The organism is Citrobacter sp. CtB7.12 (assembly GCF_001297795.1).
GTDB classification, from domain to species: Bacteria; Pseudomonadota; Gammaproteobacteria; order Enterobacterales; family Enterobacteriaceae; genus Citrobacter_A; species Citrobacter_A amalonaticus.
In genome coordinates, this window is record NZ_LIFT01000002.1 from 403,701 (window position 1) to 461,371 (window position 57,671).

The 57,671-nt window shown below is 53.7% G+C and carries 53 protein-coding genes and 5 tRNA genes (2 of these 58 cut by a window edge); 31 read left to right on the plus strand and 27 right to left on the minus strand.

Features of this window, described 5'->3' with window-relative positions; genetic code table 11:
• Positions 1 to 698: the 5' portion of a citrate synthase gene (locus tag AOY24_RS03450; protein WP_043001372.1), read on the minus strand. The gene continues 586 nt to the left of window position 1, outside the view; 698 of the gene's 1,284 nt are visible here — the first part of the coding sequence; the start codon lies at positions 696 to 698; its stop codon lies off the left edge, out of view.
• Positions 699 to 1,392: 694 nt separating this feature from the next.
• On the opposite strand from AOY24_RS03450, the gene sdhC reads away from it, so the two are divergent.
• From sdhC to sucD, 8 genes are all read left to right on the plus strand, one after another.
• Positions 1,393 to 1,797 carry a succinate dehydrogenase cytochrome b556 subunit gene (gene sdhC, locus AOY24_RS03455; protein WP_043001371.1) on the plus strand — a complete coding sequence of 135 codons (405 nt, stop codon included), beginning with the start codon at positions 1,393 to 1,395 and terminating at the stop codon, positions 1,795 to 1,797.
• On the plus strand, positions 1,791 to 2,138 hold the full coding sequence (sdhD, locus tag AOY24_RS03460) for a succinate dehydrogenase membrane anchor subunit (RefSeq protein ID WP_043001370.1): 348 nt from the start codon (positions 1,791 to 1,793) through the stop codon (positions 2,136 to 2,138). Before sdhC ends, sdhD begins: the two co-directional genes overlap by 7 nt.
• Complete coding sequence (gene sdhA / locus AOY24_RS03465) at positions 2,138 to 3,904, plus strand: succinate dehydrogenase flavoprotein subunit (RefSeq protein ID WP_043001369.1); 1,767 nt, start codon at positions 2,138 to 2,140, stop codon at positions 3,902 to 3,904. The genes sdhD and sdhA overlap by 1 nt, the downstream gene beginning before the upstream one ends.
• Positions 3,905 to 3,919: 15 nt before the next feature.
• Complete coding sequence (gene sdhB, locus AOY24_RS03470; protein WP_043001368.1) at positions 3,920 to 4,636, plus strand: succinate dehydrogenase iron-sulfur subunit SdhB; 717 nt, start codon at positions 3,920 to 3,922, stop codon at positions 4,634 to 4,636.
• Between the two features lie 414 nt (positions 4,637 to 5,050).
• Positions 5,051 to 7,852, plus strand: coding sequence for a 2-oxoglutarate dehydrogenase E1 component (sucA, locus tag AOY24_RS03475; RefSeq protein WP_054176150.1), 2,802 nt, complete (start codon positions 5,051 to 5,053; stop codon positions 7,850 to 7,852).
• Between the two features lie 14 nt (positions 7,853 to 7,866).
• Positions 7,867 to 9,087, plus strand: a complete 1,221-nt coding sequence (gene odhB / locus AOY24_RS03480) for a 2-oxoglutarate dehydrogenase complex dihydrolipoyllysine-residue succinyltransferase (RefSeq protein ID WP_044256556.1) — start codon at positions 7,867 to 7,869, stop codon at positions 9,085 to 9,087.
• Positions 9,088 to 9,202: 115 nt separating this feature from the next.
• Positions 9,203 to 10,369 carry an ADP-forming succinate--CoA ligase subunit beta gene (gene sucC, locus AOY24_RS03485; protein WP_042320639.1) on the plus strand — a complete coding sequence of 389 codons (1,167 nt, stop codon included), beginning with the start codon at positions 9,203 to 9,205 and terminating at the stop codon, positions 10,367 to 10,369.
• On the plus strand, positions 10,369 to 11,238 hold the full coding sequence (sucD, locus tag AOY24_RS03490) for a succinate--CoA ligase subunit alpha (protein WP_054176151.1): 870 nt from the start codon (positions 10,369 to 10,371) through the stop codon (positions 11,236 to 11,238). The genes sucC and sucD overlap by 1 nt, the downstream gene beginning before the upstream one ends.
• A gap of 164 nt (positions 11,239 to 11,402) precedes the next feature.
• Here the strand turns inward: sucD and AOY24_RS03495 are convergent, their stop codons facing one another.
• Genes AOY24_RS03495 through otnK form a run of 8 tightly spaced genes read right to left on the minus strand, consistent with a single transcriptional unit; the run spans position 11,403 to position 18,178 of the window.
• Positions 11,403 to 12,059 carry an aspartate/glutamate racemase family protein gene (locus AOY24_RS03495; protein ID WP_044266333.1) on the minus strand — a complete coding sequence of 219 codons (657 nt, stop codon included), beginning with the start codon at positions 12,057 to 12,059 and terminating at the stop codon, positions 11,403 to 11,405.
• Positions 12,056 to 12,475, minus strand: a complete 420-nt coding sequence (locus tag AOY24_RS03500; protein WP_044256550.1) for a heme-binding protein — start codon at positions 12,473 to 12,475, stop codon at positions 12,056 to 12,058. Before AOY24_RS03500 ends, AOY24_RS03495 begins: the two co-directional genes overlap by 4 nt.
• Before the next feature lie 6 nt (positions 12,476 to 12,481).
• Complete coding sequence (locus tag AOY24_RS03505) at positions 12,482 to 13,828, minus strand: bile acid:sodium symporter family protein (RefSeq protein WP_054176152.1); 1,347 nt, start codon at positions 13,826 to 13,828, stop codon at positions 12,482 to 12,484.
• A gap of 24 nt (positions 13,829 to 13,852) precedes the next feature.
• On the minus strand, positions 13,853 to 14,662 hold the full coding sequence (locus AOY24_RS03510; RefSeq protein WP_054176153.1) for a 3-keto-5-aminohexanoate cleavage protein: 810 nt from the start codon (positions 14,660 to 14,662) through the stop codon (positions 13,853 to 13,855).
• Positions 14,663 to 14,698: 36 nt separating this feature from the next.
• Positions 14,699 to 15,475 (minus strand): hydroxypyruvate isomerase family protein, encoded by a 777-nt coding sequence (locus AOY24_RS03515; RefSeq protein WP_054176154.1) that lies wholly within the window; start codon positions 15,473 to 15,475, stop codon positions 14,699 to 14,701.
• Positions 15,456 to 16,262, minus strand: a complete 807-nt coding sequence (locus AOY24_RS03520) for a DeoR/GlpR family DNA-binding transcription regulator (protein ID WP_042285318.1) — start codon at positions 16,260 to 16,262, stop codon at positions 15,456 to 15,458. Before AOY24_RS03520 ends, AOY24_RS03515 begins: the two co-directional genes overlap by 20 nt.
• Before the next feature lie 9 nt (positions 16,263 to 16,271).
• Positions 16,272 to 16,916: an aldolase gene (locus tag AOY24_RS03525; RefSeq protein ID WP_054176183.1), complete on the minus strand. Its 645-nt coding sequence runs from the start codon at positions 16,914 to 16,916 to the stop codon at positions 16,272 to 16,274.
• A complete protein-coding gene (gene otnK, locus AOY24_RS03530; protein WP_044266323.1) occupies positions 16,916 to 18,178 on the minus strand; it encodes a 3-oxo-tetronate kinase in 1,263 nt (420 codons plus the stop codon). Before otnK ends, AOY24_RS03525 begins: the two co-directional genes overlap by 1 nt.
• Before the next feature lie 372 nt (positions 18,179 to 18,550).
• On the opposite strand from otnK, the gene AOY24_RS03535 reads away from it, so the two are divergent.
• Positions 18,551 to 19,444, plus strand: a complete 894-nt coding sequence (locus AOY24_RS03535) for a PocR ligand-binding domain-containing protein (RefSeq protein ID WP_054176155.1) — start codon at positions 18,551 to 18,553, stop codon at positions 19,442 to 19,444.
• Here the strand turns inward: AOY24_RS03535 and cobA are convergent.
• Positions 19,423 to 20,202, minus strand: coding sequence for a uroporphyrinogen-III C-methyltransferase (cobA, locus tag AOY24_RS03540; protein WP_054176156.1), 780 nt, complete (start codon positions 20,200 to 20,202; stop codon positions 19,423 to 19,425). The two genes, AOY24_RS03535 and cobA, sit on opposite strands and share 22 nt — an antisense overlap.
• Positions 20,203 to 20,607: 405 nt before the next feature.
• On the opposite strand from cobA, the gene AOY24_RS03545 reads away from it, so the two are divergent.
• Positions 20,608 to 21,516, plus strand: a complete 909-nt coding sequence (locus AOY24_RS03545; RefSeq protein WP_043001356.1) for a LysR family transcriptional regulator — start codon at positions 20,608 to 20,610, stop codon at positions 21,514 to 21,516.
• Positions 21,517 to 21,577: 61 nt separating this feature from the next.
• Here the strand turns inward: AOY24_RS03545 and cobO are convergent, their stop codons facing one another.
• From cobO to AOY24_RS03600, 11 genes are all read right to left on the minus strand, one after another.
• Positions 21,578 to 22,180 carry a cob(I)yrinic acid a,c-diamide adenosyltransferase gene (gene cobO / locus AOY24_RS03550; protein WP_044256538.1) on the minus strand — a complete coding sequence of 201 codons (603 nt, stop codon included), beginning with the start codon at positions 22,178 to 22,180 and terminating at the stop codon, positions 21,578 to 21,580.
• A gap of 9 nt (positions 22,181 to 22,189) precedes the next feature.
• Entirely contained in the window at positions 22,190 to 23,842 is a 1,653-nt protein-coding gene (locus tag AOY24_RS03555) for a class I fumarate hydratase (protein ID WP_043001354.1), read from the minus strand.
• A 113-nt stretch (positions 23,843 to 23,955) separates the two neighbouring features.
• Positions 23,956 to 24,957 (minus strand): glutaminase A, encoded by a 1,002-nt coding sequence (gene glsA, locus AOY24_RS03560; RefSeq protein ID WP_044256534.1) that lies wholly within the window; start codon positions 24,955 to 24,957, stop codon positions 23,956 to 23,958.
• A 70-nt stretch (positions 24,958 to 25,027) separates the two neighbouring features.
• Positions 25,028 to 26,335, minus strand: a complete 1,308-nt coding sequence (locus AOY24_RS03565) for a dicarboxylate/amino acid:cation symporter (RefSeq protein ID WP_043001352.1) — start codon at positions 26,333 to 26,335, stop codon at positions 25,028 to 25,030.
• Between the two features lie 170 nt (positions 26,336 to 26,505).
• The gene (locus AOY24_RS03570) at positions 26,506 to 26,823 is read right to left on the minus strand and encodes a DUF4387 domain-containing protein (RefSeq protein ID WP_042320615.1); all 318 of its coding nucleotides are present in this window, start codon (positions 26,821 to 26,823) and stop codon (positions 26,506 to 26,508) included.
• Positions 26,820 to 28,190, minus strand: a complete 1,371-nt coding sequence (locus tag AOY24_RS03575; protein ID WP_044256532.1) for an acyclic terpene utilization AtuA family protein — start codon at positions 28,188 to 28,190, stop codon at positions 26,820 to 26,822. Before AOY24_RS03575 ends, AOY24_RS03570 begins: the two co-directional genes overlap by 4 nt.
• Before the next feature lie 3 nt (positions 28,191 to 28,193).
• Positions 28,194 to 29,435, minus strand: a complete 1,242-nt coding sequence (locus AOY24_RS03580; protein ID WP_054176157.1) for a methylaspartate ammonia-lyase — start codon at positions 29,433 to 29,435, stop codon at positions 28,194 to 28,196.
• Positions 29,435 to 30,880, minus strand: a complete 1,446-nt coding sequence (locus AOY24_RS03585) for a methylaspartate mutase subunit E (protein WP_043001349.1) — start codon at positions 30,878 to 30,880, stop codon at positions 29,435 to 29,437. The genes AOY24_RS03580 and AOY24_RS03585 overlap by 1 nt, the downstream gene beginning before the upstream one ends.
• An 18-nt stretch (positions 30,881 to 30,898) precedes the next feature.
• On the minus strand, positions 30,899 to 32,287 hold the full coding sequence (gene glmL / locus AOY24_RS03590; protein WP_043001348.1) for a methylaspartate mutase accessory protein GlmL: 1,389 nt from the start codon (positions 32,285 to 32,287) through the stop codon (positions 30,899 to 30,901).
• On the minus strand, positions 32,287 to 32,736 hold the full coding sequence (glmS, locus tag AOY24_RS03595; protein ID WP_043001347.1) for a methylaspartate mutase subunit S: 450 nt from the start codon (positions 32,734 to 32,736) through the stop codon (positions 32,287 to 32,289). Before glmS ends, glmL begins: the two co-directional genes overlap by 1 nt.
• Positions 32,737 to 33,232: 496 nt before the next feature.
• Positions 33,233 to 33,952 carry a GntR family transcriptional regulator gene (locus AOY24_RS03600; protein ID WP_044266315.1) on the minus strand — a complete coding sequence of 240 codons (720 nt, stop codon included), beginning with the start codon at positions 33,950 to 33,952 and terminating at the stop codon, positions 33,233 to 33,235.
• A gap of 176 nt (positions 33,953 to 34,128) precedes the next feature.
• Here AOY24_RS03600 and mngA point away from each other — a divergent pair, with 176 nt between their 5' ends.
• The 20 genes from mngA (at position 34,129) to pnuC (ending at position 51,612) form a co-directional block, all read left to right on the plus strand.
• Positions 34,129 to 36,045, plus strand: a complete 1,917-nt coding sequence (gene mngA, locus AOY24_RS03605; protein ID WP_054176158.1) for a PTS 2-O-a-mannosyl-D-glycerate transporter subunit IIABC — start codon at positions 34,129 to 34,131, stop codon at positions 36,043 to 36,045.
• A 19-nt stretch (positions 36,046 to 36,064) separates the two neighbouring features.
• Positions 36,065 to 38,698 (plus strand): mannosylglycerate hydrolase, encoded by a 2,634-nt coding sequence (gene mngB / locus AOY24_RS03610; RefSeq protein ID WP_054176159.1) that lies wholly within the window; start codon positions 36,065 to 36,067, stop codon positions 38,696 to 38,698.
• Between the two features lie 681 nt (positions 38,699 to 39,379).
• Entirely contained in the window at positions 39,380 to 40,948 is a 1,569-nt protein-coding gene (gene cydA / locus AOY24_RS03615; RefSeq protein ID WP_043001343.1) for a cytochrome ubiquinol oxidase subunit I, read from the plus strand.
• Between the two features lie 15 nt (positions 40,949 to 40,963).
• Entirely contained in the window at positions 40,964 to 42,103 is a 1,140-nt protein-coding gene (cydB, locus tag AOY24_RS03620; RefSeq protein ID WP_043001342.1) for a cytochrome d ubiquinol oxidase subunit II, read from the plus strand.
• Between the two features lie 14 nt (positions 42,104 to 42,117).
• Entirely contained in the window at positions 42,118 to 42,231 is a 114-nt protein-coding gene (gene cydX, locus AOY24_RS23440) for a cytochrome bd-I oxidase subunit CydX (protein WP_042320599.1), read from the plus strand.
• Positions 42,231 to 42,524, plus strand: a complete 294-nt coding sequence (gene ybgE, locus AOY24_RS03625; protein WP_042320596.1) for a cyd operon protein YbgE — start codon at positions 42,231 to 42,233, stop codon at positions 42,522 to 42,524. Before cydX ends, ybgE begins: the two co-directional genes overlap by 1 nt.
• Positions 42,525 to 42,840: 316 nt before the next feature.
• On the plus strand, positions 42,841 to 43,245 hold the full coding sequence (gene ybgC / locus AOY24_RS03630) for a tol-pal system-associated acyl-CoA thioesterase (protein ID WP_043001341.1): 405 nt from the start codon (positions 42,841 to 42,843) through the stop codon (positions 43,243 to 43,245).
• Complete coding sequence (gene tolQ / locus AOY24_RS03635; protein ID WP_080343208.1) at positions 43,242 to 43,934, plus strand: Tol-Pal system protein TolQ; 693 nt, start codon at positions 43,242 to 43,244, stop codon at positions 43,932 to 43,934. Before ybgC ends, tolQ begins: the two co-directional genes overlap by 4 nt.
• Positions 43,935 to 43,937: 3 nt before the next feature.
• Positions 43,938 to 44,366 carry a colicin uptake protein TolR gene (gene tolR, locus AOY24_RS03640; RefSeq protein ID WP_044266307.1) on the plus strand — a complete coding sequence of 143 codons (429 nt, stop codon included), beginning with the start codon at positions 43,938 to 43,940 and terminating at the stop codon, positions 44,364 to 44,366.
• 62 nt (positions 44,367 to 44,428) lie between these two features.
• Positions 44,429 to 45,670: a cell envelope integrity protein TolA gene (gene tolA, locus AOY24_RS03645; protein ID WP_043001340.1), complete on the plus strand. Its 1,242-nt coding sequence runs from the start codon at positions 44,429 to 44,431 to the stop codon at positions 45,668 to 45,670.
• Positions 45,671 to 45,801: 131 nt separating this feature from the next.
• A complete protein-coding gene (gene tolB, locus AOY24_RS03650) occupies positions 45,802 to 47,094 on the plus strand; it encodes a Tol-Pal system beta propeller repeat protein TolB (protein WP_043001339.1) in 1,293 nt (430 codons plus the stop codon).
• 34 nt (positions 47,095 to 47,128) lie between these two features.
• Positions 47,129 to 47,647, plus strand: a complete 519-nt coding sequence (gene pal, locus AOY24_RS03655; RefSeq protein ID WP_006685431.1) for a peptidoglycan-associated lipoprotein Pal — start codon at positions 47,129 to 47,131, stop codon at positions 47,645 to 47,647.
• Between the two features lie 9 nt (positions 47,648 to 47,656).
• Positions 47,657 to 48,451: a cell division protein CpoB gene (gene cpoB, locus AOY24_RS03660; protein WP_043001338.1), complete on the plus strand. Its 795-nt coding sequence runs from the start codon at positions 47,657 to 47,659 to the stop codon at positions 48,449 to 48,451.
• A 164-nt stretch (positions 48,452 to 48,615) separates the two neighbouring features.
• Positions 48,616 to 48,691: transfer RNA gene (locus AOY24_RS03665), tRNA-Lys, on the plus strand.
• Positions 48,692 to 48,827: 136 nt separating this feature from the next.
• A tRNA-Val gene (locus AOY24_RS03670) sits at positions 48,828 to 48,903 on the plus strand.
• A 4-nt stretch (positions 48,904 to 48,907) separates the two neighbouring features.
• Positions 48,908 to 48,983, plus strand: a tRNA-Lys gene (locus AOY24_RS03675).
• Between the two features lie 158 nt (positions 48,984 to 49,141).
• Positions 49,142 to 49,217: transfer RNA gene (locus AOY24_RS03680), tRNA-Lys, on the plus strand.
• A 131-nt stretch (positions 49,218 to 49,348) separates the two neighbouring features.
• Positions 49,349 to 49,424 (plus strand) — tRNA-Lys (locus AOY24_RS03685).
• 399 nt (positions 49,425 to 49,823) lie between these two features.
• Positions 49,824 to 50,867: a quinolinate synthase NadA gene (gene nadA, locus AOY24_RS03690; protein ID WP_043001337.1), complete on the plus strand. Its 1,044-nt coding sequence runs from the start codon at positions 49,824 to 49,826 to the stop codon at positions 50,865 to 50,867.
• 25 nt (positions 50,868 to 50,892) lie between these two features.
• Positions 50,893 to 51,612: a nicotinamide riboside transporter PnuC gene (gene pnuC, locus AOY24_RS03695; protein ID WP_044327779.1), complete on the plus strand. Its 720-nt coding sequence runs from the start codon at positions 50,893 to 50,895 to the stop codon at positions 51,610 to 51,612.
• On the opposite strand, the gene zitB is transcribed toward pnuC, so the two are convergent.
• Together zitB and AOY24_RS03705 are read right to left on the minus strand one after the other, a co-directional pair.
• The gene (gene zitB / locus AOY24_RS03700; protein WP_054176160.1) at positions 51,609 to 52,550 is read right to left on the minus strand and encodes a CDF family zinc transporter ZitB; all 942 of its coding nucleotides are present in this window, start codon (positions 52,548 to 52,550) and stop codon (positions 51,609 to 51,611) included. The genes pnuC and zitB overlap by 4 nt on opposite strands.
• Before the next feature lie 124 nt (positions 52,551 to 52,674).
• Positions 52,675 to 53,049 carry a YbgS-like family protein gene (locus AOY24_RS03705; RefSeq protein WP_043001334.1) on the minus strand — a complete coding sequence of 125 codons (375 nt, stop codon included), beginning with the start codon at positions 53,047 to 53,049 and terminating at the stop codon, positions 52,675 to 52,677.
• 316 nt (positions 53,050 to 53,365) lie between these two features.
• On the opposite strand from AOY24_RS03705, the gene aroG reads away from it, so the two are divergent.
• The gene (gene aroG, locus AOY24_RS03710; protein WP_043001333.1) at positions 53,366 to 54,418 is read left to right on the plus strand and encodes a 3-deoxy-7-phosphoheptulonate synthase AroG; all 1,053 of its coding nucleotides are present in this window, start codon (positions 53,366 to 53,368) and stop codon (positions 54,416 to 54,418) included.
• 56 nt (positions 54,419 to 54,474) lie between these two features.
• On the opposite strand, the gene gpmA is transcribed toward aroG, so the two are convergent.
• From gpmA to galT, 4 genes are all read right to left on the minus strand, one after another.
• Positions 54,475 to 55,227 carry a 2,3-diphosphoglycerate-dependent phosphoglycerate mutase gene (gpmA, locus tag AOY24_RS03715; RefSeq protein ID WP_043001332.1) on the minus strand — a complete coding sequence of 251 codons (753 nt, stop codon included), beginning with the start codon at positions 55,225 to 55,227 and terminating at the stop codon, positions 54,475 to 54,477.
• Between the two features lie 231 nt (positions 55,228 to 55,458).
• On the minus strand, positions 55,459 to 56,499 hold the full coding sequence (galM, locus tag AOY24_RS03720) for a galactose-1-epimerase (RefSeq protein ID WP_054176161.1): 1,041 nt from the start codon (positions 56,497 to 56,499) through the stop codon (positions 55,459 to 55,461).
• On the minus strand, positions 56,493 to 57,641 hold the full coding sequence (galK, locus tag AOY24_RS03725; RefSeq protein WP_054176162.1) for a galactokinase: 1,149 nt from the start codon (positions 57,639 to 57,641) through the stop codon (positions 56,493 to 56,495). Before galK ends, galM begins: the two co-directional genes overlap by 7 nt.
• Positions 57,642 to 57,643: 2 nt before the next feature.
• On the minus strand, positions 57,644 to 57,671 hold the 3' portion of the coding sequence (gene galT, locus AOY24_RS03730; protein WP_044327774.1) for a galactose-1-phosphate uridylyltransferase. It continues 1,019 nt past the right edge of the window; 28 of the gene's 1,047 nt are visible here — the last part of the coding sequence; its start codon lies off the right edge, out of view; the stop codon is at positions 57,644 to 57,646.

Below are 57,671 nucleotides of genomic sequence, written 5' to 3' on the forward strand. Positions count from 1 at the left end.
TTCTGTTCATGGTCGGCATGCAGGATCAGGATACGGTCCATTGCGCGTTCCAGTACCGGGTTCACTTCATAGGTTTCACACGGCGTGGAGAACATCATGTTCAGGAAATTACCGGCGTAGGAGAGGTCGTTACGCGGATAAACAAACGGCTGGCCGATAGAATATTTGTAACACATCGCCGCCATTGTCGGCATTTTGGACAGCAGGCGGAATGCGGCGATTTCGCGGTGGCGCGGATTGTTAACATCCAGAGAGTCGTGATAGAACGCGGCGAGCGCACCGGTGATCCCGCACATGACCGCCATCGGATGTGAATCGCGACGGAAAGCGTGGAACAGACGGGTGATTTGCTCATGGATCATGGTATGGCGAGTCACGGTGGTTCTGAATGCGTCGTACTCTGCCTGCGTCGGTTTTTCGCCGTTCAGCAGGATGTAACACACTTCCAGATAGTTAGACTCGGTGGCTAACTGATCGATCGGGAAGCCGCGATGCAACAAAATGCCTTCATCGCCGTCGATGAACGTAATTTTGGATTCGCAGGATGCAGTAGAGGTGAAACCAGGGTCAAAAGTAAACATCCCCTTCGAACCCAGGCTACGAATATCAATAACATCTTGACCTAGCGTGCCCTTCAGCACATCCAGTTCAATAGCCGTATCACCATTTAGGGTGATTTTTGCTTTTGTGTCAGCCATTTACGGTCTCCTTAGCGCCTTATTGCTTAAGACTACTCAGGTGAGATTTGCCATCGATACATCAATCAACCGTTACCAGTTTGTTATTCGGCTCGCCGCTCTGGATAGAGGAGAAACCAGGGTACAGAGCAATGGGCGCTTGCAGGTAAATCAGTTAACTCATGGTGAATTAGCAACAAATCAACAACTTAGCAATCCGAATTATTCAACCTGTCTATCACTATTAACTGTACTGAAGGGATCGGTCAATATCTTCCTACTGTTACATAACTTATTTGCAGGTTAAAGAGTGACCCCATAACTTTTACGCATTATATGCCTTTTCTGGTGTTGTTTGTAACAACTTTGTTTAATGATTGTCAAATCAGATGATTAAAAATTAAATAAATGTTGTTATCGTGACCTGTGTCACTGTTCGGGATAAAACCCGACAAACTATATGTAGGTTAATTGTAATGATTTTGTGAACGTCCTATACTGCCGCCAGGTCTCCGGAAACCCCTGCAATCCCGAGCCACCCAGCGTTGTAACGTGTCGTTTTAGCAACTGGAAGCAGTGTTTTACATGACGCGCAGTTATAGAAAGGACGCTGTCTGACCCGCACGCAGACCGGAGGAAGGAAATCCCGTCGTCTTTCAGGCTACAGGTGATTCACTCTCTGTACCCGAAGTCCAAAGGGAATAATAAGAACAGCATGTGGGCGTTATTCATGATAAGAAATGTGAAAAAACAAAGACCTGTCAATCTGGATCTGCAAACGATCCGGTTCCCAATCACGGCGATAGCGTCCATTCTCCATCGCGTTTCCGGAGTGATCACCTTTGTGGCGGTCGGGATCCTGTTGTGGTTACTGGGCACCAGCCTCTCTTCCCCTGAAGGATTCCAGCAGGCATCCGCCATCATGGGTAGCTTTTTTGTTAAATTTATTATGTGGGGCATCCTTACCGCGCTGGCGTATCACGTCGTGGTCGGTGTTCGTCACATGATGATGGATTTTGGCTATCTGGAAGAAACATTCGAAGCGGGTAAACGCTCAGCCAAAATCTCTTTTGTTATCACTGTCGTGCTTTCACTTCTCGCAGGAGTCCTCGTATGGTAAGCAACGCCTCCGCACTAGGACGCAATGGCGTACATGACTTCATCCTGGTCCGTGCTACCGCTATCGTTCTGACGTTATACATCATCTATATGGTGGGTTTCTTCGCCACAAGCGGCGAACTGACCTGGGAAGTCTGGACCGGTTTCTTCTCATCGGCTTTCACCAAAGTCTTCACCCTGCTGGCACTCTTCTCCATCTTGATTCATGCCTGGATCGGCATGTGGCAGGTGTTGACCGACTACGTTAAACCACTGGCAATTCGGTTGTCGCTGCAACTGGCTATCGTCGTTGCACTGGTGGTTTACGTGATTTATGGATTTGTTGTGGTGTGGGGTGTGTAATGAAACTGCCAGTCAGAGAATTTGATGCTGTAGTTATTGGCGCAGGCGGAGCAGGTATGCGTGCGGCGCTGCAAATTTCCCAAAGCGGACAGACCTGTGCGTTGCTGTCCAAAGTGTTCCCAACCCGTTCCCATACCGTTTCCGCGCAGGGTGGCATCACCGTCGCGCTCGGTAATACCCATGAAGATAACTGGGAATGGCACATGTACGACACCGTGAAAGGGTCGGACTACATCGGTGACCAGGACGCTATCGAATATATGTGTAAAACCGGTCCGGAAGCGATTCTGGAACTGGAACATATGGGGCTGCCGTTCTCCCGTCTCGACGACGGTCGTATCTATCAGCGTCCGTTTGGCGGCCAGTCGAAAAACTTCGGCGGTGAGCAGGCGGCACGCACCGCAGCGGCAGCTGACCGTACCGGTCACGCACTGCTGCATACGCTGTATCAACAGAACCTGAAAAACCACACCACCATTTTCTCCGAGTGGTATGCGCTGGATCTGGTCAAAAACGCCGATGGCGCAGTGGTCGGTTGTACCGCACTGTGCATCGAAACCGGTGAAGTGGTTTACTTCAAAGCCCGTGCAACCGTGCTGGCCACCGGCGGCGCAGGCCGCATTTATCAGTCCACCACTAACGCGCACATCAACACCGGCGACGGCGTGGGGATGGCAATCCGTGCCGGTGTTCCGGTTCAGGATATGGAAATGTGGCAGTTCCACCCAACCGGGATTGCCGGTGCGGGCGTGCTGGTAACAGAAGGCTGCCGCGGTGAGGGCGGTTACCTGCTGAATAAACACGGTGAGCGCTTTATGGAGCGTTATGCGCCGAATGCGAAAGACCTGGCGGGCCGTGACGTGGTGGCGCGTTCCATCATGATCGAAATCCGTGAAGGTCGTGGCTGCGATGGTCCTTGGGGTCCGCACGCTAAACTGAAACTTGACCATCTGGGTAAAGACGTCCTCGAATCCCGTCTGCCGGGCATTCTGGAATTGTCCCGTACGTTTGCACACGTTGACCCGGTGAAAGAGCCGATTCCGGTTATCCCAACCTGTCACTACATGATGGGCGGTATTCCGACCAAAGTGACCGGTCAGGCATTGACGGTGAACGAGCAGGGTGAAGACGTGGTGGTTCCGGGGCTGTTTGCGGTGGGTGAAATCGCCTGCGTATCGGTACACGGCGCTAACCGTCTGGGCGGTAACTCGCTGCTGGATCTGGTGGTCTTTGGTCGTGCGGCCGGTCTGCATCTGCAGGAATCTATCGCTGAGCAGGGTGAACTGCGCGATGCCACAGAAGACGAAATCGACGCGTCCCTGGCGCGTCTGAACCGCTGGAACAATAACCGTGATGGTGAAGATCCGGTGGTGATTCGCAAAGCGCTGCAGGAATGTATGCAGCATAACTTCTCGGTCTTCCGGGAAGGCGATGCGATGGCAAAAGGGCTTGAAGAGCTGAAAGCCATCCGCGAGCGGTTGAAAAATGCCCGTCTGGACGACACCTCCAGCGAATTCAACACCCAGCGCGTAGAGTGTCTGGAGCTGGATAACCTGATGGAAACTGCCTATGCCACCGCAGTATCCGCCAACTTCCGTACCGAGAGCCGTGGCGCGCATAGCCGCTTCGACTTCCCGGAGCGTGATGATGAAAACTGGCTGTGCCATTCCCTGTATCTGCCAGAGACGGAATCCATGACCCGACGTGAAGTCAACATGGAACCGAAACTGCGCCCGGCATTCCCGCCGAAGATTCGTACATACTAATGCGGAGACAGGACAATGAAACTCGAGTTTTCAATTTATCGCTATAACCCGGATGTTGATGACGCTCCGCGCATGCAGGATTACACCCTGGAAGGCGAAGAAGGGCGTGACATGATGCTGCTGGATGCGTTGATGCAGCTCAAAGAGAAAGACCCCAGTCTCTCTTTCCGCCGCTCCTGCCGTGAAGGCGTGTGTGGTTCAGATGGTCTGAACATGAACGGGAAGAACGGTCTGGCCTGCATCACGCCGGTATCAGCGCTGGTTCAGCCCGGTAAGAAAATTGTTATCCGTCCGCTGCCTGGTTTGCCGGTGATCCGCGATTTGGTAGTAGACATGGGGCAATTCTATGCACAATATGAGAAGATTAAGCCTTACTTATTGAATAATGGGCAAAATCCTCCGGCTCGTGAGCATTTACAGATGCCAGAGCAGCGGGAAAAACTCGATGGGCTGTATGAATGCATTCTGTGCGCCTGCTGCTCAACGTCTTGCCCATCCTTCTGGTGGAATCCGGATAAGTTTATCGGTCCGGCGGGTCTGTTAGCGGCCTATCGCTTCCTGATCGACAGCCGTGATACCGAGACGGACAGCCGCCTGGAAGGGATAAGCGATGCATTCAGCGTATTCCGCTGTCACAGCATCATGAACTGCGTCAGTGTATGTCCTAAGGGGCTGAACCCGACGCGCGCCATCGGCCATATTAAGTCGATGCTGTTGCAACGCAGTGCGTAAGTAGACATTGCCCGCGGTGGCAATCCTGTAGGCCGGATAAGACGTTTACGTCGCCATCCGGCACATGTTGCCTGATGGCGCTTCGCTTATCAGGCCTACGGGGTCGCCATCAGGCAAATTAGTGCAGGAAACCTCTAAAAACTGCCACATTGATAGCAATAATCGAGATGTTCAGCGCGAGACAAGGCGCGAACGGAACGAATCGCCGGGAGCATAGTTCACTATGTGACCGGGTGAGGGACGGTTGCAACGCAGTCGCAGCCTGAACAACGACGATTATTAGACAGTTTTTAAAGGTTCCTTAGCGGACGCAGATCACACGACAGTCCGTAACAAGTGAACCCCGGCACGCATACGACGTATGCGTGGTAGTATCCACGGCGAAGTAAGCATACAAATGCTTAAGGGATCACGATGCAGAACAGCGCTTTGAAAGCCTGGTTGGACTCTTCTTACCTCTCTGGCGCAAACCAGAGCTGGATAGAACAGCTCTATGAAGACTTCTTAACCGATCCTGACTCGGTAGACGCTAACTGGCGTTCGACGTTCCAGCAGTTACCTGGCACCGGAGTCAAACCGGATCAATTCCATTCAAAAACGCGTGATTATTTCCGTCGTCTGGCGAAGGATGCCTCACGTTACTCTTCTTCGATTTCCGACCCTGACACCAATGTGAAGCAGGTTAAAGTCCTGCAGCTCATCAACGCTTATCGCTTCCGTGGTCACCAGCATGCGAATCTCGATCCGCTGGGACTGTGGCAGCAAGACACTGTTGCCGATCTGGATCCGTCCTTCCACGATCTGACAGAGGCCGACTTCCAGGAAAGCTTTAACGTAGGTTCTTTTGCCGGCGGCAAAGAGACGATGAAGCTGGGCGAGCTGCTTTCCGCACTCAAACAAACGTACTGCGGCCCGATTGGTGCTGAGTACATGCACATCACCAGCACCGAAGAGAAACGCTGGCTGCAACAGCGCATCGAATCCGGTCGCGCGGCATTCAGCAGCGAAGAGAAAAAACGCTTCCTGAGTGAACTCACCGCAGCCGAAGGTCTGGAACGTTATCTGGGCGCCAAATTCCCTGGCGCGAAACGCTTCTCGCTGGAAGGCGGTGATGCGTTAATCCCGATGCTCAAAGAGATGATCCGCCATGCCGGTAACAGCGGTACCCGTGAAGTGGTGCTGGGTATGGCGCACCGTGGTCGTCTGAACGTCCTGGTCAACGTACTGGGTAAGAAACCGCAGGATCTGTTCGACGAATTTGCGGGTAAACATAAAGAACATCTCGGCACCGGTGACGTGAAGTACCACATGGGCTTCTCATCGGATATCGAAACCGAAGGTGGCCTGGTTCACCTCGCGCTGGCGTTTAACCCGTCGCACCTGGAAATCGTCAGCCCGGTGGTGATCGGTTCCGTTCGCGCTCGTCTGGATCGTCTGGATGAACCAAGCAGCAACAAAGTGCTGCCGATCACCATCCACGGCGACGCTGCGGTAACCGGGCAGGGCGTGGTTCAGGAAACCCTGAACATGTCGAAAGCGCGGGGTTACGAAGTGGGCGGTACCGTTCGCATCGTGATCAACAACCAGGTGGGCTTCACCACTTCTAACCCGCTGGATGCACGTTCCACCCCGTACTGCACCGATATCGGTAAAATGGTACAGGCACCGATTTTCCACGTGAATGCGGACGATCCGGAAGCGGTGGCTTTCGTCACTCGTCTGGCGCTGGATTTCCGCAACACCTTCAAACGCGATGTCTTCATCGACCTGGTGTGCTACCGCCGTCACGGCCACAACGAAGCCGACGAGCCGAGCGCAACCCAGCCGCTGATGTATCAGAAAATCAAAAAGCATCCGACCCCGCGCAAAATCTATGCGGATAAGCTGGAAGCGGATAACGTCGCGACGCTGGAAGATGCTACCGAAATGGTCAACCTGTATCGCGACGCGCTGGACGCGGGCGAATGCGTGGTGAAAGAGTGGCGTCCGATGAATATGCACTCCTTTACCTGGTCGCCGTACCTCAACCACGAGTGGGATGAAGCGTACCCGAACAAGGTTGAAATGAAGCGCCTTCAGGAACTGGCGAAACGCATCAGTACGGTGCCTGAAACCGTTGAGATGCAGTCTCGTGTGGCCAAAATCTACGGCGACCGCCAGCTAATGGCGAACGGGGAAAAACCGTTCGACTGGGGCGGCGCAGAAACGCTGGCTTACGCTACGCTGGTTGACGAAGGGATCCCGATTCGCCTGTCCGGTGAAGACTCCGGTCGCGGCACCTTCTTCCATCGCCACGCGGTGATCCACAACCAGACCAACGGGTCGACCTGGACTCCTCTGCAGCATGTCCACAACGGGCAGGGCAGCTTCCGCGTCTGGGACTCCGTGTTGTCTGAAGAAGCGGTACTGGCCTTCGAATATGGCTATGCCACAGCGGAACCACGCACCCTGACCATCTGGGAAGCGCAGTTCGGTGACTTCGCCAACGGCGCGCAGGTGGTTATCGACCAGTTCATCTCCTCTGGCGAACAGAAATGGGGCCGGATGTGTGGCCTGGTGATGCTGCTGCCGCACGGTTATGAAGGGCAGGGTCCGGAGCACTCCTCCGCGCGTCTGGAGCGTTATCTGCAACTTTGCGCTGAGCAGAACATGCAGGTGTGCGTACCGTCTACTCCGGCTCAGGTGTATCACATGCTGCGTCGTCAGGCGCTGCGCGGGATGCGTCGTCCGCTGGTGGTCATGTCGCCGAAATCGCTGCTGCGCCATCCGCTGGCGGTCTCCAGCCTGGATGAGCTGGCGAACGGCACCTTCCTGCCTGCCATCGGTGAAATCGATGACCTCGATCCGAAAGGCGTGAAGCGTGTGGTGATGTGTTCTGGTAAGGTTTATTACGACCTGCTGGAACAGCGTCGCAAGAACAATCAGCAAGATGTCGCCATTGTGCGCATCGAACAGCTTTATCCGTTCCCGCATCAGGCGATGCAGGACGTATTGAAACAGTACGCTCACGTACATGATTTTGTCTGGTGCCAGGAAGAGCCGCTCAACCAGGGCGCATGGTACTGCAGCCAGCATCATTTCCGTGAAGTGATTCCATTTGGGGCCGCTCTGCGTTATGCAGGTCGCCCGGCCTCCGCCTCTCCGGCGGTAGGGTATATGTCCGTTCACCAGAAACAGCAACAAGATCTGGTCAATGACGCGCTGAACGTCGATTAATTAAAGGATACAAAATGAGTAGCGTAGATATTCTTGTTCCCGACCTGCCTGAGTCCGTAGCGGACGCGACTGTTGCCACCTGGCACAAAAAACCGGGTGATGCGGTGGTTCGTGACGAAGTGCTGGTAGAAATCGAAACTGACAAAGTGGTACTGGAAGTACCGGCATCAGCGGACGGCATTCTGGATGCGGTTCTGGAAGACGAAGGCACCACCGTGACCTCCCGCCAGATCCTCGGTCGCCTGCGTGAAGGCAATAGCGCGGGTAAAGAAACCAGCGCGAAGTCTGAAGAAAAAGCGTCTACCCCGGCGCAGCGTCAACAGGCTTCTCTGGAAGAGCAAAATAACGATGCGCTGAGCCCGGCGATCCGTCGCCTGTTGGCTGAGCACAACCTCGACGCCAGTGCGATCAAAGGCACCGGTGTGGGCGGACGTATCACTCGTGAAGATGTGGATAAGCATCTGGCGAAAGCCCCGGCGAAAGCCGAGGCCAAAGCACCGGCAGAAGCCCCTGCTGCACAGCCAGCGCTGGGGGCACGTAGCGAAAAACGCGTACCGATGACCCGTCTGCGCAAACGCGTGGCCGAGCGTCTGCTGGAAGCGAAAAACTCCACTGCCATGCTGACGACCTTCAACGAAGTGAACATGAAGCCCATCATGGATCTGCGTAAGCAGTACGGTGAAGCGTTTGAAAAACGTCACGGTATCCGTCTGGGCTTCATGTCCTTCTACGTGAAGGCGGTAGTAGAAGCGCTGAAACGCTATCCGGAAGTGAACGCCTCTATCGATGGCGACGACGTGGTGTATCACAACTACTTCGACGTGAGCATGGCGGTATCCACGCCGCGCGGTCTGGTGACCCCGGTCCTGCGCGACGTCGATACGCTGGGTATGGCTGACATCGAGAAAAACATCAAGACGCTGGCTATCAAAGGTCGTGACGGCAAGCTGACGGTGGAAGATCTGACGGGCGGTAACTTCACCATCACCAACGGTGGTGTGTTCGGTTCGCTGATGTCCACGCCGATCATCAACCCGCCGCAGAGTGCGATCCTCGGCATGCACGCGATTAAAGATCGTCCGATGGCGGTAGATGGCAAGGTCGAAATCCTGCCGATGATGTACCTGGCGCTGTCCTACGATCACCGTCTGATCGATGGTCGCGAATCCGTGGGCTTCCTGGTGGCGATCAAAGAACTGCTGGAAGATCCGACTCGTCTGCTGCTGGACGTGTAGTAAACAAGAGTATCACCTGCCTCGTAGGCCGGATGAGCGTAGCGCCATCCGGCACAAGCACCACGCCGGTCTACGGGTTTAAAGATAACGATTACCTGAAGGATGGACAGAACACATGAACTTACATGAATATCAGGCAAAACAACTTTTTGCCCGCTATGGCTTACCGGCGCCGGTGGGTTATGCCTGTACTACTCCGCGTGAAGCTGAAGAAGCGGCATCGAAAATCGGTGCGGGTCCGTGGGTAGTAAAATGTCAGGTTCACGCAGGTGGCCGCGGTAAAGCGGGCGGTGTGAAAGTTGTAAAAAGCAAAGAAGAGATTCGCGCGTTTGCTGAGCACTGGCTGGGCAAGCGTCTGGTGACCTATCAAACAGACGCCAACGGTCAACCGGTCAACCAGATTCTGGTTGAAGCGGCGACCGATATTGATAAAGAGCTGTATCTGGGTGCGGTCGTTGACCGTAGCTCCCGTCGTGTGGTCTTCATGGCCTCCACCGAAGGCGGCGTTGAAATTGAAAAAGTGGCGGAAGAAACCCCGCACCTGATCCACAAAGTGGCGCTTGATCCGCTGACCGGCCCAATGCCGTATCAGGGACGCGAGCTGGCGTTCAAACTGGGTCTGGAAGGCAAACTGGTTCAGCAGTTTACTAAGATCTTCATGGGCCTGGCGACCATTTTCCTTGAGCGCGACCTGGCGCTGATCGAAATCAACCCGCTGGTTATCACCAAACAGGGTGACCTGATCTGCCTCGACGGCAAACTGGGCGCTGACGGCAACGCGCTGTTCCGCCAGCCGGATCTGCGCGAAATGCGCGATCAGTCTCAGGAAGACCCGCGTGAAGCGCAGGCAGCACAGTGGGAACTGAACTACGTCGCGCTGGATGGCAACATCGGCTGCATGGTTAACGGCGCAGGTCTGGCGATGGGCACCATGGACATCGTGAAACTGCATGGCGGCGAACCGGCTAACTTCCTTGACGTGGGCGGCGGCGCCACCAAAGAGCGCGTCACCGAAGCGTTCAAAATTATCCTCTCTGACGACAACGTTAAAGCGGTTCTGGTTAACATCTTCGGCGGTATCGTGCGTTGCGACCTGATCGCTGACGGCATTATCGGCGCGGTAGCGGAAGTGGGCGTTAACGTTCCGGTGGTGGTTCGTCTGGAAGGTAACAACGCCGAACTCGGCGCGAAGAAACTGGCTGACAGCGGCCTGAATATTATTGCAGCGAAAAGTCTGACGGATGCAGCTCAGCAGGTTGTTGCCGCAGTGGAGGGGAAATAATGTCAGTTTTAATTAATAAAGATACCAAGGTTATCTGCCAGGGCTTCACCGGTAGCCAGGGGACATTCCACTCCGAACAGGCAATTGCCTACGGTACGCAGATGGTTGGCGGCGTAACGCCAGGCAAAGGCGGCACCACGCACCTGGGCCTGCCGGTGTTTAACACCGTGCGTGAAGCCGTAGAAGCGACGGGCGCCACCGCGTCCGTTATCTACGTGCCGGCACCGTTCTGCAAAGACTCCATTCTGGAAGCCATCGACGCAGGCATTAAGCTCATCATCACTATCACCGAAGGCATCCCGACGCTGGATATGCTGACCGTGAAGGTTAAACTGGATGAAGCCGGTGTACGCATGATCGGCCCGAACTGTCCGGGTGTTATCACCCCGGGCGAATGCAAAATCGGCATCATGCCCGGTCACATTCATAAGCCGGGTAAAGTGGGTATCGTCTCGCGTTCCGGTACGCTGACCTATGAAGCGGTTAAGCAGACCACCGACTACGGTTTCGGCCAGTCCAGCTGTGTGGGCATCGGCGGCGACCCGATCCCGGGCTCTAACTTCATCGACATCCTGAAACTGTTCCAGGAAGATCCGCAGACCGAAGCGATCGTGATGATCGGTGAGATCGGCGGTAGCGCGGAAGAAGAAGCGGCGGCCTACATCAAAGATCACGTGACCAAACCGGTTGTTGGCTACATTGCCGGTGTGACTGCGCCGAAAGGCAAACGTATGGGTCACGCAGGCGCCATTATCGCCGGTGGAAAAGGAACTGCGGATGAGAAATTCGCAGCGCTGGAAGCCGCTGGTGTGAAAACCGTTCGCAGCCTGGCCGATATCGGCGAAGCGCTGAAAGCCGTCATTAAGTAAAAGCAATAAAACAGCCCAACCCCTGCATTTACCCGTGATGCAGGGGAAAGGGCTGGTCCATTTTCGACATGGTTGGCCATCTGATGATGGCCTTTTTTTACCTGTCTGTTTGCCGGATGGCGCTGGCGCTTATCCGGCCTACAGGGGAGTGTTGGCTTGCCAGGTTATGCGCTTTCCGCCAGCGTTTTCAGCCAGCGGATGCCGCTTTCCGGAGAGGTCATCACCGGGACGGGCGGCGACGGAAGCTGCTGCAGAACGCGCGCCATCGACGCTTGCGCCAGCATAACCACATCAGCCTGTTTATACGCGCTGTGCAATCCTTCGCTGACGATGCGATCGTGGGTTTCCATATCGCCCGCCAGCAGAGCATGGAAGGCCTCTTCCATCAATATCGGCGTCACGGTGCATTGCTTACCGCTGGCCTGTACTTTGCGCTGCACATACTCCAGCGTCGGTTTCATGGTCGTGGCGACAGTGGCCAGCACGGCAATGTTCTCACCCAGGCTAATGGCTTGTTCCACCATCGCGCAGTCGATACGGGCAAGCTGCAGCGGTGTCATAAACTGACACTGTTCAACCGCCGTGCCAATGGACGAACAGGCGGTGATGAAAATCTCGCAATCCGCTTTTTCGGCTATGTGGACGTAGTCGGCAATGCGTGCCGCAATGTTCGGCGTCACGCCTCCGGCCTTCATCACCTGCTTAATCATCGACTCTTCGACCAGGTGCATCACGTCCGCTTCTGGCATGATGTCGCCGATCAGTTGCTGCATCATGGCGAGCGTGGCGGAACTGGTGTGAAGCATAGCGATCTTTTTCATTCTGCGAACTCCTTGAGCAAACATTCGGCAACGGCCATAGCCGCATCGTGATCTTCCTGGGCGGACAGTCCACCAACCGCAACGGCCCCCACGCATTTACCGTTGTGAAGAATCGGTACGCCGCCGGGCAGCGCGGTAAAACGTGGGTCAGCAAAGTAGCTGATATCCAGTGACTCATTTTGCAGACGTTGCAAAAACGCCTGAGTGGTGCAACCTAAACGGCTGCTGGTGCGTGCTTTGCGCTGCGTCAGCTCAATGGTCAACAGTTTGGCGTTATCCATACGGGCAAAGCTCAGTAACTCGCCGTGAGCGTCGCACACCGCCACGCTGAGCGGACGTTGCGCATAACGGGTGTCGGCGAGATCGAGCGCGCAGTCTACCGCGCGTCGTGCCTGTTGCAGGGTTAAAGTCATCATGGTGAGTTATCCTTTTGACAGAGGTTCTGATACCGGCTGAGCAGGCGAACTCTCGCTCTGGGCCTGCGCCTGTCGGGCATCCTTTTTGCGCCAGTAGTTAGCCAGCAGCGAGCCGCTGACGTTGCCAAGCGGCGTCATGACCGCAGAGGCGAGACCAACGGTGGCCAGTTTTCCCATCGCGGCGGCAAGACCTGATGCCATCCCGCCGTTTTGCAGGCCGACTTCGAAGGCTACCGTCCGGGCGGACTGAACATCCATGCGGAAGATCCAGCGGCTCATCAGATAGCCAATCAGGAAGCCGCCGAGGTTGTGCATCAGCATGGCGAAGCAGAGCAGGAAGCCGACCTGAACCAGGTTGTCGCGCCCGGCTGCCGCTGCTGTAGTGGTGAAGAAAATGATGCCCATCATCGAAATGGTCGGCATGATCTTCTTAACGCCGGCCACGCGTCCATACAGCCAGTTATAGAACAGCGCCCAGATGATCCCGCCAGCCACAAAGTTCAGCACCACCGCATACATTTGCGCGTCGGCGCTGGCGCTACCAAACAGCGTGTCCCAGCCGCCGGTAAGCATATACAGCAGCCAGATGGCGCTGATCCCGGCCAGCGTTTGCACGGTACGACGCCCCTGCACGTCGGCATAGGTTTTCAGGTAGTCATGTAAAATCGCCGCGCCAATCGGGATCAACACGATTTTCACGACGTCCATCACCATCGCCGTGAGCTGGATGTCGATCATTGAACCCGCCAGCAGATTCACCCACAGCGGGGTCATGACCGTCGCCGCCAGCGTTGAGACGGCGGCGATCGAGACCGCCAGCGCCAGGTTGGCGTTGGCGATATACACCATGACGGTGGAGGAGAGCCCACTGGGACAGGAACCAATCAGCAGAATGCCTACCGCCACTTCCGGCGGAAAGTCAAAGATCAGCGTGATGCTCAGGCCGAGCAGAGGCATGATGACGAAATGACAGAAGGTGCCGATAAACACCGCCCAGGGCATTTTAGCGACGTCGATAAAGTCCTGAATCGTGAGTTTGGTGCCCATACTGAACATGGTCGCCTGGATCACTAAAAAGACGATCCATTTATGGGTGATGTTGAATCCGCCCCAGACGATTAGATCGGTTGACCAGGTCATCGCCGCGACAAAGCCGGCAATGATCCACAGGGTAAACTGGTAGCTGCGAAGATTTGTCCAGTAGCCCGCACCTGCCGCGAAGCCTGTCGTCAGCATCACCAGCCCCGGCTGCCAGAGGGCGGGAGACTGCATCAGCGCGCCAATTGCCGCCAGGGCGCCACCGGCGATGCAGACGCCCAGTCCGGTTTTGTGAATAACGGTTGTGATAGTCATGGTGAAATGTCCTTTCTCTCGCTATTACTGCCGTGGTGGAATAGCTAACATTTGCCGCGCAATATCCGGCGTGGCGACCTTTTTATCCATACTGCGAATAAGCGTGGCGAGTTTGGCAACCTGCTGATAATTATGCTGAGCTTTCTCTTCGGCGCTTAAATAATAGCTATCTTCAAAACCAATTCTCACTTCACTGGCACCCATGCCGACCGCTGCCGCAATAATATCGAAATTCTTGCGGCCAAAATGGGTAATTCCCCATAAGGCGTCGCGAGGGATCATACTGCGCATGGCAATTAACGCATCAACCGTCGCGGGTGAACTTCCACGGTGTCCGAGGACAATATTGAATAACATCGGTTTCTTGAACGATATTTTTTCTTCCAGCGCCAGAATGTTATTAATCATGCCAATTTCGAAAACTTCAAATTCAGGAATAATGGAACGTTGGGTTATTTGTTGCGAACAATATTCAACGTCCGGTCCGGGATTAACGTACACGGCATCGCCGAGGTTAACAGAGCCGACGTTCAGCGACGCCATTTCGACGCCGGGACAGTCCAGAGGCGCGCAGCGCTCGGCAATCGACATGGTGGAGACGCCACCGGTTGAGGCCTGAATAATCAGGTCGGAATGGCGCATGACGTGGTCAATTGTCGCCTGAAAATCGGTGGTGTCCGACGTCAGACGACCTTGTTTATCGCGAACGTGTAAATGCACGATGGCTGCACCCTGTTCGACGCTGGCCAGTATTTCCTGCGCCAGTTCTTCAGGTATAACTCTGGGGTAATCCGCGGCAACGGGTGCCAGCGAAATAATAACAGTATCCGACATGTGTTCCTCCGGTTTTCCGGTACAGAGATATTAAAATTATAAGTACGGTGTCATCCAGCGTAACGATTCGGGCCCTGGTGTTGACGGTTTATATTCACAACCTATCCAGCCCTGATAACCTGTCTGCTTAATAAATTCAAAAAGCCATGTTTCATTTAATTCTCCCGTTCCCGGTTCATGGCGGCCGGGTACAGAAGCAATCTGAAAGTGTTTAATGATCGGTAAATAATGTTCAATAAGATGTGTAACATTACCGTGTATTTTTTGGCAGTGGTAAATATCAAACTGTAAGCCGATATTTTTTCTGTTCACTTCGCGAATAAGACGTTCAGCCAGTGGAAAGCTATCAACAAAATAACCAGGCATATCGTCCGGGTTTAACGGTTCAATCAACACGTCGATATCGGCCCCAACCATGACGTCACAGGCGATACGCAGTCGGTCGGTTAATTGCTCATACTGGGCGTTAGCGGAAAGTCCGGCCACGCGCAATCCGGCCATGACGTGCACCTTGCGACAGCCCAGTGCCGTGGCGTAATCGCGGGCAATCAGCAGACTGCGATGATACTCCTCGTCACAGCCTGGCAGGGAGGCCAGTCCGCGTTCACCGGCCTGCCAGTGACCCGCTGGCGCATTCATCAGCGCCACCGGCAGACCGGTTTCCCGTTGCGCCGCCAGCAGCACATCCAGCGGATGCTGCCAGAGAAACAGCCCTTCAACGCCGTGAAAACCCGCCGCCTTTGCGGCCTGAAAGCGCTCCGCAATGGGACGTTCGCAAAACAGCCAGTCAAGGTTAGCCGCTAACTTCAGCATGATGCGTTCCCTCCCGGCAATCCACCAGGTGCAGTTTCACGCCCTGGCTGGCAATGGTGTCCTGCGCTACGTCGGGTAACCGGTTATCCGAAATAATGTCGGTCAGTTGATCCAGCGAGCAGATGTGGAACATCCCGTATTTGCCAAATTTACTGCTGTCGCAGACCAGCACCCGACGGCGGGAGACGGTGAGCACGGCCTCTTTCACCGAGGCTTTGCCTTCGCTGGGGGTCGACATTCCACGTTCGGTATCCCACGAGGACGAACTGAGAAACGCCACGTCTATATTGATCGTGCGCAGAAAACTGGCGGCGCTTTTCCCAAGGCATGAGCGGTTGCGCTGATCCACCAGTCCGCCGGTGTGATACAGCGTGATGTGCGGCATATCCATCAGGTAGTGGCTGATGGAAAAATCGTTCGTCACCACCGTCAGGTTGAAGCAGTGGCTGGCGGCGACGGCTTTCGCCACTTCAAACAACGACGTTCCCGCATCGAGATACAGCGTTTGCCCTGGTTCTATCAACATCGCGGCTAGTTGCCCCATCCGTCGCTTCACGTCATGATGCAGCTCGGCCTTTTCCCGCCACGGCAGCTCCGATTTCAGCAGATTGTTGAGTTTCACCCCGCCATTGATCGAGATGACTTTGCCTTCTTCTTCCAGCAACTGAATATCGCGGCGCACGGTCATGTGCGACACGCTCATCAGATCCGCCAGCTCATTAAACGAGGCGACGTTTTTTTCATGCACGTAGCGGTAGATAAAATCACGTCGTTGTTCGGGGATCATCCTCTCACCTCATGCTCGCCGGGATTGTTCGAGTTCAGCTACTGCTTCCGCCGTTAGCGGCACGTAGCCGAGTGGTTTTAAGGTCAGCCAGATGCGGGCGCTGTCTTCCAGCTCTTCGGCATTAAACACCGCCTCACGAAGTGAGCGACCACTGACTACCGGGCCGTGATTTGCCAGGAGCGCGGCAGTATGGTCCGCCGCAATCTCGCTGAGTGCGCTGGCAATCCCCTCATGACCGGGTTTGAAATAGGGCAACAGAGGCAACTGCCCGACGCGCATTACGTAGTACGGCGTTAACGGCGGCAGACAGTTTTCCGGTGTGCTGCATGGCAGACAGGAAAGGGCGGTCAGCCATGGCGAATGCAGATGAACCACCGCGCCGCAGGCCGGACGATGACGATACCAGGCCAGGTGCATGGGCACTTCTTTCGACGGTTTATCGCCACTGAGGTGAACTCCGCTGGCATCCAGTTTACTGAGCGTTGCGGCGTCCAGCTCGCCCAGACAGGAGTTGGTCGGCGTGACCAGATAGCCGCCGTCCGGCAGTTTTACGCTCAGGTTGCCCGAACCACCGCTGCTGAAGCCGCGCATAAACAGAGAACGACCGTAGTGCACCAGCTGTTCGCGGAGTTGTTGTTCGTTAAGCTGACTCATCATGCAGACTCCTGCGCGGTGAAAAAGAAGTCTTCGTCACCGAAGTTGCCTGACTTCAGCGCCAGCGCGAGCGGCGGCTCGGCGGAGAACACCCACGGCACGCCGGGCGCGATGGCTTTGCCGACCGTCAGTCGCGTCACCTGTAACGCCTCCACTACGGTGCCGGACGTTTCGCCACCGGCGACGATAAAACTGTTTACGCCTGCGGCCTGCAATTTGGCCGTCAGTCTGGCAAAGGTATGCTCAATCGCCCGGCTGGCGCGCTGCTCGCCGTACTCCTGTTGAATGCGTTTCAGCGCTTCCGGCGGCTGGGTGGCGTAAATCAATGGAGCGAGCGCGTCATCGACATGAGTCATTGTCCACCGCGACAGCTCGTCGCTGTAACGCTCTGCGTCTGTCAGGCAGCGCGCCACGTCGAGTAGAAGGGAAGCGGCCTGTGCTTTATAGCGATTCACCTGGCGGTTACTCATGGCGGAACAACTTCCGGAAAACACCACCGTTTTTGCCGGCTGCGGGAAGGGATGTACCGCTTCCCGCCTACGCTGTGGTGCGGCGCAAGCGGCCAGTGCACCACCCAGGCCGGAACCGCCCGCCAGCAACGGTGTATGACGTAAGGCCTGAGCGAGGGTCTGCAGATCGGCTTCGCTGAAGGTATCCACGATCACGTGACGTACACCTTCAGACTGGCAGCGTTCCAGCGCGTGAGTGACCGCTTCCACACCTTTCTGAATCGTGCTGAGGTCAATGCGCCCGACAGCGCTGGCAGTTTGCGCCGTGAGCAGGCGAATCAGGTTCGCATCGGTCATCGGGTTGAGCGGATGTTTCTCCATGCCGGATTCATTCAGTAATACGCCATTCACAAACAAATGACCGTGAATCACCGTCCGTCCGTTTTGTGGCAGGGCTGGGCAGTGAACGATGTACGGCGCGTGCATCGCTTCTATCAGCGCATCGCTGACCGGACCGATATTCCCGGCGGGGGTGGAATCAAAGGTGGAGCAATATTTAAAGTAAATTTGCCGCGCACCTGCCGTGTGGTGCAGCCATTGCCAGCAGCGTAATGATTGATCGATGGCCTGGTCAGCCGGTAGAGAACGGCTTTTCAGCGAGATGACAATCGCGTCGACCTCTTCATTCCACGGCTGCGCGGCGTCTGGCATCCCGGGCAGCAGCGCGACCCTCCAGCCTTGCTCAGCCATAAAACTTGCGATATCCGTTGCGCCAGTAAAGTCGTCGGCGATAACACCTGTCGTGACGGGCATACATCCACTCCGTTCAGATTATCTTGTCATTGAGCCTATTATTCAGGAGGGCGTTTCACATTCACATGATGATTCTCACAAATAAGCACATCATAAAATTGCATGTTATTTATATAACTGATTGAAAATCATAAATAAAATGGTGGGTGATGTTGAAATGAAGCTCACAGGAAGATGTGAAGATTCGTTAATCTTTGGGAAAAGTTGTCACAGCAGTCGGTGGACTGGTGTTGAGGAGCGCGGGGGGCACTCTTGCAATTTGATCATAATCACCTGATTAAATGAGATTATTTTTTGCGGTCAGGGTCATTTTTTCACCTGGACAAATTAAGCATAGTAGCGACGTTATCCAGACCACTGACGGAGCGTAACGTGCCTCAGCATATTCAGGACGATGTCTTACACACTTTTTACTCACTGGCAGAGGTGTTTTCTAAGGCGACCGGGCTCGCCGCCGTGGTGGTAGACATTAATGGTCGGGAAATCTCTGCCTGTCATAATTTTAATTCGTTCTGTTCATTACTGCGCGCCAATCCGCAATACCAAAAAACGTGTCAGAAATGTGATAAATATTGCGCTTTTGAAGGGTTAAAAGAAGAAAAAATCAGAATACTCTGCTGTCATGCGGGGTTGAGTTTTTTCTCTATGCCATTAATTCGTCAGGGGCATCTGCTGGGATTTATTATTTGCGGTCAGGTGCGCGCAAAGTATCCGGAATATAAAACTATTGTCATTGATGACGATCGGCAGTGGGCTTCCGATCCTAAAATTAAATCAGCCTGGAATCAGGTCGCGATTGTTGAAAATAATCATCTGGTGGCAGCGGCAAACCTGCTCAGCTTTATTATTAACAATCTCAGTCCGGTTCAGCGTAAAACGGTGGATACCGCTGATGTGCAGTTGAGCGACCTGCGTCTGTCGGCAATGGAACTTTCTCGCCACGAAAAGAAACTGGTCGCTGCACTGCGCTATATTGATGAACACTTATACGAGGAACTGACGCTGGAGTCGGTGGCCGCGCATGTCTGTTTAAGCGCCAACTACTTTAGCCGTTTCTTTAAGAAACGGCAGGGAGTGAATTTTAAAACCTGGGTGAGCCAGAAAAAAATGCAGCGGGCGAGTGAGTTGCTGCGCGATCCGAAGAACTCTATCGACAGCATCGCCCGGAAACTTCAGTATGCGCAGACCAGCTATTTTTGTCGGGTGTTCCGGGCGGCTCACCAGACGTCTCCGCAGTCATTCCGTCATGAACACCTTTCGCTGTAGGTGCGTTCCATCACCTCTGGAATAAAAGAGAGTCGGTCGCTCAAACGGACAACATCGCCAACCACAATCAGTGCCGGTGGCACAATATTCGCTTCCTGTGCTTTCGTGAGTAATGTACCGAGCGTACAGGTTAAGCGCCGCTGATTGTCCCGGGTAGCCGACATCACAATCGCCGCGGGCGTGGCCGGTGATTTGCCTCCCATCAGCAGTTCTTCACAAATAAATGGCAGGTTAGCGATCCCCATAACAATCACCAGCGTGCCGTTGAGCTTCGCCAACTGCCGCCAGTCCTGCTGCTGATTACCTTCGCGGGTATGTCCTGTCACGACATGAAAACCGGATGCCAGGTCGCGGTGGGTCACCGGGATCCCGGCGCAGGCCAGCCCGCCAATGGCGGAACTGATCCCCGGCACCACTTCGAAGGCAATGCCTTCTTCGACCAGACATTCCACCTCTTCGGCACCGCGGCCAAACACGTAAGGATCGCCGCCTTTCAGGCGCACAACGTTCCGCTGTGTTCGCGCATGCTGGATAAGCAGGGCATTGATCTCCTCCTGAGGAACACTATGATAGCCCGGACTTTTGCCAACGTTGATGCAGGTACAGCTCGCTGAGCACCACTCAAGCATTTTAGGATTGACCAGCCGATCGTAAATGATGACATCAGCCTGTTGAATACACTGCAGGGCTTTAAGGGTCAGTAAGCTGATATCACCAGGACCTGCACCAACCAGCCAGACTTTTCCGGAATTTTTCATATGTCGTCCTTAATTATTGTCGGGAAAAACGGTAAAAATAGTAAAAGCAGATAAAAAAACGTCATCGTTTGCTTATCGTTTAGTGAACTGAATTCTCCTGAAATAATAAGTAAATAATATTGATTAAACCCGCAAAGTTTTTTCTCCGATAAACAAGTTATCTTGAAAAATTATTAAGAACTTATTGGCGCTATTTGTCGCAAAATAACCTTAATTAAATTGTGTTTATGGTCAGTCTTGCGTATTATTGGTTATTATTTGTTCACCCCCTGTGTGAATAAACCATGGAGTGGATCAATGACATCCAGGTAGGAAATAAAATATAACTCTCAGGCCAATCGGGAGTCGGTTGCATTTATTTTTTATAAATTAAACTATTTTTGTACGCGGCATATGGAAGACGTTATGAGAGGAAAGATACCAAAGACTGAATTACTGGTGACGTTTGAAGTGGTGGCACGTCATGAAAGTTATACGCGTGCGGCGGAGGAGTTAGCATTAACGCAAAGTGCTGTATTTCGCCAGGTGAATGCACTTGAGGATTTTCTGCATACTGCATTATTTAATCATGCCAAAAAGCGGATTTTTTTAAACGAGGCCGGGAAGCATTATTTGAGCATTGTTAAAGAAACGCTAAATAAACTTGAGCGTGATACGAATACCATTATGACCTGGCAGCCCACGGTCGAAGTCATTGAACTGGCGGTCAACCCGACCTTCAGCACCCACTGGCTGATCCCCAATCTGCGTGAATTCAACAAACTTAACCCCGATATTATCGTTAATATTCACTCGCTGGCGAACATGGGCGATTTCCTCAACCGTGAATATGATGCGGCCATTATGCGTGAAGACTTCTGTTCGCCGTGGTCAGAAGTGGAGTATCTGTTCGAAGAGGAAATCCTCCCGGTTTGTAGCGGCAGTCTGCTGTCGCAGCCCAACCAGAAACTGGCGGTTGAAGAGTTGCTCAATGAGTTTCCCTTGTTGCATCAAAGTACGCGAATTAACGGCTGGCAGGAGTGGTTCGCCCTGTCGGATGTCAGTAGCCCACTGGTCAACAAAGGCCCGCGTTTTGATCTGCTGTCGATGCTGATCGCCGCGGTGCGATCGAATTTGGGGGTTGCGCTGCTCCCACGTTTTGCGATCCAGCACGATCTGGACAACGGTGACATGGTGATCCCTTGCGATGTGCCCATGCGCACGGGTAATCGTTTCATCATGACCTGGCGGGAAGAAAAAGCGGAATCCCGTCATTTACAGGTTTTCCGCGACTGGCTGTTACAAAAATCGGTGGTATCTCACCTGGAACGCTGACGGCGGATGACGGGTAAACGGGAAGCCGGATAAGCGCATGCGCCATCCGGCAACGACGTAACTACCAGTCAATTCCTGCCTGAGCCTGAATACCGCTGTCAAACGCATGCTTGACCGGGCGCAGTTCGCTCACCGTATCGGCAAGCTCCAGTAACTGCGCGTGACACCCTCGCCCGGTCACAATCACACTCTGCTGCGCCGGACGCTCCCGAATGGCGGCAATCACCTCGTCAGTATCCAGGTAGTGATACGCCAGCATGTATGTAAGTTCGTCCAGGACCACCAGATCGTAATGCGCATCGGCCAGCATGCGCTTGCTCTCTGTCCAGACAGTCTGCGCCGCCGCGATATCCGCCTCGCGGTTTTGCGTTTCCCAGGTAAACCCGGTACCCATAATGTGAAACTCAACCCCCAGTGGATGCAGGGTGTTGTATTCGCCATTATCCCACTGGCCTTTGATAAACTGCGCGACGCCAACGGTTTTACCGTGACCCACCGCACGGGTGGCAGTGCCAAAGGCGGCCGTGGATTTCCCTTTTCCATTTCCGGTAAATACGATCAAAATCCCTTTTTGTTCCGTGGCGGCGGCCACACGGATTTCCACCTGTTCTTTCAGCTTTTGCTGACGCTGGCGATGACGGTCGCCATTGGCTCGCGCTTGCATAAACGCTCCTTAATGTCCTGCCGGGCAGGATGCACAACGATGCTGTTGTTCAAACTGACTGAAGAAGTTGTTTCCTTTGTCGTCTACCAGCACGAAGGCAGGCAGGTTTTCAACTTCCATCATCCAGACCGCTTCCATTCCCAGTTCGGGATATTCGAGGCAGCGCAGGCTTTTCACGTATTGCTGCGCCAGCAAGGCGGCGGCGCCACCGATGCTGCCGAGGTTGAATCCGCCGTGTTTATGGCAAGCCTCGGTGACTTGCGCACTGCGGTTGCCTTTGGACAGCATGATCAGGCTACCGCCAGCGGCCTGGAAAGCGTCGACATAGCCGTCCATGCGCCCGCCGGTGGTTGGCCCGAGCGAACCACAGGCCATCTGATCCGGCGTTTTAGCCGGGCCGGCATAGTAGACAATGTGATCTTTCATGTACGCTGGCATCGCTTCGCCGTTGTCCAGGCGCTCTTTGAGTTTGGCATGCACGATGTCGCGGGCGACGACGATCGGGCCGTTTAGTGAAAGCCGCGTGCCGACTGGCAGGGCGGATAAATCATGCAGGATCTCGCGCAGCGGACGGTTCAAATCCAGGTTTACGCTCTGTGCGCTGTTCTCGATGCGGCTGGATTCAGGGATAAATTTACCTGGGTTATGCTCGAGTTTTTCCAGCCAGATCCCGTGTTTGTTGATCTTCGCTTTGATATTGCGATCGGCGGAGCAGGAGAGCGCCATCGCGATCGGGCAGGAGCCGCCGTGGCGCGGCAGACGAATTACGCGAATATCATGGGCGAAATATTTACCGCCAAACTGCGCGCCAATGCCAAATTCACGGCTGGCATTGAGCAGCGCGGATTCCAGCGCCGTGTCACGAAACGCCTGACCCAGCTCATTACCGCTGGTGGGCAGGTTGTCGTAATACTTGGTTGAGGCCAGTTTGGCGACCTTGAGCGCCTGATCTGCGGAGAGACCGCCGACGACAAAAGCGATGTGATACGGCGGGCAGGCTGCGGTGCCCAGTGATTTCATCTTCTCGATCAGGAATGCGGTGAGCTTTTCCGGTTGCAGGATCGATTTGGTCTCCTGGAACAGCGCCGCCTTGTTGGCTGAGCCGCCGCCCTTATTGACAAACAAGAAGCGGTATTCGTTACCCGGTGTGGCGCTGATATCGATCTGCGCCGGCAGGTTGGTGCCGGTATTCACCTCGGTATACATATCCAGTGGGGCGTTTTGCGAATAGCGCAGGTTATTTTCTTTAAAGGTGGTGTAAATCCCTTTGCTAAGCGCTTCGGCGTCATCGCCGCCGGTCCATATCTGTTGGCCTTTGCTGGCGACCACTGTCGCTGTACCCGTGTCCTGGCAGTTCGGCAGCACGCCTTTCGCCGACACTTCCGCATTACGTAACAGTTGCAGGGCGACATATTTGTCGTTACTGCTGGCCTGCGGATCGTGCAGGATGCTGGCGATCTGCTTTAAATGTCCGGAGCGCAGGAAGAACGATGCTTCATAGAATGCCTGTTGCGCCAGCAGCGTTAATGCTTCCGGCGCCACTTTGATGACCTCTTCGCCATCTAACTCTGTCACCGTAACATGCTGATTGCTCAGTAATTCGTATTCCGTACTCTCTTTGCTTTGTACAAAGAGTTCTTGCCAGACAAAGGGTTTAGACATGTTACTTCTCACGTTAAGGTTGATATCGCCGGAGGGCGGCGTCGCGCCGTATCCGACCTACAAAAATGCCTGATTCGTAGGCCGGATGCGCATGAGCGCCATCCGGCATCCACTTAATGCGCCATAAAGAGATTGGCCTGTGTTGCATGGGCAACATATTCAATAGTCTGCTGGGCGCGCACGCTGTTCCCGGCGCTGTCCAGCGGCGGTGAGTAAACGGCAATGGCGTACTGTCCCGGTACCACCGCGACCATGCCCCCGCCGACGCCGCTTTTCGCCGGAATACCGACGGTGTACAGCCATTTTCCGCTGCCGTCATAGAGACCGGCGATGGCCATTTCAGCCAGCACCTGCGGTACATAGCGCTCATTGAGCAACTGTTTGCCGTTGAACGGCGATTTACCCTTGTTGGCCAGCACGGCACCCATTTTGGCAAGCTGCTCAACGGTGACGTCTACTGAACACTGGCGGGTGTAAATCTCTACGGCCTCCTGCGTATCGCCGTAGAAGCTGTTGTACGATGCCATCAGTTGCGCCAGCGCCTGATTGTGCTGGTTGGTCTCCATTTCCGATCTGAATACCGGTTCATTGACCGTGAGCGTGGCGTCGGCCCAGGCGTTCAGGTTGGTGAGGATTTTGTTCCAGCGGTCGGTTTTGTCTTTGGCGTCAATCAGGCTGACGGTACTCATGGCACCTGCATTGACCAGCGGATTCTCCGGTGCGCCCTTCGTGAGTTCGACCGCGAGACCGGAATTAAAGGGCAGGCCGGTGGCATTAGCGCCGAGTTTATCCAGCACCTCCTGTGGCCCGTGCTGTTCCATCGCCAGCGCGAGGGTGAAGACTTTGCTCAGCGATTCCATCGGGAATGCTTTGTTGATGTCTCCTGCCTGGTAAATTTTGCCGTCAACGGTAGCGAGGGTAATGGCGAAGTTGTTGGGGCTGTAAGTGGCAAGGGCAGGGATGTAGTCGGCGACTTTGCCGTCGTTGTTACTTTTGTATTTCTGGTGTGCCTGTTCGATCAATGCGGCGTAGTCCGGCGCCGTTTGCGCCAGCGCGGCGGCGCTAAAAAACAGGCTGGCGGTTAACATGCTCGCGCCGAAGAATTTTACGTTCATGGTGCAACCTTGTTGGTGTGATTGGCATGTTGCCGGAAGGGGCGAGTGCTTATCCGGCAACCTGATATCATCAGGACATCACCACTTCTGATGGCTCAGTGGCAGGACGCTCCTGTTCTGGCGTTTTGACCGGCGCAGTGCCCCGGCAGCCGGAACCGAAATGTTCGCCTTCCCAGCGACTGACAATCGCGGCGCCCATGGCGTTACTCATCACGTTGGTTGCAGAACGGCCCATGTCGAGGAACGGATCGACGCCCATCAGCAGGATCAGACCGGCTTCCGGAATGTTGAACTGGTTGAGGGTAGCGGCAATGACCACCATCGAGGCACGCGGTACGCCTGCCATACCTTTAGAAGTCAACATCAGGATCAGCAGCATGGTGATTTGCTCGCCCATGCTCAGCTCAATGTTGCACGCCTGCGCGATAAAGACGGTGGCAAACGAGCAGTAGGCCATTGAACCCACGAGGTTGAAGGAGTAACCGATAGGCAGTACGAAACTGGCAATCTTGGACGAGACGCCGAATTTCTCCAGCTTATCCAGAGTACCCGGGAACGCGGCTTCCGAGCTGGACGTGGTAAATGCCAGCAGTGCCGGTTCGAGGATCGCTTTCGTCAGGCGACCGATGCACGGACCGACAATCATCGTTGACAGGCCGATGAGGATCGCCCACAGCATACCCAGCGTCAGGTAGAACTCACCCATGAAGATCCCGGCGCTCACCATCACGCCCAGCCCGCGTTCAGCGATAAGCCCGGAGATAGCGGCGAATACCGTTAACGGGGCGAACAGCATGACGTAACCCGTCAGTTTCAGCATGACGTGAACCAGAGAGTCGAGCACCTTCACGATCGGTTCGGCTTTCTCACCAATCGCCGCCAGGCTACAGCCGAGAAAGATCGAGAACACAACGATTTGCAGGATTTCGTTACGCGCCATGGCGTCAACGATACTGGTCGGTACGGCGTGAGAAATAAACACTTTCAGCGTGAACGGTTCAGACTGAACGGCCGCCACGGCCCCGGCGTCATGGGCAACAAAGTTAATGCCTGCGCCTGGCTGGAACAGGTTGACGATCACCAGACCCAGCGCAATCGACAGCAGTGAGGCGCAAATAAACAGGAAAAAAGTTTTCGAAAATATACGCCCCAGCGTTTTCGCATCGCCCATTTTCGCAATGCCGACAACCAGGGTTGAAATAACCAACGGCGCGATAATCATTTTCACCATACGTAAGAATATGGTGGTGAAAATAGAGATATCCTGCGCATACGATTTTGCTGTATCAGCCGATGCCATATTATTAATAGCCACCCCGGCAATCATGCCGAGTATCAGGCCTAATATGATCATTTTTGTTAGACTTATTTTCTTCATGTTTACTCCATCGGATCTAGGCTGGTCTGTGAAGTGTTGTAGGGTCGCGTGCGCCAGAGCCAGGACAGCAGCTCAGGCGCACGCAGGTTATGACCAACCGCATGAATTATCTGGAATACAGTGATACAGCGAAATCCTGTACGCCAATGGACGTTGTTGTATTTTATTTGTTACAGATCGAACTCAATACTTAATAACGGCGCATGCTGCTGCGCGCCATAAACATCATTGTCACCAACGTTGCCGGAAATAATATCGCGAGGCATCACGATTTTTACGGCATTCGCCGGGTCAAACCAGACGATGCGATGAATAAAATCAGGTTCAACGTTATATAAGCGGGCAATTAACTGCGGGGTTAATTGCTCAGAACGTTTTACCCGCTGATAGTCTTCGCGCGTTTTAAATAAAATATCTAACACCAGTTCATACGGTCCGGCGTTTTTAGAACGAATCACCTGCGCCAGGGTGCAAATAGCGTGTTTCATGCCTGAACTCCTTCTGGCGTCACCTGTTCGATATGGAAGTCAAAACGCAGGGCGTCGCTGGCTTCGATCAGGTGATAGATTGAGAACTCATACACCGGCCCGCTTTGAATGTCGGATGGCGAGAACGGGAAGGCGAGGTTGCCTGCCGTGGCGATCCGGTTTTCGTAGCCGTAGTGCAACAGAGTAGATCGCACCAGCGAACAGACGCTGTTGGCGATATCCTGCGTCGGCGCGACCACGTCCAGCAAAATGCCCAGCTCATGCCCGGCGGTTTGCACCGGTTCATGGTTACCCATCACGCCGTTCTTGCCGTACAGGTGGAACGTCATGCGGATGCTGTCATCATTCAGCGAGAGGTTGCGGGCGACGCTGGCCTGAACTTCTTCGAGAATGGTGTCGATGCTGGCAATCATGATCGGATCGCGGGTACCGGCGATGGTCAGGCAACGGAAGCCCACCTGACGCGCGCCTTCCAGTTTCAGCGCATACGGCGTTGCTTCATGACGTGAACCGCTGACGTACACTTCGCCATCGTTTACCGCTTTGAAACTGCACCCTTTCAGGTTCAGCACGCCGCCCGGGCCTGGCAGGAAGTACGGATCGGATTTCTCATACAGGGTATGTGCCGCCGCCGACGTTTCGGTGAACTTGCGTTTCGGGTTGAACGTCTTCAGCGTAAAGCCGTTGTCGTCGATAATCCCCATTGCGCAGTCAGAACCGGAACCTGGGGTGGCGGCAATGGCCGCACATTCCAGGATCTTGCCACAGTGCAGCGCCAGACCTTCATCAAAGCCCTGCATAATCGGCAGCGCCGCGAAGCAGGCCGGATCATAAGCCCGCCCGCCCAGCACCACCTGCGCACCGGCTTCCAGCGCCCGCTGGAACGGTTCGATCCCCATCTGCGCCACGATGTAGGTGCTCTCTTCGATCGCCTCGTGGGTCAGTGCCGGAACAAAGTCCAGCGCGGTGATTTTGCCGTTATCCAGCGCCTGGTGAACCACCTCTTTATTGACATCCGATGGGATCAGCGCCATGGAGAAGGACAGTTTTTCTTCCTGTGCGATCTCCAGGATAATCTGCCGACACCACTCAAGGTGCGGTGCAGCACCGGATCCCCCGGCGGTGCCGATCACCACCGGAATGTTGTTCTTAACGCCCGCCGTGATCATATAGCGCAGATCGCGTTTCACTCCGGCCCGATCGGTAAACGGTTTACCCGCCCCCAGGTAGTGGGGGCCGGGATCGGAGGAGCCTGCGTCAACCGCGATCAGATCCGGTGACTCTTCCATGGCTTTACGAAAGCTCTCTTCCGGGAAGCCATAGCCCAGGATAGCCGTCGGCGATAAGATCTTAAATGTGCGTGCCATCTCTTAATCCTTAGTCTGCAACAGCGCGATGGTGCGGTTCATTTCGTTAAATACGATATTGAGACCTTCATCGAAGCCCATACCCGGCTTGATCAGCATACGCATTGGACGGGCGGCAAGAGCCACGTGGACGCAGGTGCGGGCGCTGTTTTCGGTTTCGTTGCAGGTGCCGCCCTGGTAGGCTTCCATCCCGTGCTTGTTGCAGTACAGCACCGCGTCAACGATGTTGTGAATGCCGCCGAGATCCGGGGTTTTGATCTGCACCATGTGGCAACTACCGGCATCGGTGAAGTCCACGATGTCCTGATAGGTGTTGCACCATTCGTCGGCGACAATTTTCACGCCGGAACCCAGACGGGTCAGCTCTTTGGTGATCGCGGTCAGCATGCGGATCTGATCCGGTTTGTTGCCTGCATCGACCGGGCCTTCAATGTACAGCGGCAGACCCTGCGCTTCTTTTTCGAGGCTGGCGATATACTCGGCGCAGCGCACCGGGTCCATGTCGAAGATCAGACCGATGGTGCCATACACGTCGATATGCAGCGTCGGGTGATAGCGTGGGCTGGTGCGCAGGCTGAGAATACGGTCGGACAACCAGCGCACGTACTCACGTAGTTTTTCGCCTTTAAAACCGAGCTTCTCTTCAACGTTGTTGATCAGCGCGTGCGGCAGGACGTCAACGCCTTTGAGGATCATCTTGTCGACGGCGATGTAGCGGTCGTCGCCGCTCTGACCAAATAAAGGAATGGCTTCTGGTACGCACGGCAGTTGCCATTCGTCACACACCACTTCGGTTTTCAGACGACCTGAGGCCAGCGCGGTGGCGTCAAGCAGCGCCTGCGACAGACCGTAACGAACGGCGGTATGCAGCAAATTACCGTCGATGCGCAGTTTGTCGAAGAAACGGGCGTTCGGCAGGAACGCATCCACATCGCGGCCTTCCAGCAGCGGCTTAATATGATCGTTGAGGAACGGAATAAAATGTTCAGCCAGGAACAGCGGATCGCGGCCGCCGGCACCGGAGTACTGCACTGCGGCGCAATCACCCACCGCGACGGCGCCGTTTTCCAGAATCAGTTGTACGGAAACGCACTCGCCAGCCTGGCGGACAGAGGTAAAGCCCGGGGTAACCGGCGCACCGGTATAAATGAACCCGTCATGACCTGCGCCATTTTTGATCGCCTGCTGGTCATCAAAATAGAATGAGGAGTAGCCAGCGGTGAAAAGCGCCTGTTTAATTTTCATTATGGTCTTCCTATTAATTGACTGTGGGATACAGCGTTGATGTCATCAACAACCATCTGGAATGAGGGTTTACGTCCTTCGAAATGGGCACGTTCGGCGACGTAATCGTGGTGTAGAGCGAGAATGTCCTGCGGCAGCGGAACGGAGCCGGCTTCCAGAATACGGATCGCCCCGGCGTTATCGCGAACTGGCAGGATTTTACCGGCGTTACAGGAGGCAGGAGCGAAAGGTACGTCCAGCACGCCTGCTTCGAAGGCCAGCACGGTGCCGCGCGCAACATCGCCGTTGCCCAGCTCAAACACTTTCTTCAGAACCGCACGAACTTCGCTCTTAATCAGTTCCACTTCCTGCTCGACGGCGGCACACGGCGGGAATTTCTGGTCACTGACCATGTTGAGCATCTGACGTGACGCACGCAGCCCCTGGGCGTTTGCCGCCGCTGTCGGAATACCGAAGGCCTCATGCGGGCTCTTGGTGATCACTTTGGTCGCGCCGGACATACCGGCGACCGCTGCGCCCCAGGAGATAATGGCGAATGCTTTGGATTCGTCTTCCGGGAAACCGCCCATCCACTGGTGGAAGACGGTGCTCAGCTCGTAATCATCAAAACCGTAGTTCTGGAAATATTCATGAGACAGTTCACGCAGGGACTGAATCGCTGCGATATCCTGCGTGAGGCTACCGACCTGGCCGTAGCCGACGGTAATCGACTTCACGCCCTGTTCCAGCGCCAGCAGACCTTCGATAATCGCCACTGCGTGAGACATGAACGGCGGGATCAGCGTGCCGGTCAACGGGCCGAATGGTTCGCGGTTAATGCGAATGCCATGTTCTTCATACAGCCCCATCAGACGGTCGCAGTACTGCCAGTCGCGAATCGATTTTTCCAGCGTCACGCGCTTGGCGTAAGGAATGTTGTAGGAGATCCCGCCGCCTTCATAGCTGGTGAAGCCGCTGGCCATGGCGATCTCCGCCAACAGACGCGCATCTGGCGTACCGTGACGGACCTGAATCGGTTTCTCCAGCGCTTCGGTCATCCGACGACAGGCCGCCACACCGTGGTTAACCACCGGCAGTCCGTTGAGTTTTGAGGTCCCGGCTTCGATAGATTTCTGGATCCCAATGGCGGCTTCTTCATAACGATTCAGACGGGTGTAGGCATCGATGGTGCTCGGCAGCAGGTCACACTCAACCTGCAGGGTTTTCAGCAGTTCGATATGCTCATCCATCAACGCCACACCGGCACGCGGTTGGCTCAGGGTTTTCCCTTCCTGATCCGCCTTCAGCAATGCATGAGAGAAACGTTTTTTCTCAGGAATGGTCTGCTGATACTTCACGCCATCTTCAAAATGTTCGACGTCTTTGCCGGTATGCCACGTCTGCAACACCTGATGCCGTTCGGTCATAAATTCGTCATGGGTTAATTTTTTATTTCGAAGTTCCATTCGTCGCTGCCTTAGGTTTTATAGGGTTAAACAGTGAATGCTGGTGCGCGCAGCGGCCTGGGGATCCAGTCTGGCAACGTTTGCCAGCAGGGGGAGCAGACCTTTTGCGTCGCGGTAGTACTCAAACTGAGTGGGTAAAAGAATGCGTCTACCGTCGTCGTCCAGTTCGCGATATTTGAGCCAGTGATGGATATCAAACTGACTGGCGCGGGAGAGCCAGCCGCCCGAGCCAACCACTTTGCGCACGGTGGTCAGGTCGCGCCCCATCTGTAAATCGACATTGCCAACGCAGGTACAGACCTGCTTTTTGGTGCCAGCGTGACGCTCGGCGGCATAGCCGACGCACAGTCCGGCTAACAGAGAATCAAAGTATTTCTCTTCCTCGCTCTGCGGCAGATAATCGGGATGCGCCACCAGATGACGCAGGTAGCCATAGAAGGCCTCCTGGCGTGCCGGTTGCTGAGCGAATACCACCTTCACCAGTTCCTGGGTGCTTTCGCCTACCACCACGGCGGAGACGCGCATGCCGAGATCGCCTTCCACGGTGCGCTTAACAAAGGGCTCCGGGACACCGTGCAGCACGGTATCGGGCGAGAGGGTGTTGGCACTGGCGGAATAGACGTCGGTGGTCGCGCCGCCCATGTCGATGAGCATGAATTCTCTCCACGCGCTATCGACTTCGCTGATGGCTTTGACCAGTTCGTACACCGTCCAGGGTGTTGGCATGGGCTCTTCGCCGGTTTCACCGACAATCACATCCAGGCCTTTGCCTTTCACAATGCGGGACAGGAAGACATCACAAATCGCCTTGCGGGCGGCGAAGGGATTCGGGTGATCGAGATCGGGCAGAATGTTGTCTACCGTGGTCAGATCTTTGTGTCCCAGAATCGCCTGGACATCATCCTGAATGTCGCGGTTTCCGGCGTAGATAATGGCGCAGTCGAGGCTGGACTCTGCCAGGGCGCGCGCATTGGCCAGGCCGTAGCTCTCTTCACCACCGTCGGTGCCGCCGGTAAACAGCAGAATGTCCGGTGGTGAAGCTTCCAGCGCCTGAATATCATGGCGATTCAGTTTGTACGAATAGTACTGGGCGATTTTTGCCCCGGCGGAATGCGCCGTGACTTTTGCCGATTCCAGAGTGATCGACGGCACCAGTCCCATTGCGGCGACGGCAAGACCGCCTTTCGCGGACGAGGAGTATTTCAGGGTCACTTCACCCCGGTTGAGCAGTGGGCGCGCATCGGCAACGTTCAGCACCTGGTTCAGGCTGGCGAAAAAACCTTCCGCCAGATGATGGGTCGTCGTCGGAGTCAGAACGTGGTTAACCAGTGTTAACGCATCCCCCTCCTTTGCGAAGAGGGCAGCTTTGGTCCACGTCGAGCCGATATCGACAGAGACGGTTTGCATCAGATGGCCTCTTCCAGACAACGCTTTTCAATGCCGTGGCGCTTGTTGATATCCGCTGCCATCAGCTGACACACATCTTCGAGATCGTGGCTTGGGGCAAAGACGCGCTGGAAGCCCATCTCTTTGAATTTGGCTTCGACGTCTGCGAAATCATGCTTCCCGACCACCAGGTTGCCGCCGACATAAAGCAGGATGTCGCCGATACCGCGTTCGATGCAGCGCTCGCGCAGACCCAGGCAGTCGATGTCGCCGTGGCCATAAATGGAAGAGACGACAATCGCATCGGCGCCGGTTTCGATCGCGGCATCGATATATTCATCCTGGCTTACCATTACGCCCAGATTGATTACGCGAAAATCATGGGCAGTAAAAACGCGGTCCAGAACTTTATTGCCTACGGCATGGCAGTCAGCACCAATGACGCCAATAACGAGTGTTGATTTTTTCATGGGTAATCCTCTCCAGGACTCAGGGTAAGAAATAAAAAGTTTTGCAATGTTTTAATAGGGACGGAGTGTCGTGGGCAGGCGCGATGGATGCAATTGATCTATTTTCAAAATATCTTTCGAAAAACGACTGTTCTATGAATGAAAATTTAAAAAATGTTTATTATCAATAGTTTATTTGTTTTATTGTGGATGGTGTATATTTTAATAAATAGATTCCTATTAAACGGCTTTCTATGTTTGTGATCTAAATCCTGTTTATTTGTCTTTGCGCTGAATAGGTGTTTAAATAATTTTAGAGGAAGAAGTGTGAGGCGCGTAACGGAATAAAGCATAATGTTTCTATACGCCATTTTATTATTGTTAATAAAATGATAAATATGATGGTGAGTTGTTTGAAATTCCCGCGTTGGGACATGAAAAATTCAGCATATTACATTGCCTTTATATTTGTGAAGCAGTTAACACTTCGTCGAAATAGTTTTAAAGCGCACTCCGATTAACGCTGTTTCCTGTGGGCGATCAACGTAAATTTATAATCGTCAGTATTAAACGCATTGCGACTGTATTCGAATACCTGTCCTCCCTTTAAAAAACCACGCGACACTTTTTCCAGGATTGGCTTTGTGAGCGGGATAGCAAGCAGGCGGCTCATCTCTTCGGTGGGCATCAGTGGAATCAACTCCTGCTCACTGCGTTCAATGACCTGTTTCTTCACCTCTTCAATGAAGTGGTACTTTGAGTTTTCCATCACCTGCCAGGTTAAATCAGGGAATAATGCCAACGGCATCCACGTCTCCTCCAGCGCGACTGGTTTTTGCTTGATGTAACGCACCCGCTTGACGTGCCAGACCCGTTTGTCATCAGCCAGTTGTAATTGATTTTTCAAAAAATCATCGGCCTGAATCACTTCGAAAACCAGCACGTCGCTGTGCGTATCGCTGCTACGGTCGGTCAGCTTTTCATCAAAACTGGTTAATTGATAGATGTCGTAATTAACCCGCTCCTCTTTAACGTATGTGCCGCTGCCCTGAATGCTTTCGATGATCTGCTGCTCGGTTAACTGCCTTAGCGCCTGACGCACGGTGACCCGACTGACCCCAAATGCCGCCTGTAGCGCGGATTCTGTCGGCAGAGCATCACCGGGCTTCAACTCACCTCGCTGGATTTGTTCACGGATCCCGTCGGCTATCTGTCGATAAAGTGGTTTTCGGCTCATGGTTTTTTCTGTCAGGTTGTTAAGACGACTTTTCACATTATGCCTAATGAATTGAATGTGTAAATAATACAAATTAAATACAAATTATCGTCTTTAAGTGAAAATGATCACATAAATGTATTGTTTTGTCTGGCACACTCCTTCGCACATAAAACAACCATTTTGTGAGGATCATGATGAACCTGACGACGTTAACCCAGCGGGACGCGCTGTGCCTGAACGCCCGGTTTACCAGCCGTGAAGAGGCGATTCGTACGTTAGCGCAGCGGCTGACGGCGTTGGGCAAAATTGCTGATTCTGATACCTTTCTGGAAGCCGTGTTTGCACGTGAAAACCTCGGACCGACTGCGTTAGGAGAAGGGCTGGCGGTACCACACGGGAAAACGTCGGCTGTGAAAGAAGCCGCTTTTGCGGTGGCGACGCTCAGCAAGCCCCTGAGCTGGGAAGGGGTCGACGGTCCGGAAGCTGTTGACCTGATTTTCCTGCTCGCCATCCCACAGGAAGAGGCGGGCAGTACCCATATGCAATTGTTGACCGCGCTCACCACGAGGCTGACTGATGAAGAAACGCGAGCCCGTGTTATGGCGGCAACGAGTGCTGACGAGCTGTTGGCGGCGCTGGATGACAACGGGCATGGACCAATGGTCGCAACGCCATTCAACGCCCCCACAATTGTGTGTGTGACCGCCTGTCCGGCGGGGATCGCGCATACCTATATGGCGGCGGAATATCTGGAGAAAGCCGGACGGAAGCTGGGCGTCAATGTGTTTGTTGAAAAGCAGGGCGCTAACGGTATTGAAGGGCGCTTAACGGCAGATCAACTGAATTCGGCCAGTGCCTGTATTTTGGCCGCTGAGGTGGCAATCAAAGAGAGCGAACGGTTTGCGGGGATCCCGGTGCTGACGGTACCCGTCGCCGAACCGATTCGCCATGCTGAGCAACTGATCCGGCAAGCGTTGGCGCTTGAACCACAAAATGTCAAGCGCGTGCGGCAGGAAGAGAGCCATCAGTCTAAAGGGCTTAAGACGGAGTTAAAACAGGCCTTACTGAGTGGGATCTCCTTTGCTGTGCCGCTGATTGTTGCGGGTGGGACGGTACTTGCTGTCGCGGTATTACTGGCGCAGATATTCGGTCTGCAACCGCTGTTCGAACAGGAGAACTCCTGGCTGTGGATGTATCGCAAACTTGGCGGTGGAATGCTCGGTGTGTTGATGGTGCCTGTACTGGCGGCTTACACCGCGTATTCTCTGGCGGATAAACCCGCACTGGCACCCGGTTTTGCTGCCGGGCTTGCCGCGAACATGATTGGTTCCGGTTTTCTTGGCGCAATCGCAGGGGGATTAATTGCTGGATACCTGATGCGCTGGGTGAAAAAACACCTGCGATTGAGCAGTAAATTCAACGGTTTTTTGTCGTTTTACCTCTATCCGGTGGTTGGTACGCTGGGGGCAGGCAGCCTGATGTTGTTTGTTGTCGGCGAACCGGTGGCATGGATTAACAACAGCCTGACCGCCTGGCTTAACGGTTTATCTGGGGCGAATGCGCTGCTGCTTGGCGCGATTCTCGGCTTTATGTGTTCATTTGATTTGGGGGGCCCGGTCAATAAGGCCGCCTATGCCTTTTGTCTGGGGGCGATGGCGAACGGCGTCTACGGTCCTTATGCCATCTTTGCCTCGGTCAAAATGGTCTCAGCATTTACGGTGACCGCGTCAACGTTAATTTCTCCCCGTCTGTTTAAAGAGTTTGAAATTGAAACCGGGAAATCCACATGGCTGCTAGGGCTGGCGGGTATTACAGAAGGGGCAATCCCGATGGCGATTGAAGATCCTGTGCGGGTGATTGGCTCCTTTGTCCTCGGGTCAATGGCGACAGGGGCAATGGTTGGGGCGATGAATATTGGTCTCTCAACGCCTGGCGCGGGTATTTTTTCACTCTTTTTGCTGCACGATGCCGGGTACGGCGGCGTACTGGCCGCGGCAGGCTGGTTCGGTGCGGCGCTGGTGGGAACCGTTATCTCAACGCTGGTTTTGCTGCTCTGGCGACGCTATGCGGTGAAGCAGGGTAAATATACGACTGATGGCGTAATGTCTTAATTCTGAACAGGAAACGAAGATGAAAGCTGTATCTCGCGTTCACATTACCCCGCATATGCACTGGGATCGGGAGTGGTATTTTACCACCGAAGCGTCACGCATTTTGCTGGTCAACAATATGGAAGAGATCCTCACCCGACTGGAACAGGATACCGACTATAAATATTACGTTCTTGATGGACAGACGGCAGTGCTGGAGGATTACTTTGCGATAAAGCCGGAAAATACCCATCGGGTACAACGTCTGGTGCAAACCGGAAAGTTAATTATCGGCCCATGGTACACCCAGACGGATACCACCATTGTCTCCGGTGAGTCTATTGTGCGTAACCTGCTGTATGGCATGCGTGATTGCCTGGCTTTTGGCGAGCCGATGAAAATTGGCTATCTACCCGATTCCTTTGGCATGTCGGGTCAGCTTCCGCATATCTACAACGGATTTGGCATCACCCGCACGATGTTCTGGCGCGGTTGTTCAGAGCGACACGGTACCGATAAGACCGAGTTTTTATGGCAAAGCAGCGATGGCAGTGAAGTCGTCGCACAGGTACTGCCACTGGGTTATGCGATTGGGAAGTACTTACCCGAGGATGAGAACGGGCTGCGCAAACGGCTTGACAGCTATTTTGAGGTGCTGGAAAAAGCGTCTGTGACAAAAGAGATTTTGCTGCCGAATGGTCACGATCAGATGCCGCTGCAACAGAACATTTTTGCGGTGATGGACAAACTGCGCGAGATCTACCCGCAGCGAAAGTTTGTGATGAGCCGTTTTGAAGCGGTGTTTGAACATATCGAGAATCGACGTGAACAACTGGCTACGCTGAAAGGCGAGTTTATTGACGGTAAGTATATGCGAGTACACCGCACGATTGGCTCGACGCGGATGGACATCAAACTCATTCATGCGCGTATTGAAAATAAGGTAGTCAATATCCTTGAACCTCTGGCGACGCTGGCCTGGACGCTTGGCTTTGAGTATCACCACGGTTTGCTGGAAAAAATGTGGAAAGAGATTTTAAAAAATCATGCTCACGACAGCATTGGATGTTGCTGCAGCGATAAGGTTCACCGGGAAATCATCGCGCGCTTCGAACTGGCGGAGGATATGGCGGATAACCTGATCCGCTTTTATCTGCGCAAAATCACGGACAACATGCCGCTCAGCGACAGCGATAAACTGGTGCTGTTTAACCTGATGCCGTGGCCGCGTGAAGAGGTGATTAACACAACGATCCGCCTGAGAGGTCATCAGTTTTGCCTGCGTGACGATCGGGGAAATCCCGTTCCCTTTTTTGTTCGCGGGGTTCGCGAAATCGATCCTGGTCTGATAGACAGGCAGATCGTGCATTACGGTAACTACGAGCCGTTTATGGAGTTTGATATCCAGATCCAGCAGATTGTACCGTCGATGGGTTATCGCACACTGTACGTAACGCAAGGGGAGGCGGGAAATCACGTTGCACCAGAAACGCCAGGGGCAGAAGTGCTGGAAAATGCGTTCTGGCAGATAGCCGTTAACGACGACGGAACGCTGCGTCTGTATGACAAAGATTGCGGCATCTGCTATGACCGCGTTCTGGTGCTGGAAGAGGGATCTGATGATGGGGATGAGTATGACTACTCGCCCGCCAGAGAAGAGTGGCGGTTGACTTCCTCATCGGTAAAAGCAGAGTGTGTTATGACCCATGAAGCCTGGCAAAGCCGGGCGCGGATTCGTTATCAAATGGACGTGCCGCTCAATCTTACGGAACGTTGCGCTCGCCAGCGTAGCGGTAGGGTTGGGGTTGAAATAACGGTCATCCTGAGTCACAACAGCAGGCGAATTGATATTGAAGTCCTTCTGGATAATCAGGCAGACGATCATCGTCTGCGGGTACTGATCCCCACTCCGTTTGTGACCGACACTGTGCTGGCAGATACGCAGTTTGGTACGGTGAGTCGCCCCGTGCGGGATCCCGCACTGGCAAAATGGCGGGAAGAGGGCTGGAAAGAGGCACCGATTCCCGTCTGGAATATGCTTAACTATGCGACGCTTCAGGAGGGCAGAAATGGTCTGGCAGTTTTCACTGAAGGATTGCGGGAATTTGAAGTGCTGGGTGACCGGGAAAAAACTTTCGCCATCACGCTACTACGCGGTGTAGGACTACTGGGGAAAGAGGATCTGCTTTTGCGTCCAGGTCGTCCTTCAGGCATTAAAATGGCGGTACCGGATGCACAACTGCGCGGACGATTGCACGGTCGGTTGAGCCTTTTCAGTTATACCGGTACGCCTGTGAATGCCGGTATTGCTCAGCAGGCCAGGGCCTGGCTCACACCCGTACAGTGTTATAACAAGATTCCGTGGGATGCGATGAAACTGAACAAGGCCGGTTTCATAACGCCTGACCACTACAGTTTATTCACTATGCCACCGGTTGGGTGTCAGTTGAGCACCCTGAAGAAAGCTGAAGGGAGGAATGAACTGATCCTGCGCCTGTTTAATCCCTCCGATTCGGAGCCATGCGACGCAACGGTTGCCTTCGGCAGCGCGGTTCAATCGTGTACAGAAACGCGTCTGGATGAGCAGCCGCTTAAGAGCGTTGATGAAAAGCGCAGCGACTTCGGCCCGGTTTTGCCGGGACAAACACGAACGTTCAGCTACAAAATTGTGTGAATAGCCAGCAAACAGACACAAGCCACGCATCGCGTGGCTTTTTTCTTAACAGAATAATAACTGTGCGGTGTTAATTTATACCACTATAAAAGTGAAATAATTGTGAATGTTGACGCGTGAAATTTATATCCTGGCAAATAACAATAAATTGTCTACGCTGAACTCATCGGGAAAGGGAAGATAAATTCCTGTGTTGGCGTTAATTAAAACACTGTTTTTTTATATATACATTTTCACTTAGTAACCATCTCTCCCGTAGATGTACATGTTTGCAACATGTTTTTCACCATAATTACTCCATTTAAACATAGTTAACAAAAAGTTCTGTTTTTGATTTAAATCAATGTTTAAACATTGGAAAACCGACGTGAAACGAGTTAAATTGTCGCCGATCAAATTGGTGGAAAAGTGATGAATTCGCTATAAATTGATCACTGTCGAAAAATGCAAATATTCCTCAATAAAAACCTGTTTATTGTAAGGATTTTGCGGCGTAATATAATTGCGGGATCAATTTGAGTTTTTTATTAACATGTTTGTAACCTTTCGCCCTTTCTGTTTCCTTCTCCAGGAAAACGGCAACGGCGAGAGTGCACAAATAAATTTGTATTGGGGCATGCGTGTGACCCTTTCTAACGGGGTTCACTCTCGGAGTCTTCATGCGATGAGCAAGGAGTCATGATGTTAGATATAGTCGAACTGTCGCGCTTACAGTTTGCCTTGACCGCGATGTACCACTTCCTCTTTGTGCCACTGACGCTCGGTATGGCGTTCCTGCTGGCCATTATGGAAACGGTTTACGTCCTTTCCGGCAAACAGATTTATAAAGATATGACTAAGTTCTGGGGCAAGTTGTTTGGTATCAACTTCGCCCTGGGTGTCGCAACCGGGCTGACCATGGAGTTCCAGTTCGGGACAAACTGGTCTTACTATTCCCACTACGTTGGGGATATCTTCGGTGCGCCGCTGGCGATCGAAGGTCTGATGGCCTTCTTCCTCGAATCCACCTTTGTAGGTCTGTTCTTCTTCGGCTGGGATCGTCTGGGTAAAGTTCAGCACATGGCGGTAACCTGGCTGGTCGCATTAGGTTCTAACCTGTCCGCTCTGTGGATCCTGGTCGCAAACGGCTGGATGCAGAACCCTATCGCATCGGATTTCAACTTCGAAACCATGCGTATGGAGATGGTGAGCTTCTCTGAACTGGTCCTTAACCCGGTAGCCCAGGTGAAATTTGTCCACACCGTGGCGTCTGGCTACGTGACCGGTGCGATGTTCATCCTCGGTATCAGTGCTTATTACCTGCTGAAAGGTCGCGACATCGCTTTCGCAAAACGCTCTTTTGCTATCGCTGCCAGTTTCGGTATGGCTGCTGTGTTGTCTGTTATCGTTCTGGGTGATGAATCCGGTTACGAAATGGGTGACGTGCAGAAAACCAAACTCGCGGCCATTGAAGCAGAGTGGGAGACTCAGCCCGCTCCAGCTGCCTTTACCCTGTTTGGTATTCCGGATCAGGATTCGCAGGAAAACAAACTGGCGATTCAGATCCCGTATGCGCTGGGCATCATTGCGACACGTTCTGTCGACACGCCAGTTATCGGTCTGAAAGACCTGATGGTGCAGCATGAAGAGCGTATCCGTAACGGGATGAAAGCGTATGAACTGCTGGAGCAACTGCGTGCCGGTTCGACCGACCAGGCGGTTCGCGATCAGTTCAACGTGATGAAAAAAGACCTGGGTTACGGCCTGCTGCTGAAACGCTATACCCCGAACGTCTCTGATGCGACTGAAGCGCAGATTCAGCAGGCGACGAAAGATTCTATTCCTCGCGTTGCGCCGCTGTATTTCGCCTTCCGTATCATGGTGGCCTGTGGCTTCCTGCTGCTGGCGATCATTGCGCTCTCCTTCTGGAGCGTGATTCGTAACCGCATCGGTGAGAAGAAATGGCTGCTGCGCGCCGCGCTGTACGGTATTCCACTGCCGTGGATTGCAGTAGAAGCCGGCTGGTTTGTTGCCGAATATGGCCGTCAGCCGTGGGCGATCGGTGAGGTGTTGCCAACCGCAGTGGCGAACTCGTCGCTGACCGTCGGTGACCTGCTGTTCTCCATGATCCTGATTTGTGGCCTGTATACCCTGTTCCTGGTGGCTGAACTGTTCCTGATGTTCAAGTTCGCACGCCTTGGCCCAAGCAGCCTGAAAACGGGTCGCTACCACTATGAGCAGTCCACCGTGGCTTCTCAGCCGGCACGCTAAGACAGGAGTCGTCAAATGATCGATTATGAAGTACTACGTTTTATCTGGTGGCTGCTGGTTGGCATTCTGCTGATTGGTTTTGCGGTCACCGATGGCTTCGACATGGGGGTGGGCATGCTCACCCGTTTCCTCGGTCGTAACGACACCGAGCGTCGAATTATGATTAACTCCATCGCCCCGCACTGGGACGGTAACCAGGTGTGGCTGATCACCGCGGGTGGCGCGTTGTTTGCAGCCTGGCCGATGGTCTACGCCGCGGCGTTTTCCGGTTTCTATGTGGCGATGATCCTCGTGCTGGCATCCTTGTTCTTCCGTCCGGTCGGTTTTGATTACCGCTCTAAGATTGAAGACACCCGCTGGCGCAACATGTGGGACTGGGGCATCTTCGTGGGGAGCTTCGTGCCGCCGCTGGTGATCGGCGTGGCATTCGGCAACCTGTTGCAGGGCGTACCGTTCCATATCGATGAGTATCTGCGTCTGTTCTACACCGGTAATTTCTTCCAGTTGCTGAATCCGTTTGGTCTGCTGGCGGGCGTGGTGAGCGTAGGGATGATCATTACTCAGGGCGCAACCTATCTGCAAATGCGTACCGTGGGTGAACTGCACCTGCGTGCACGTGCGACATCGCAGATTGCGGCGCTGGTCACTCTGGTCTGCTTCGCACTGGCGGGTGTCTGGGTGATGTACGGTATTGATGGCTACGTGGTGACCTCTGCGATTGATCATCATGCGGCGTCTAACCCGCTGACCAAAGAAGTGGCACGTGAAGCGGGTGCCTGGATGGTCAACTTCAACAATGCACCGATCCTGTGGCTGGTTCCGGCACTGGGTGTGGCGCTGCCGTTGCTGACGATTCTGACGTCCCGCATGGAGAAAGGGGCATGGGCATTCCTGTTCTCTTCTCTGACGCTGGCCTGCATCATCCTGACTGCCGGTATCGCCATGTTCCCGTTCGTGATGCCTTCAAGCACCATGATGAACGCGAGCCTGACCATGTGGGATGCGACGTCCAGTCAGTTGACGCTGAATCTGATGACCTGGGTTGCTGTGGTGTTTGTTCCGATCATTCTCATCTACACCAGCTGGTGTTACTGGAAAATGTTCGGTCGCATCACCAAAGAGCATATTGAAAACAATACCCACTCTCTGTACTAAGTAAGGAGCAAACTATGTGGTATTTCGCCTGGATTCTGGGAACGCTTCTTGCCTGTGCATTTGGGATCATCACTGCGCTGGCCCTTGAGCACGTCGAGGCAAGCAAAGACGGTCAAGAAGAACACTGATGACCACCCTGATCGCGATGCAATATAACGCGATGGACAAGCGCCCGTTACGGGCGCTTTCTTTGGTGATGGCGCTAGTGTTAGCAGGATGTATGTTTTGGGATCCCTCCCGCTTCGCGGCTAAAACCAGCGGGCTGGAAATCTGGCACGGTCTGCTGCTGATGTGGGCGGTCTGTGCGGGCATCATTCATGGCGTGGGTTTTCGTCCTCGCGCCGCGCACTGGCAGGGGATTTTCTCTCCGCTACTCGCCGATATCGTGCTTATTGTCGGTCTGATATTCTTCTTCTTTTGAATAAGAAACATCCTGAATGATCTATGGGCTTGCATAAGCCCATATATTTTTACTCTCCCTTAACTTCCCCCCATTCCCAAGCCTCAATCGCGCGCGTATAGTAGCAACGTTTAAAAGCACTAACGTGAGGCTGTGTCCTGCCATCCGTAAACAATGGCAGTCAACAACCTAATTGCATTACCGGGATGTAAAGTGAATACAACGCTATATACAACAGCATTCTTGAAGCATCGCGGCGGTAAGTACGCGAATCACCAGGAGCTTACAGGCGTAAGTGACGGTGTGAGTGGACGAAGCCAACAAAAAGGCAGCAGGAATGAATAAGTATATATTTCGATGGCCGGTACGTGTTTACTATGAAGACACCGACGCCGGTGGTGTGGTTTATCACGCCAGTTACGTCGCTTTTTATGAACGAGCACGCACAGAGATGCTGCGTCATCATCACTTCAGTCAGCAGGTGCTGTTGGCTGAGCGAGTTGCCTTCGTGGTGCGTAAAATGACGCTGGAATACTACGCGCCTGCGCGACTCGACGATATGCTCGAAATCCAAACAGAAATTACGTCAATGCGTGGCACCTCTTTGGTTTTCACGCAACGCATTGTCAACGCAGAGAACACCGTGCTCAATGAGGCTGAGGTTCTGATTGTTTGCGTTGATCCACTCAAAATGAAGCCTCGTGCGCTTCCCAAGTCTATTGTCGCGGAGTTTAAGCAGTGACTGACATGAATATCCTTGATTTGTTCCTGAAGGCAAGCCTTCTGGTTAAACTTATCATGTTGATTTTGATTGGTTTTTCAATCGCATCCTGGGCCATCATTATCCAGCGGACCCGTATTCTTAACGCCGCCGCGCGTGAAGCCGAAGCGTTCGAAGACAAATTCTGGTCCGGAATTGAACTGTCTCGCCTGTATCAGGAGAGTCAGGGACGCCGTGATAATCTGGCGGGTTCGGAACAAATCTTTTATAGCGGGTTCAAAGAGTTTGCACGATTGCATCGGGCAAACAGCCATGCGCCGGAAGCAGTGGTGGAAGGGGCATCTCGTGCGATGCGGATCTCGATGAACCGTGAACTTGAAACGCTGGAAACGCATATTCCGTTCCTCGGCACCGTGGGTTCCATCAGCCCGTATATCGGTCTGTTCGGTACCGTGTGGGGGATCATGCATGCGTTTATTGCGCTCGGGGCGGTAAAACAGGCGACGTTGCAGATGGTTGCTCCGGGTATCGCGGAAGCATTGATTGCTACGGCAATTGGTCTGTTTGCGGCAATCCCGGCGGTCATGGCCTACAACCGTCTGAATCAGCGTGTTAACAAGCTGGAACTGAATTACGACAACTTTATGGAAGAGTTCACCGCGATTCTGCACCGTCAGGCGTTTACCGTTAGCGAAAGCAACAAGGGGTAAGCCATGGCCAGATCGCGTGGACGAGGTCGTCGCGACCTGAAGTCCGAAATCAACATCGTACCGTTGCTCGACGTGCTGTTGGTGCTGCTGCTGATCTTTATGGCGACAGCGCCGATCATTACGCAGAGCGTGGAAGTCGATCTGCCGGATGCGACCGAGTCGCAGGCCGTTAGCAGTAACGATAATCCGCCGGTCATTATTGAGGTTTCCGGAGTAGGGCAGTACAGCGTGGTGGTTGAGAAAGATCGTATGGAACAACTACCGCCGGAACAGGTGATCGCCGAGGCGAAAAGTCGCCTGGAGTCCAATCCGAAAACGGTCTTCTTGATCGGGGGCGCGAAAGATGTGCCTTACGATGAAATAATTAAAGCGCTGAACTTGTTGCACAGTGCAGGTGTGAAGTCGGTTGGCTTAATGACGCAGCCTATCTGATCATTTGCGTCTCTGGTTTTAAAGAGAACGTGTAACAGGCGAACAGTTTTTGGGAACCGAGAGTGTCAAAGGCAACCGAACAAAACGACAAGCTCAAACGGGCGATAATTATTTCAGCGGTGCTGCATGTCATCCTATTTGCAGTCCTGATCTGGAGTTCGTTCGATGAGCATATTGAGGCTTCAGCCGGCGGCGGCGGTGGTTCTTCCATCGATGCCGTGATGGTTGATCCTGGTGCCGTGGTTCAGCAGTACGAACGTCAGCAGCAGCAACAGTCAAGTGCGCAGCGTGCCAAAGAGCAACGTGAAAAACTGGAGCAGCAGCAGGCGGAAGAGCTTCGTGAGAAGCAGGCTGCCGAACAGGAACGGCTTAAGCAGATCGAGAAAGAACGTTTAGCGGCTCAGGAACAGCAGAAGCAGGCTGAAGCCGACGCGAAGAAAGCGCAGGAACAGCAGAAACAGGCTGAAGAAGCGGCGAAGAAAGCCGCGGCGGATGCCAAAGCGAAAGCTGATGCGCAGGTGAAAGAAGCCGCAGAAGCCGCGAAAAAAGCCGCGGCGGATGCACAGAAGAAAGCCGAAGCAGAGGCGGCAAAAGCCGCTGCTGACGCGAAGAAGAAAGCAGAAGCAGAAGCGGCTAAAGCGGCTGCCGATGCGAAGAAGAAAGCCGAGGCCGAAGCCGCTAAGCAAGCCGCCGCGGAAAAAGCGGCTGCAGCCAAAGCCGCCGCTGCCGCCGAGAAAGCCGCTGCTGAGAAAAAAGCCGCCGAGAAAGCCGCTGCTGAGAAAAAAGCCGCCGCAGAAAAGGCCGCCGCTGATAAAAAAGCTGCAGCTGAGAAAGCCGCTGCCGATAAGAAAGCAGCAGCCGAGAAAGCCGCTGCGGCCAAAAAGGCCGCTGCTGAAAAAGCGGCTGCAGCATCTGGCGTTGACGATCTGCTTGGCGATCTTAGCTCCGGTAAGAATGCGCCGAAAACCGGCGGTGGGGCAAAAGGGAACAACGCTTCTCCTGCGGGGAGTGGTAATACTAAAAATAATGGCGCATCAGGCGCGGATATCAGCAACTATGCCGGGCAGATTAAATCTGCCATTGAAAGCAAGTTCTACGACGCATCGTCTTATGCAGGTAAAACCTGTACGCTGCGGATAAAACTGGCTTCTGACGGTATGCTGCTCGACATTCAGTCTGAAGGTGGCGATCCCGCGCTTTGTCAGGCAGCGCTTGCTGCAGCCCGACAAGCGAAGATTCCAAAACCACCGAGCCAGGCGGTATATGAAGTGTTTAAAAACGCACCTCTGGACTTTAAACCGTAAGCTAAACTTTCCCCGTTATGACGGGGAAAACAATCTGCGGTAGTCGCTGGGTTCTGGTAGTTTTGTGTATTTGAGTTTGTTAACATTCTGCTAAATTATCGTGGGCTGATCGCCTGGATAAGGGAGATATGATGAAGCAGGCATTACGAGTAGCATTTGGTTTTCTGATGCTGTGGGCAGCGGTGCTGCACGCAGAAGTACGTATTGAGATAACCCAGGGGGTGGACTCGGCGCGCCCGATTGGGGTTGTGCCATTCCAGTGGGCTGGGCCGGGTGCTGCACCTGAAGATATCGGTGGCATTGTTGGCGCTGACCTGCGCAACAGCGGTAAATTTAATCCGTTAGATCGGTCTCGTTTGCCACAACAGCCGGGGACTGCGCAGGACGTTCAACCTGCTGCATGGTCTGCGCTGGGGATTGACGCGGTCGTGGTCGGTCAGGTGACTCCGAATCCGGACGGTTCCTACAATGTTGCTTACCAGCTGGTTGACACCGGCGGTGCGCCGGGTACTGTACTGGCTCAGAACTCTTACAAAGTGAACAAGCAGTGGCTGCGTTATGCCGGCCATACTGCCAGTGACGAAGTGTTTGAGAAACTGACCGGTATTAAAGGCGCATTCCGTACCCGTATCGCGTATGTTGTTCAGACTAACGGCGGTCAGTTCCCGTATGAACTGCGCGTGTCTGACTACGATGGCTACAACCAGTTTGTGGTTCACCGTTCACCGCAGCCGTTGATGTCTCCGGCCTGGTCTCCGGACGGTTCTAAATTGGCGTATGTCACCTTCGAAAGCGGTCGTTCTGCGCTGGTTATTCAGACGTTGTCTAACGGCGCGGTCCGTCAGGTTGCGTCATTCCCGCGTCACAACGGTGCGCCTGCGTTCTCTCCGGATGGCAGCAAACTGGCGTTTGCCCTGTCAAAAACCGGGAGCCTGAACCTGTATGTGATGGATATTGGTTCTGGCCAGATCCGTCAGGTGACCGATGGCCGCAGCAACAATACGGAGCCGACCTGGTTCCCGGACAGCCAGAACCTGGCCTTTACATCGGATCAGGCGGGTCGTCCGCAAGTGTATAAAGTTAACGTTAACGGCGGTGCTCCGCAGCGTATTACCTGGGAAGGTTCACAAAACCAGGATGCTGATGTCAGCAGCGACGGCAAATTTATGGTAATGGTAAGCTCGGCCAATGGTCAGCAGCACATTGCCAAACAAGATCTGGTAGCGGGTGGCGTACAAGTTCTGTCGTCAACGTTCCTGGACGAAACGCCAAGTCTGGCACCTAACGGCACTATGGTAATCTACAGCTCTTCTCAGGGGATGGGATCCGTGCTGAATTTGGTTTCTACAGATGGGCGTTTCAAAGCGCGTCTTCCGGCAACTGATGGACAGGTTAAATTCCCTGCCTGGTCGCCGTATCTGTGATAATAAATAATTGATTAATAAAGGAATCATTGAAATGCAACTGAACAAAGTGCTGAAAGGGCTGATGATCGCTCTGCCTGTTATGGCTATTGCGGCATGTTCTTCTAACAAGAACGCCAGCAATGACGGCAGCGAAGGCATGCTGGGTGCCGGCACTGGTATGGATGCAAACGGCAGCGGCAACATGTCCTCTGAAGAGCAGGCTCGTCTGCAGATGCAACAGCTGCAGCAGAACAACATCGTTTACTTCGATCTGGACAAGTACGATATCCGTTCTGACTTCGCTGCAATGCTGGATGCGCACGCTAACTTCCTGCGTAGCAACCCGTCTTACAAAGTCACCGTAGAAGGTCACGCGGACGAACGTGGTACTCCTGAGTACAACATCTCCCTGGGTGAACGTCGTGCGAACGCTGTTAAGATGTACCTGCAGGGTAAAGGCGTTTCTGCTGACCAGATCTCCATCGTTTCTTACGGTAAAGAAAAACCTGCAGTACTGGGTCACGACGAAGCGGCTTACTCCAAAAACCGTCGTGCTGTACTGGTTTACTAAGAGAATTGCATGAGCAGTAACTTCAGACATCATCTGTTGAGTCTGTCGTTACTGGTTGGCATAGCGGCCCCCTGGGCCGCTTTTGCTCAGGCGCCAATCAGTAGTGTCGGCTCAGGCTCGGTCGAAGACCGTGTCACTCAACTCGAGCGTATTTCTAACGCTCACAGCCAGCTTTTAACCCAACTCCAGCAGCAACTCTCTGATAATCAGGCCGATATAGACTCCCTGCGTGGTCAAATTCAGGAAAGTCAGTATCAACTGAATCAGGTAGTTGAGCGTCAGAAGCAGATCCTGTTACAGATGGACAGTCTGAGCAGCGGTGGCGCTTCCGCGCAGTCGACAAGCGGCGATCAGAGCGGATCAACTGCGGGGGCAGCGACGTCTGCGCCTGACGCAGGTGCTGCGACGTCGGGTGCGCCAGTACAAAGCGGTGACGCGAATACCGATTACAATGCGGCAATTGCCCTGGTGCAGGATAAATCCCGCCAGGATGATGCAATTGTGGCATTCCAGAACTTCATCAAAAAGTACCCTGATTCGACTTATCAGCCGAACGCCAACTACTGGCTCGGTCAGTTGAATTACAACAAGGGTAAAAAAGATGATGCCGCGTTTTATTTTGCTTCGGTGGTGAAAAACTACCCGAAGTCACCAAAGGCTGCTGACGCGATGTATAAAGTCGGAGTGATCATGCAGGACAAAGGTGACACTGCGAAAGCAAAAGCGGTTTATCAACAGGTTATCAGCAAATACCCAGGCACCGAAGGCGCAAAACAAGCGCAGAAACGTCTTGGCGCGATGTAATGCACAGCATGCGACCAGAAATCGAATTATTTCTGGTCGTGTCGTGCGATTCCTAAGCAGTTGAGTGATCTACATCGAAATTTTTGTTGCGCTCAAATCTTAAATCAGTAATATATGCCGCCGTTGCCAAGGGATATCAAACAAACCAAAAGCAGCGCAAAAGTGGGTCGTTAGCTCAGTTGGTAGAGCAGTTGACTTTTAATCAATTGGTCGCAGGTTCGAATCCTGCACGACCCACCAATCGTTCTGGTGGACGCGATAGTAGAACGTGAAGGATAACGTTGCGAAAGCAACGGCCCGTAGGACGAGGCGAAGCCGAGTCATCCTGCACGACCCGCCACGAACAAAGGTAGTCAGTAATATCCAGCGTAGTATCGGGTGATTAGCTCAGCTGGGAGAGCACCTCCCTTACAAGGAGGGGGTCGGCGGTTCGATCCCGTCATCACCCACCACTTCGGGTCGTTAGCTCAGTTGGTAGAGCAGTTGACTTTTAATCAATTGGTCGCAGGTTCGAATCCTGCACGACCCACCAATTTAACATCAACATCAGATGTTAAACGTGAAGGATAACGTTGCTTCAGCAACGGCCCGAAGGGCGAGGCGAAGCCGAGTCATCCTGCACGACCTACCAATTTAACATTGAATATTAAATTGGTGACGAGTAAAAAATCTTTCAGGTAACACCCGAATGGGTCGTTAGCTCAGTTGGTAGAGCAGTTGACTTTTAATCAATTGGTCGCAGGTTCGAATCCTGCACGACCCACCAATATTAAGGTGGTTACTGGTAGGGAACGTGAAGGATAACGTTGCTTTAGCAACGGCCCGAAGGGCGAGGCGAAGCCGAGTCATCCTGCACGACCCACCATCCTGAATGATTAATTAAGAAAGTCCCGTAAGGGGTCGTTAGCTCAGTTGGTAGAGCAGTTGACTTTTAATCAATTGGTCGCAGGTTCGAATCCTGCACGACCCACCAATTTAACATCAACATCAGATGTTAAACGTGAAGGATAACGTTGCTTCAGCAACGGCCCGAAGGGCGAGGCGAAGCCGAGTCATCCTGCACGACCCACCAGTGTAAAAAGGCGCCCTAAAGGCGCCTTTTTGCTATGCGCAGAATGTAACGATTCGAACCTGCGTAGCGCCTGATGACGCTTCGTTTACCAGGCCGACAATGATTGATCGGGTCAATGGCTACGCCCTTCCTGTCCGGATAAGACGTCAGTCGCCATCCGGCGTTATCAAGCGCAATTGTTGTGACTTTTGCCGCTCAATCCGCTATCTTGTTTAGCATATAAAACAAATATGACCGATCATGGCATGCATCACGCCTTAAGTCGGTTAATTCGTTAAGCTAGCAAAACGAGAAAGCATGATGAGCGTGATGTTTGATCCTGAAACCGCAATCTATCCGTTTCCCCCGAAGCCGGTACCGCTGAGTGCCGATGAAAAAGCGTTCTACCGCGAAAAAATCAAGCGTCTGCTGAAAGAGCGTGATGCGGTGATGGTTGCGCACTATTACACCGACCCCGAAATCCAGCAACTGGCCGAAGAGACCGGCGGCTGTATTTCTGACTCACTGGAGATGGCCCGCTTTGGCGCCAATCATCCCGCCTCGACGCTGCTCGTTGCAGGCGTTCGCTTTATGGGGGAGACGGCTAAAATTCTCAGCCCGGAAAAAACAATTTTAATGCCGACCCTCGAGGCGGAATGCTCGCTGGATCTTGGCTGTCCGATCGACGCATTCAGCGCGTTCTGCGATGCCCATCCGGATCGCACCGTCGTGGTTTATGCCAATACCTCCGCGGCGGTTAAGGCTCGCGCCGACTGGGTGGTGACGTCCAGTATCGCGGTTGAACTGATTGAGCATCTGGATAGTTTGGGTGAAAAAATCATCTGGGCACCGGATCGCCATCTCGGAAAATATGTTCAAAAGAAGACAGGGGCGGATGTCCTTTGCTGGCAAGGGGCGTGCATTGTCCATGACGAGTTCAAAACGCAGGCGCTGAGTCGCATGAAAGGTTTATACCCGGACGCCGCGATCCTGGTTCACCCGGAATCACCGCAGGCGATAGTGGATATGGCTGATGCTGTCGGTTCCACCAGCCAGCTCATTAATGCAGCTAAAACGCTGCCACATCAGCAACTTATTGTTGCTACCGATCGGGGTATTTTCTACAAAATGCAGCAGGCGGTACCGGACAAAGAGTTGCTGGAAGCGCCCACAGCCGGAGAAGGCGCCACCTGCCGCAGCTGCGCGCACTGTCCATGGATGGCGATGAACGGCCTTAAAGCCATCGCTGAGGGGCTGGAGCAGGGTGGGCAGTCCCATGAGATTCAGGTTGACGAAGCGCTGCGAGAAGGCGCATTAGTGCCGTTAAACCGTATGCTGGAATTTGCGGCTACACTACGTGCGTAGATAATCACACGCTCCGGGGGAAAAGATGGACTTTTTTAGCACGCAGAACATTCTGGTACATATACCCATTGGTGCTGGGGGGTACGATCTGTCGTGGATCGAAGCGATAGGCACTATCGCGGGGTTGTTGTGTATTGGTCTCGCCAGTATGGAGAAGATCAGCAACTACGTTTTTGGCCTGATTAACGTTACGCTGTTTGCGATCATCTTTTTCCAGATCCAGCTCTACGCCAGCCTGCTGTTGCAGCTTTTCTTTTTCGCCGCCAACATTTACGGCTGGTATGCGTGGTCGCGGCAGACCACGCAGAATGAGGCGGAGCTCAAGATTCGCTGGCTTCCTCTGCCGAAGGCGCTGGGCTGGCTGGCGGTTTGTGTGGTGGCGATCGGTCTGATGACAATCTATATCGACCCGGTCTTTGCTTTTCTGACCCGTATTGCGGTATCGATCATGCAGATGCTGGGCCTGCAGGTTGCCGTACCGAATTTACAGCCCGATGCCTTCCCGTTCTGGGATTCCTGCATGATGGTATTGTCGATCGTGGCGATGATCCTGATGACTCGCAAATACGTTGAGAACTGGCTGCTCTGGGTGGTAATCAATGTGATTAGCGTGGTGATCTTTGCCCTGCAGGGGGTCTATGCGATGTCGCTGGAGTACCTGATCCTGACCTTCATCGCGCTTAACGGTAGCCGGATGTGGATTAACAGCGCGCGCGAACGAGGCTCACACGCGCTGTCCCATTAGTGGTGATGATGTGAATGGCCGGACACTTTCTGATTGAGATCGCAGTCCGGCCCGTGACAGGGCTGATATTCCATCTGAATGGTGGCGTGTGCAATCTGGTAATGATGAATCAGAAAATGCTGGATGCGCGCCAGCAGCCCGTCATGATCATGCGGCGGGATCACCTGTACATGCAGGGTCATGACCGGTTTTTCCCCCACCATCCACACGTGTACGTGATGGACGTTTCGCACTTCAGGAAGCTCCCTGCTGAGGTGGCGCTGCAGCGCAGCGATATCCAGCGAAACCGGGGCACCTTCCAGCAACTCATTCACGCTATCTTTCAATAAGCGCCAGGCGCTGCGCAGAACCAGCAGTGAAACCAGTATTGACAGAATCGGGTCGGCAGGCGTCCAGCCGGTCCAGATAATGATCACCGCCGCGATGATGGCCCCCACTGAACCCAATAAATCCCCCATCACATGCAACGCCGCGGCGCGTACGTTCAGGTTTTTCTCTTCGCTGCCGCGGTGGAGGATCCAGAAGGCAAGGATGTTTGCCAGCAATCCGGCGACGGCGATGACCATCATCATGCCGCCCGCTACCGGACGCGGCGTGTAGAAGCGCTCAATCGCCTCCCAGACGATCAAAATCGTAATCACGACTAACGCAATCGCGTTGACGAAAGCGGCCAGTGTTGTCAGTCTCAGCCAGCCAAAGGTATGGCGGACAGTTGGCGGTCGGCGGGCAAACTGAACGGCCAGTAATGCGAACAGTAGCGCGGCGGCATCGGTTAGCATGTGTCCGGCGTCGGCGAGCAACGCCAGTGAACCGGATAAAATCCCGCCCACTACCTCCAGCAACATAAAGCCTGCCGTGATGCAAAACGCGAGCATCAGACGGCGGGCGTTGCCATCCTCGGGCAGATGAGGGGCCGAATGTGAGTGTGAGTGCGCCATAATGTCATCCCTTGGGTATTCTTTTCTTAACTGTATGACATCATACCGTTTCTGGATTAATAAATTAAAAAAGGAGAGCCTGAGCTCTCCCGTTATTAGCCATTTTCAGTGTTACTGATCAGTGTTACTGAGTGGTGCCATCGGTTTTAGTATCAACGTCGTTGTTAATGCCATTTCCGGTTTCCACTTTTTTATTCACATCCGGGCAGCGCCCGTCCTTACACATGGTGTTTTTGTGCACCTCATCTTTGGTCATCCCCTCATGGTTCATCGATGAACCATTCGGATGCAGCATTGTGCCACCTGAGTTGATGTTGTCGTTATCGACATTATTTGGCGCCACGTTTTCTTTTGCATCCGGAGCGACCTGACCTGCGTCGGCGGCGGCGTTCGCCTGCCCATTATTGGTCTGGGCGCTGGTTTCGGCTGCCAGCGCTGCGCCGCTGGCAAGGCTGAGCGTAGCGGTCAGGAAAAGTGAAGCTAATTTTGTCATTTTCATCAGATGCTCCTGTTATGGTTGAGATGTCGGATAACGTCTTCCAACAGTGCATATGCCAGTCAAGGGTCAGGCAATGGTTAACGATCTCAAACGAGCGCAAAGGCTCAGCATAGAATCTTGAAAAGATTCATAAACAGAGTGGTTACAGTTAAAAATTGTAGGTTAGATCTCGTTTTTCGCTACTTTGTGGCGTTTTTTAGCTGAATTCCAGGATTATTCCGTCCGAAGTGTAAAAGCCCGTTTACACTTTTTGGCTGAGGATATAGATTGGAGGGATTGCATTCATTTAGATAAGTATGGCAACGCTGGAATAATCATGAATTATCAGAACGACGATTTACGTATTAAAGAGATCAACGAGTTATTACCCCCTGTCGCACTGCTGGAAAAATTCCCCGCTACAGAAAATGCCGCCAACACGGTTGCCCATGCGCGTAAAGCCATTCACAAAATTTTGAAGGGGAATGACGATCGCCTGCTGGTGGTGATTGGGCCGTGCTCTATTCATGATCCTGTGGCGGCGAAAGAGTACGCAGGTCGTCTGCTGGCGCTGCGCGAAGCGCTGAAAGGCGAGCTGGAAATCGTCATGCGTGTCTACTTTGAAAAACCGCGTACGACCGTTGGCTGGAAAGGGCTGATTAACGATCCGCACATGGATAACAGCTTCCAGATCAATGACGGTTTGCGCATTGCGCGTAAGCTGCTGCTGGATATTAACGACAGCGGCCTGCCGACGGCAGGTGAATTCCTCGATATGATCACCCCGCAATACCTGGCGGACATGATGAGCTGGGGCGCGATTGGCGCGCGTACTACCGAATCTCAGGTTCACCGTGAGCTGGCGTCGGGTCTTTCTTGTCCGGTCGGCTTCAAGAACGGTACTGATGGCACCATTAAAGTGGCGATTGACGCCATCAACGCCGCTGGTGCACCGCACTGCTTCCTGTCTGTCACCAAATGGGGTCACTCTGCCATTGTGAATACCAGCGGTAACGGCGATTGCCATATCATTCTGCGCGGCGGCAAAGAGCCGAACTACAGCGCTGCACATGTCGCGGCGGTGAAAGAGGGTCTGGCGAAAGCGGGTCTGCCTGCGCAAATCATGATTGATTTCAGCCATGCCAACTCCTGTAAGCAGTTTAAAAAGCAGATGGAAGTTGGGGCTGATGTCTGCCAGCAGATTGCTAACGGTGAGACTGCGATTATGGGCGTGATGATTGAAAGCCATCTGGTAGAAGGCAATCAGAACCCGGACAGCGGTGAGCCGCTGGTGTACGGCAAAAGCATTACCGATGCCTGCATTAACTGGGAAGATACCGACACCATCCTGCGCCAACTTGCGGATGCGGTAAAAGCGCGTCGCGGTTAAGTCTTGCGAATAAAAAGCCGACTCATTGAGTCGGCTTTTTTACGTCGTAAGGTAAATTACTTCGCTTTACCCTGGTTGGCGACGGCAGCCGCTTTCGCCGCGATCTCGTCGGCATTACCCAGATAGTAACGTTTGATTGGCTGGTAGTTTTCGTCGAACTCATACACCAGCGGCACGCCGGTCGGGATGTTCAGTTCGAGGATTTCGTCTTCGCTCAGGTTGTCGAGGTATTTCACCAGCGCGCGCAGAGAGTTGCCGTGCGCAGCGATGATCACGCGCTCGCCGCTCTTCATGCGTGGCAGAATGGTTTCATTCCAGTAAGGGATCACGCGATCGATGGTCAGCGCCAGGCTCTCGGTCAGCGGCAATTCTTTTTCCGTCAGTTTGGCATAGCGCGGATCGTGGCCCGGATAGCGCTCGTCATCTTTGGTCAGCTCCGGCGGGGTCACCGCGAAACCACGACGCCACTGTTTAACCTGTTCGTCACCGTATTTCTCAGCGGTTTCTGCTTTGTTCAGACCTTGCAACGCACCGTAGTGACGTTCGTTCAGTTTCCAGGATTTCTCAACCGGCAGCCAGGCCTGATCCAGTTCATCCAGGACGTTCCACAGCGTATGGATGGCACGTTTCAGCACAGAGGTATAAGCAAAATCGAAGCTATAGCCTTCAGCCTTCAGCAGTTTGCCTGCTGCTTTCGCTTCACCCACGCCTTTCTCGGACAGGTCAACGTCATACCAACCGGTGAAGCGGTTTTCATTGTTCCACTGGCTTTCGCCGTGGCGTACCAGAACCAGCTTAGTTACAGCCATACTCTCACTCCTCAAGCTTTATCGAATGATAATAATTCTCATTATATTGCCGTGACGGGGCAGCGGCAATGCTTACGCATAACCATAGCGAAAATAGTGCAGCAGTGTAAGGTTCTTGTGAACTCTAAGTTGCGATTTTGTCTTTGAGTGATGGGGATTTGAGCAAGATGCGATATCTTAAGCCCGATACGCAGGTGCTATCGGGCATTTTACACTGGCTGTGCCGCACCATCAGGAAGGAATAAAACGATATTCCGTCAGGCTGGCGTACTCCTCTCCGGGGCGCAGAACGCAGTCTGGCTGCGGCCATTCCGGATGGTTCGGGCTGTCTGGCAGGTATTCGCTCTCCAGCGCCAGGCCCTGATAATCATCGTAGGCGTTCGGTCCGCGTGAAGAGGTGCCACCGAGAAAATTACCGGAGTAAAACTGTAGCGCCGGGGCCGAGGTGTAGACCTCCATCTGCAACTTCCCGTCTTGCGAAGTGAGCAGGGCAACCGGTTTTTTACTGTCGCCTTTTGCCTGCAACAGGAAGGCGTGATCGTAGCCTTTCACTTTGCGCTGGTCGTCATCGGCAAGAAATTCGCTGGCGATCACCTTCGCGGTGCGGAAATCAAATGAGGTTCCGGCGACCGGCTTCAGGCCGTCACGTGGGATCCCGCCTTCATCCACCGGCAGATATTCATCCGCCAGAAGTTGCAGCTTATGGTTGCGCACGTCGGTTTGATCGCCATCGAGGTTGAAGTAAACGTGGTTAGTCAGATTGACCGGACACGGCTTATCCACCGTCGCGCGATAGGTAATCGAGATGCGGTTGTCATCGGTCAGACGATATTGCGCCGTGGCGCACAAATTGCCCGGAAAACCCTGATCGCCATCGTCGGAGGTGAGGGCGAACAGTACCTGACGTTCGTTCTGATTGACTATCTGCCAGCGGCGTTTATCAAATCCGTTTGGCCCGCCATGTAGCTGATTGACGCCCTGGCTTGGCAGCAGACTGACCGTCTCACCGCTAAACGTGTAACGGCTGTCGGCAATCCGGTTGGCGTAACGGCCAATTGAGGCACCCAGAAACGCCGACTGATCCTGATAATGCTCCGGACTGGCGCAGCCCAGTAATGCTTCACGCACGCTGCCGTCGGAAAGGGGAATACGGGCCGAGAGTAACGTAGCACCCCAGTCCATCAGCGTAACCACCATCCCTGCGTCATTGCGCAGGGTTAACAGGCGGTACGGCTGACCATCGGGTGCCAGTGCGGGTGTTTCATTCAGCACTGTCCTGCTCCTTGTGATGGTTTGCACACATAGAATGTTTCTTTGATACCGGTTTTAGCTTCGTACTGTGCAGCCACGGCTTGCTGGACGGCAGGGACCAGCGCTTCCGGGATCAGCGCCACAACACAACCGCCAAATCCACCGCCGGTCATGCGTACACCGCCTTTCTCCCCGATTGTGGCTTTGACAATGTCAACCAGCGTATCAATCTGCGGCACGGTGATTTCAAAATCATCACGCATCGAGGCGTGCGATTCCGCCATCAGTTGCCCCATGCGTTGCAGATCGCCTTTTTCCAGCGCGCTGGCGGCTTCAACAGTACGTGCATTCTCAGTTAACACGTGACGGACGCGTTTGGCAACCAGTGGGTCCAGTTCATTCGCCACGGCGTTAAAGGTATCGAGACTGACATCACGCAATGCCGGTTGCTGGAAGAAACGCGCGCCTGTTTCGCACTGCTGACGGCGAGTGTTGTACTCGCTACCGACCAGCGTGCGCTTAAAGTTGCTGTTGATGATGACGATCGCTACGCCTTCTGGCATTGAGACCGCTTTGGTGCCCAGCGTGCGGCAGTCGATCAGCAGGGCATGATCTTTCTTGCCCAGCGCGGAGATGAGCTGATCCATAATCCCACAGTTACAGCCGACAAACTGGTTTTCCGCTTCCTGACCGTTGAGCGCAATCTGCGCGCCGTCCAGTGGCAGATGGTAAAGCTGCTGGAACACGGTACCGACGGCCACTTCCAGCGAAGCGGAAGAGCTCAGACCCGCGCCCTGTGGGACATTACCGCTGATCACCAGGTCTGCGCCACCAAAGCTGCTGTCGCGCTTGAGCAGGTGCTTCACCACGCCGCGTACGTAGTTTGCCCACTGCTGGCTGTCATGGGTGACGATAGGAGCATCAAGAGAAAACTCGTCAGTCTGATTATCGTAATCGGCCGCAATGACACGGATCTGGCGGTCGTTGCGGGCAGCGCAACTGATCACGGTTTGATAATCAATGGCGCAGGGCAACACAAAACCGTCGTTATAATCGGTGTGTTCGCCGATGAGATTGACGCGGCCTGGCGCCTGAATAGTGTGGGTTGCAGGGTAGCCGAATTTTTCAGCAAACAGAGATTGTGTTTTCTCTTTCAGACTCATTTTTATACTCCGGATTCGCGAAAATGGATG

Coding starts and splice junctions, on each gene's coding strand:
- sdhC (WP_043001371.1), top strand. CDS start 1,393: ATGTGGGCGTTATTCATGATAAGAAATGTGAAAAAACAAAGACCTGTC.
- sdhD (WP_043001370.1), top strand. CDS start 1,791: ATGGTAAGCAACGCCTCCGCACTAGGACGCAATGGCGTACATGACTTC.
- sdhA (WP_043001369.1), top strand. CDS start 2,138: ATGAAACTGCCAGTCAGAGAATTTGATGCTGTAGTTATTGGCGCAGGC.
- sdhB (WP_043001368.1), top strand. CDS start 3,920: ATGAAACTCGAGTTTTCAATTTATCGCTATAACCCGGATGTTGATGAC.
- sucA (WP_054176150.1), top strand. CDS start 5,051: ATGCAGAACAGCGCTTTGAAAGCCTGGTTGGACTCTTCTTACCTCTCT.
- odhB (WP_044256556.1), top strand. CDS start 7,867: ATGAGTAGCGTAGATATTCTTGTTCCCGACCTGCCTGAGTCCGTAGCG.
- sucC (WP_042320639.1), top strand. CDS start 9,203: ATGAACTTACATGAATATCAGGCAAAACAACTTTTTGCCCGCTATGGC.
- sucD (WP_054176151.1), top strand. CDS start 10,369: ATGTCAGTTTTAATTAATAAAGATACCAAGGTTATCTGCCAGGGCTTC.
- AOY24_RS03495 (WP_044266333.1), bottom strand. CDS start 12,059: ATGAAAAAGATCGCTATGCTTCACACCAGTTCCGCCACGCTCGCCATG.
- AOY24_RS03500 (WP_044256550.1), bottom strand. CDS start 12,475: ATGATGACTTTAACCCTGCAACAGGCACGACGCGCGGTAGACTGCGCG.
- AOY24_RS03505 (WP_054176152.1), bottom strand. CDS start 13,828: ATGACTATCACAACCGTTATTCACAAAACCGGACTGGGCGTCTGCATC.
- AOY24_RS03510 (WP_054176153.1), bottom strand. CDS start 14,662: ATGTCGGATACTGTTATTATTTCGCTGGCACCCGTTGCCGCGGATTAC.
- AOY24_RS03515 (WP_054176154.1), bottom strand. CDS start 15,475: ATGCTGAAGTTAGCGGCTAACCTTGACTGGCTGTTTTGCGAACGTCCC.
- AOY24_RS03520 (WP_042285318.1), bottom strand. CDS start 16,262: ATGATCCCCGAACAACGACGTGATTTTATCTACCGCTACGTGCATGAA.
- AOY24_RS03525 (WP_054176183.1), bottom strand. CDS start 16,916: ATGAGTCAGCTTAACGAACAACAACTCCGCGAACAGCTGGTGCACTAC.
- otnK (WP_044266323.1), bottom strand. CDS start 18,178: ATGCCCGTCACGACAGGTGTTATCGCCGACGACTTTACTGGCGCAACG.
- cobA (WP_054176156.1), bottom strand. CDS start 20,202: ATGAAAAATTCCGGAAAAGTCTGGCTGGTTGGTGCAGGTCCTGGTGAT.
- AOY24_RS03545 (WP_043001356.1), top strand. CDS start 20,608: ATGAGAGGAAAGATACCAAAGACTGAATTACTGGTGACGTTTGAAGTG.
- cobO (WP_044256538.1), bottom strand. CDS start 22,180: ATGCAAGCGCGAGCCAATGGCGACCGTCATCGCCAGCGTCAGCAAAAG.
- AOY24_RS03555 (WP_043001354.1), bottom strand. CDS start 23,842: ATGTCTAAACCCTTTGTCTGGCAAGAACTCTTTGTACAAAGCAAAGAG.
- glsA (WP_044256534.1), bottom strand. CDS start 24,957: ATGAACGTAAAATTCTTCGGCGCGAGCATGTTAACCGCCAGCCTGTTT.
- AOY24_RS03565 (WP_043001352.1), bottom strand. CDS start 26,335: ATGAAGAAAATAAGTCTAACAAAAATGATCATATTAGGCCTGATACTC.
- AOY24_RS03570 (WP_042320615.1), bottom strand. CDS start 26,823: ATGAAACACGCTATTTGCACCCTGGCGCAGGTGATTCGTTCTAAAAAC.
- AOY24_RS03575 (WP_044256532.1), bottom strand. CDS start 28,190: ATGGCACGCACATTTAAGATCTTATCGCCGACGGCTATCCTGGGCTAT.
- AOY24_RS03580 (WP_054176157.1), bottom strand. CDS start 29,435: ATGAAAATTAAACAGGCGCTTTTCACCGCTGGCTACTCCTCATTCTAT.
- AOY24_RS03585 (WP_043001349.1), bottom strand. CDS start 30,880: ATGGAACTTCGAAATAAAAAATTAACCCATGACGAATTTATGACCGAA.
- glmL (WP_043001348.1), bottom strand. CDS start 32,287: ATGCAAACCGTCTCTGTCGATATCGGCTCGACGTGGACCAAAGCTGCC.
- glmS (WP_043001347.1), bottom strand. CDS start 32,736: ATGAAAAAATCAACACTCGTTATTGGCGTCATTGGTGCTGACTGCCAT.
- AOY24_RS03600 (WP_044266315.1), bottom strand. CDS start 33,952: ATGAGCCGAAAACCACTTTATCGACAGATAGCCGACGGGATCCGTGAA.
- mngA (WP_054176158.1), top strand. CDS start 34,129: ATGAACCTGACGACGTTAACCCAGCGGGACGCGCTGTGCCTGAACGCC.
- mngB (WP_054176159.1), top strand. CDS start 36,065: ATGAAAGCTGTATCTCGCGTTCACATTACCCCGCATATGCACTGGGAT.
- cydA (WP_043001343.1), top strand. CDS start 39,380: ATGTTAGATATAGTCGAACTGTCGCGCTTACAGTTTGCCTTGACCGCG.
- cydB (WP_043001342.1), top strand. CDS start 40,964: ATGATCGATTATGAAGTACTACGTTTTATCTGGTGGCTGCTGGTTGGC.
- cydX (WP_042320599.1), top strand. CDS start 42,118: ATGTGGTATTTCGCCTGGATTCTGGGAACGCTTCTTGCCTGTGCATTT.
- ybgE (WP_042320596.1), top strand. CDS start 42,231: ATGACCACCCTGATCGCGATGCAATATAACGCGATGGACAAGCGCCCG.
- ybgC (WP_043001341.1), top strand. CDS start 42,841: ATGAATAAGTATATATTTCGATGGCCGGTACGTGTTTACTATGAAGAC.
- tolR (WP_044266307.1), top strand. CDS start 43,938: ATGGCCAGATCGCGTGGACGAGGTCGTCGCGACCTGAAGTCCGAAATC.
- tolB (WP_043001339.1), top strand. CDS start 45,802: ATGAAGCAGGCATTACGAGTAGCATTTGGTTTTCTGATGCTGTGGGCA.
- pal (WP_006685431.1), top strand. CDS start 47,129: ATGCAACTGAACAAAGTGCTGAAAGGGCTGATGATCGCTCTGCCTGTT.
- cpoB (WP_043001338.1), top strand. CDS start 47,657: ATGAGCAGTAACTTCAGACATCATCTGTTGAGTCTGTCGTTACTGGTT.
- nadA (WP_043001337.1), top strand. CDS start 49,824: ATGAGCGTGATGTTTGATCCTGAAACCGCAATCTATCCGTTTCCCCCG.
- pnuC (WP_044327779.1), top strand. CDS start 50,893: ATGGACTTTTTTAGCACGCAGAACATTCTGGTACATATACCCATTGGT.
- zitB (WP_054176160.1), bottom strand. CDS start 52,550: ATGGCGCACTCACACTCACATTCGGCCCCTCATCTGCCCGAGGATGGC.
- AOY24_RS03705 (WP_043001334.1), bottom strand. CDS start 53,049: ATGAAAATGACAAAATTAGCTTCACTTTTCCTGACCGCTACGCTCAGC.
- aroG (WP_043001333.1), top strand. CDS start 53,366: ATGAATTATCAGAACGACGATTTACGTATTAAAGAGATCAACGAGTTA.
- gpmA (WP_043001332.1), bottom strand. CDS start 55,227: ATGGCTGTAACTAAGCTGGTTCTGGTACGCCACGGCGAAAGCCAGTGG.
- galK (WP_054176162.1), bottom strand. CDS start 57,641: ATGAGTCTGAAAGAGAAAACACAATCTCTGTTTGCTGAAAAATTCGGC.